The following is a 57671-nucleotide window of genomic DNA, read 5'->3' on the forward strand; positions in this document are numbered from 1 at the left end:
CCGATATACCGATATAATGCATCTCTCACTACCCTTGTACATGCAGCATCACTGAAAACAGGTGCTTGGATACCATTCAATGTATAAGAACAAAAGAGTCTGGGCGCTGATCTACATAACAGCATCAGGTGCTAAGGTCGGAATCAGCATCACCAAACTCACCGGAACAGAGGTAGCTAACCTCAACTCCAGGAGAGATACAAGGTTACAACTTAAAAAGGCTTGTTCGAGAGCAGGCCTTTTATCTCTACGCAAACATATACATGACGTTTATTTTTTATGCGTTGAAAGGGAATGTATCAGGATACTAAAAAAAGAAGGGGATAATTTGAAGTGGTGCGTCCGGGCAGACTCGAACTGCCGACCCCCGCCATGTCAAGGCGGTACTCTAACCAACTGAGCTACGGACGCGTATTTCAAAATTTGGTGCGTCTGAGTGGACTCGAACCACCGACCCCCGCCATGTCAAGGCGATACTCTAACCAGCTGAGCTACAGACGCATACCATTTTTTTAGAACAGCCACCGCGATGTTGAAGCGATTGACCATTTGCTATCAAGCCAAGTGGTGCGTCCGAGTGGACTCGAACCACCGACCCCCGCCATGTCAAGGCGATACTCTAACCAGCTGAGCTACGGACGCACAGTGCTTGAAAGCGGGGTGAATAGTAGCGAGTTCATCTTTATCGCGCAAGCGCTTCAACGCATATTTTTGTACATTCGCGTTTGTTTGGCGATTTGATCATCAAAGTGGCGATATTTTCGCTTTTTCAGTCGCTTCGCTACGTCGCTATTGCCCCAGTTTGATGTCACAGCGTTGAAAAAGTTGCTGCCATACATCTGCATGGTGCTTGATCGCGTCTTTGTATTGGCGGTAAGCCTCTCCCTGCCAATAGGCGTTTTTATACGCGCGAAACGCATCCGGTGTTTGCAACGTAGCAAAACGGGTCAACGCTGGCGCAATATCACGATAAAGGCCATCGACACGGGCTAAATACGGCTGAACATCGCCGACGTAAAATTTATAAAACACGGTTTGTAGGCGCTCTAGACGGGTCGTATCAAAATTGCCGCCACACAGGACTTTTTCTTGGTGATTGGCGATCAGTGCACTGGTTTGGTTAAGCCAAGCGGTGTGATAGCTCAAGCTAACAAATAGGGCGCCAAGAATGCGTTGCTTTTCAATGCTCTCTTGCCAGTCGGTGACCGATTCGTTGGCTACCGGGTGGTGGCTGAGTAAATGGCTAAACTGATCAATGGTGCTGACGGCATTACTATGTGCGGGAAGATCAATGGGGAGTGTATAGGCTGGTAAACTCAGCTGCCCGCGCCAGGCATCACTATCAGCCAAAGTATTCCAGATTACGGTGTCGCGCTGTTGGCGTTTCAGTGCCAGTGCCTGTTCTAACTCAGTGTGAATGCTCGGATCTTTGACTTGCGGTAAACACCGTTGGGCGGTGTCAATAAAATTGAGTTCGTAATCGAGTTGACGAAAGCGATCGGCGACTTTGCCGAGGGATGAGTTGCGCTCGGCGATAAGATTAAACAAGCCACACTGACGCAGCTCGTAGGCATCAAGTACGCCCATTCGTAGTGCTTCAAGTGGCTGGACTAGATCGCGTTTGCGTGGCAACGGCGGCACCGCTGGAGTGGTAAAGTCGGGCGTCGGTGCATCAAGCACATTGCCTAAACGTTGGTAATAATCAGCCATCATGTCTTTGGCCGGATCGTCAGATTGGCACCCACCTAATCCGAGTAAGGTAACGAGCAGTAAGGTTGTTTTGAGTCCGCGCATGGTTTATCTCGTGGCTAAGCTCTTGACGTATCAATCATACCATTTACGCAGGCGATCGGATGAACGATCGCCTGGTTGAACGTTACCTGTGTGCACGTGGTGGCGACAGCCCATTCAGCGTTCTGCCATGGCCAGTTGGAACTCGGAGGATTGTTGGCGCATCCAGTGTAAACGTAGACCCAGCAATACAGCCGCACTGGATAGACCGATAATAATGCCAACCCAAAAACCGTGCGCGCCCATGGCTGGGACGAGCCAGTCTGTCATGCCTAGCACATAACCGAGTGGCAAGCCCAGCCCCCAGTATGCGATCAGAGTGCGTTGGAAAATCGCGCGCATGTCTTTGTAGCCTCGTAGCGCACCGGCGGCGACCACTTGAATGGCATCGGTGATCTGATAAACAGCTGCTAATAACATCAATGATGAGGCCAGTGTGGCGACGTCGGGATTATCGGAATACAGGGCGATAATGGGATCGCGCAGCCAGACGGTGAGTAAGGCGGTCACTACGGCGGTGCTGACACCCAGCCAAATACCGATTTTGGCGGAATTAGCCGCGCCTTCAGTGGTGCGCTTGCCCAATAGATGGCCGACACGAATACTGACGGCGACACCCAAGCTCATGGGTAACATGAAAATCATGGTGGAGAAGTTAATGGCCACTTGGTGCGCTGCGACGGTAATAGAGCCAAGTGGTGCGATTAAAATGGCAATCGCCGCAAATAAGGTCACCTCAAAAAACAGCGAAGCAGCGACTGGGAACCCGAGTCGAAAGAGGCGGATTTGCTCTTTGAGTGCTGGCGCGTAAAGCGAGGCAAAAAGCTGAAGACCACTGAGTTTTTTGCTCACTGCCACATATAACGCCATAAGGATAGCCATGATCCAATACACCAGCGCGGTAGCGACACCGCACCCCACGCCGCCGAGCTCTGGCGCGCCGAGTTTGCCGTATACAAACATCCAGTTGAGTGGAATGTTAGCGGCAAGGCCGATAAAGCCAATGACCATTGCGGGAATGGTGAGCGACATTCCCTCGCATAAGTTACGAATGGATTGGAACACCAAGAAAGCCGGTACCGCCCAGATTACCGCATGTAAGTAACCGATGGTTTTTTCAGTTAGGGCTGCTTCCACATCCATGAGATTAATAATAAAACCGGCTTTATAAAGAATAAGCCCAATGGGTATGCTCAACAGCAATGCCATATAAAGACCTTGCTGAAACTGATAAGGGATCTGATCGTCTTTGCTTGCGCCATTAAGCTGAGCAATCATCGGGACCATAGCCATCAACAGGCCAATCCCAAACAAGATTGCAGGCATCCATATACTCGAGGCAACCGCCACGGCGGCCATATCGGTGGCGCTATATCCGCCCGCCATGACGGTATCGACAAACCCCATCGAGGTTTGCGCGATTTGGGCAATAAAAACAGGCACACTGAGCCGAATAATGGCTCTTGCTTCATCATGGTATTGCTGCACGTTGGCCTCAACATGTTTAAGTGAAAGGGAGGGAGGAATCGATTGCGCGCAATTATACGTGCCAGGAGGCGCGAAAAGGAAGCAAAAGCCGTGTCAATTTTGCATCCCGAACGAGAGCAAACAATGATGACACAAAGAATAGCCCACCAAGGCAATGCGACCCTGATACGAGTCGCGTCAGTTAGCTTTGTGTTTGCACTTGGTGATAACGTTACACTGATTTATAGCGCTGCATTCAGTGGGCGTTATAGGGTGCGTGGCTAAAAAATTTGCTCGTCATCCGCATCGACAAATAAGTTAACGGTTTTATGTAACTCGTCGATTTGCATGTTGTAGTGCACCGCATTGCAGCAGTTGGGGCAATCTTCGTAAAACTCTTGATTGCCGCCACTGAGATCCAGTGTGAGATCAATACGGTGTCCACAGTGCGGGCAGCTCACTAGCCGGTCAGTTATATCATCCATCGTCACAGCCCTTCTTTTATGACAAAGCGGTTACTGTCAGTATAGATGAGGATCGTAAGATGGATAAATGATGAGCGCTGCTCTAAAAGGTGGCATTAACCACTGTACGCGCTTAATGCCACCCAGGAGACGATCGTTACAGCGACGAAAGATTATCCGCACTAAAAGCTTTTAGGCTGGCAAGCTTTTGATCGGCAATCACAAAGCGAGGATCTTCCCACTCATGCGCGGCCGGCACCACAATGGTTTTCATCGAGGCGGCTTTAGCCGCAAGTAAGCCGGTAAAGGAATCTTCAAAGGCGATGCAAGCGTCGGGCTCGACGCCCAAGGCGTTAGCGGCATTAAGATACACTTTAGGGTGGGGCTTACCGTATTTTAAATCCCCCGCCGACTCGACAATTTCAAATGCGTCGCTAAGCCCTAGCGCATCCAATGTCGGATGGATTAGAGTCAGTGGAGACGATGAGGCCAGACCGATTTTTAAGCCAGCTTGACGGCAAATTTGCAACGCGTCTTTAACGCCGGGCATCATGGGTTTTTCATCTTTAACCAGCTCAACCACGCGTGCGACGATTCGCGCTTGCACGTCAGCATTCGATGGCCCCTGCCAAGGCTGGGTACGTGCGTAGTGTTTCACAATTTCATCAATCCGCACGCCTGTGGTATCACGCGTATCTTGTAAACTGATAGAAACGCCGAGCTCGGTCAATACATCAATTTGCGCCCGTTGCCAGAACGGCTCTGAGTCGACCAATAGGCCATCCATATCAAATATCGCGGCAGATAACATCGCCAACCTCTATCTCAGTGTGTGTGTCTGGCATCCTACACCGTGAGTGCGAGTTTTGTCAGCAATTGTTCGGCTTGTGCAAGGTAGGGGCCGCCGAATAAATTGACATGGTTGAGCACATGATAAAGGTTATAAATATCTTTTCGTTGTTGATAACCCTCGTCTAATGGCCATTCAGCCTGGTAGCCGTTGTAAAAGCTTTGCGGGAAACCGCCGAATAGCTCTGTCATGGCGATATCGGCTTCGCGATCGCCCCAATAACAGGCCGGATCAAATAGTACTGGGCCGTTGACGGATAAACCGACATTGCCTGACCACAGATCGCCATGGAGGAGTGCAGGTTTGGGGCGATGGTTAGCCAGTTGTGCTTTGACGCCGTGAATGATGGTATCAATGTCGCCCAAATGCAGTGATTTTTCCGCTGCCAGTTGTAGTTGCCAGCCAATTCGTTGCTCAGCAAAGAAGTGACACCACTTGCGGTGCCAGCTATTTCTTTGCTCGCTGGTGCCGATGAAGTTATCGTCATCGAATCCGTATTCGACTTGCTCTCCCCAGCGGTGATGACGCGCCAGTTGCTGACCGAATAAATAGGCTTGGGTATCGTCGAGCGATTTAATGGGTAGGAAATTGAGTACCAATGCTGCACTGTCTTTTACCGGCCCGACAAAATACACCCGCGGAACATGAATGTGCTCACTCATTGCCAGTTGGCGCAGGCCTTCGGCCTCGGCCTCAAACGCGGGCAGACATTCTCGCTGGTTGATTTTAACGAAAAAGCGCTGCTCGCCCCCATCGCTAATGCAATAGGCGTCGTGGATGTCGCCACCGCCGATGGCGGTTTTTTCTCTAATCTCAAAATCAATATCGAGCAGTTCGGATAAATGTAGAGACAGTGCATGCCACATAAGCGACTCCGTTACATCGAGGTGAGGGGAGGTAACTGCCTACATATTAGTCTATTTTAGCTTTAGTGTTCTGTGGAGATGGCGGCAAATTGAATAAAAAACGGCTCATAAGGAGCCGTTTTTGCGGGTAAATACTTTACAGGCTAGGGAGTAAGCCAGAGGGCATTAGTCGGTTATAGGTACCGGTTTGCACCAGCGCATTGGCCTTTTCGATATCAGGCGCAAAATAGCGGTCTTTGTCGTAAAACGGCACCACGCCGCGTAACTCGGCTTTGGCTTGTTCTAAGCGCTGAGAGGTTTTATTGGGCGCGCGAAAATCAATCCCTTGGCTGGCCGAAAGTAGCTCAACGGCCAAAATGCCGCGGGTGTTGGCACTCATGTCATGCAAGCGACGCGCAGCGAAAGTCGCCATGGAGACATGATCTTCTTGGTTGGCAGACGTGGGCAAGCTATCGATAGATGCCGGGTGAGCCAAGGTCTTATTTTCGCTTGCCAGTGCAGCAGCGGTGACTTGGGCGATCATAAAGCCGGAGTTGACCCCGCCGTTGTTGACCAAAAATGGCGGGAGTTTACTCAAGTTGCTATCAATCAGTAAGGCCATGCGGCGCTCTGATAAGCTGCCGATTTCGGCAATTGCGAGGGCTAAGTTATCCGCTACCATCGCGACCGGCTCGGCGTGGAAGTTGCCGCCGGAAATAATATCGCCATCGTCTGGGAACACGAGTGGGTTGTCAGATACGGCATTTGCCTCGGTGGTGAGCACGTCAGCGGCATGGCGAATTTGTTGCAAGCACGCGCCCATCACTTGTGGTTGGCAACGCAATGAGTAGGGGTCTTGCACTTTTTCACAATTTTGATGGCTGTTGCCAATGTCGCTACTTTCGCCCAGCAAGTGACGATAAGCGGCAGCGGCATCCATTTGCGTTTGATGGCCACGCACGGCATGAATGCGTGGGTCAAACGGCCGTCGGCTACCAAGCGCGGCCTCTACCGATAATGCGCCACAGACAGTGGCCGCGGCGTATAAATCTTCGGCTTCAAACAAGCCTTCAAGCGCAAAAGCAGTAGAAGCCTGCGTGCCATTGAGCAGCGCGAGTCCTTCTTTTGGTCCAAGAGTGATGGGCGATAGGCCCGCAATTTTGAGTGCAGCCTCTCCAGAAATGACTTCCCCTTTGTACCGGGCTTGGCCTTCGCCGAGCAGTACTGTGCTCATATGCGCCAATGGTGCAAGATCGCCCGAGGCGCCGACTGAGCCTTTTTTGGGAATGCAAGGATACACCTGGTGATTAACCAGCGCTGCCAGTGCTTTTACGACCTCGAAGCGGATCCCGGAGTAGCCGCGCGCCAAGCTGGCTACTTTCAGTACGATCATAAGACGCACGGTGGCATCATCCATAAACTCGCCAATACCCGCGGCATGAGAGAGCACGATTGAGCGTTGCAGGGTTTCTAAATCGTCTAATTCAATCCGAGTATTAGCCAGCAAGCCAAACCCTGTGTTAATGCCATATACGACGCGGTCTTGAGCGAGGATGTCGGCGACGGTGTCGGTACTGGCCTTCATGGTGGCTTCAATGCCATCCGCAAAAGCAATCTGCACAGATTCACGGCTTACTTGCCGCAGTTGGGAAAGGGTGAGTTCGCCCGGTTGTAATGTCAGTGTGGTCATTTTGCTCTCCTTAGCGCAGCGGCTGGTTAGGTAAATCCAGCAGCGGCAGATCGAGTTGTTCTTCTTTGGCGCAATCAATGGCAATGTCATAGCCGGCATCGGCATGGCGCATCACCCCGGTGGCCGGATCGTTTCTGAGTACTCGCGCCACTCGTTGATGTGCATCGTCGGAGCCATCACACACAATCACCACGCCTGAGTGCTGAGAAAAGCCCATGCCGACACCGCCACCGTGGTGCAATGATACCCAGGTTGCACCGGATGCCGTATTGAGCATGGCGTTCAGCAATGGCCAGTCTGACACGGCATCAGAGCCATCTAGCATGCCTTCGGTTTCACGGTTGGGACTTGCGACTGAGCCTGAGTCAAGATGATCACGACCAATGACGACCGGCGCTTTGAGCTCGCCATTTTTTACCATATCGTTAAAGGCAAGCGCTAAGCGTGCACGATCTTTGACCCCAACCCAGCAGATACGGGCAGGTAAACCTTGAAATTGAATACGCTCTTTGGCCATATCAAGCCAGTTGTGAAGATGCGGATCATCAGGGATGAGCTCTTTCACTTTTTGGTCGGTTTTATAGATATCTTCTGGATCACCAGATAACGCCACCCAGCGGAATGGGCCAATGCCTTGACAGAATAACGGACGAATATATGCCGGTACAAATCCTGGAAAATCAAAAGCATTATTGACACCGACTTCTAGCGCCATTTGACGGATGTTATTGCCGTAATCCAAGGTTGCAGCGCCGCGTGTTTGCAGATCGAGCATCGCTTTAACTTGTACGGCCATCGAGGCTTTCGCGGTTTTGACCACCTCGGCTTCGTTGTCTTTACGCTGTGCCGCGGCTTGCTCCATGGTCCAGCCTTGCGGCAGATAACCGTTAAGGGGATCGTGGGCCGAGGTTTGGTCGGTGACCACATCGGGGGTGATATGACGTTCCACCAGCTCTGGGAAGATATCGGCTGCATTGGCCAATAAGCCAATCGACACGGGCTTGCCTTGTCGTTTTGCTTCTTCAATCATGCCGAGTGCTTGGTCCAAGGATGTCGCTTTGCGATCGACGTACCCCGTACGTAAGCGGTAATCGATGCGGCTTTCATCGCATTCAACCGCAATCATAGAAAAGCCTGCCATGGTCGCGGCGAGTGGCTGCGCGCCCCCCATGCCCCCCAGACCGCCAGYTAAGATCCAGCGGCCTTTGGCGTCGCCATTAAAGTGTTGTTTTGCCACCGCGACAAACGTCTCGTAGGTGCCTTGCACAATGCCTTGCGAGCCAATGTAAATCCAGCTGCCTGCCGTCATCTGGCCGTACATCATCAGCCCTTGCTTATCGAGCTCGTTAAAATGTTCCCAGTTTGCCCAATGCGGGACCAAGTTAGAGTTGGCAATTAATACACGTGGCGCATCTTTGTGAGTAGGGAAGACCCCCACAGGTTTGCCGGATTGTACCAGCAAGGTTTGATCGTCGTTCAGGCGTTTTAGTACCTCGACAATCTTGTCGAAACATTGCCAATTGCGGGCCGCTCGGCCAATGCCACCATAGACCACCAAACCATTAGGATGCTCGGCCACGTCAGGGTGTAGGTTATTCATCAGCATACGAAGCGGCGCTTCGGTTAGCCAGCTTTTGGCGTTCAACGTCGACCCGGTGGGGGCTTTCACGGTACGTGAATCGAAACGTGGGTCCGTCATGGTTATTCTCCTTGATCGATGATGGGATGCGAGCCTGCTTGCTGCGGACAAGATTGATGCGGACAAGCTGTGTGAATCATGGTCCACGCCATACGCGCGGCTAAGCGACTGGTTTGCTGGTCGCGGTCATAATGGGGGTTTACTTCTGTGATATCGCAAATAGGGACGGGAATGTGCTGCTTCTGCGCAACGGTGAACAGGTGCCGAATTAACGGCTCAATCACCGCGACTGGCACGCCGTAAGCTGCAGGGGCGCTCACCCCAGGCGCGACACTAGCGGGAAACACATCCATATCGACAGTAAGATAGAGATAATCACAGCTTTGAATAAACTGGGTTAATCGCCCTTTTAACGCCGGTAATGCGGCTACCTGCATATTGATATCTTCTTCTACCCAGCAATGGCGTTGCTCGGCTTTATCGAACAGCGCTTGGGTATTGCTGGTGCGGCTTACGCCAAGGCAGGCATAGTGGAATGGCCAACCTTTTTTGTCACAATATTGGGCGATTTGTGCGAAGGGTGTGCCTGAGCTGCCGGCGTGACTGCGCCCTTGTGGCGTGCGCAAATCAAAATGAGCATCAAAGTTAATAATACCAATCTTAGGCGGCTGCGCGGGGTCGTTGACATGGGAGTGTGTCAAATGACGGGATAAGCCCTGAAAGCTCGCCCATGCAGTTTCATGGCCGCCGCCTAGGGTTAAGACCCGGTGCTGTGGCAACGAACGATGGATTTGCTGACTTAATCCTTGCTGGGCCAATACCAGATCTGAGTCATCACATACCACGGTTCCGCCGTCATAAAGCGGATGACTGTTATGCCAGGCGAGGTTTGCCAGTGCTTGTCGCAGCGCTTCAGGGGCAAGGGCTGCACCGAGGCGGCCTTGATTACGCGCTACCCCTTCATCGCAGGCAAACCCATAGATCACGACACCTGGCGGCTGTTCGACGCTGTTATCGTAGGCGCTGATGGTTTGGTGCAAACGCAGACCGCGCTCCCCATCTTCTGGATCAACACGTCCTTGCCACACAGTCATATCAGCAGGAAGATGTTTCATTCTTGATTCTCCTGGTGGGGCGTGCTCTGCGGAGTCGGTGTTGCGGGATACCAGACCCCGTTGACCACTCTTCCGACTAAGGGCGCCGTGCCGACCATATAACTGAGCTCGGCTGGGGTGTCGCACTGCCAAACGGCAAAATCGGCATCAAACCCAACCGCGATTTGACCTTTGTTTGTTAAGCCCAGTGCTTGGGCGGCATGACGGGTAACGCCGTAAAGGTTCTCTTTTGGCGTGAGGCCAAATAAGGTGGAAGCCATGTTCATCATGAGCGTCAATGAGGCAAAGGGCGAGGTGCCGGGATTGAAGTCAGTGGCGAGCGCTATGGGGACATGATGTTCACGTAATGCTTCAATCGGTGGCATTTGGGTTTCACGTAAAAAGTAAAACGCGCCGGGAAGCAGGGTTGCCACAGTGTCAAATTCGGCCAAAATCTGGGTGTCAGCCTCTGACAAATACTCAATATGATCCACCGAGTAGGCCCCGGCTTTGGCCGCCGCCACACTGCCGCCCAGGTCGCTTAATTGCTCGGTATGGGCTTTAATGTTGAGTCCATGAGCATTGGCAGCCGCATAGATTTTTTCGGCTTGGTCGACGCTAAAGGCAATGTTTTCACAGAACACATCCACGGCGTCAGCAAGCTGTTGCTCCGCCGCGGCCGGGATAATGGATTGACAGATATGCGTAATATAATGATCCGCATCGTGTTGATATTCCGGCGGTATAGCATGAGCGGCGAGCAAGGTCGTAGAGACATTCACGGGTAAATGCTGCTCGATAGCTTTCGCCACCCGAAGCATTTTTAGCTCATCCTCGAGGGTTAACCCATAGCCTGATTTAATTTCAATTGTTGTGACACCGTCACGCATTAAGGCTTCGGCACGTGGCAAAGCGAGGGCAAGTAATTCTGCGTCACTCGCCGCCCGCGTCGCTTGCACTGTAGAAAGAATTCCGCCGCCTTGTTCAGCGATGGTTTGGTAAGGCACGCCATTGAGGCGCTGCTCAAACTCGTCCGCGCGATTGCCCGCAAAAACAAGGTGAGTGTGGCTATCAATGAGTCCGGGTGTCACCAATCTTCCGTTTAACGACTGCTTCGGCCAGTCAAGCTGCTCGGCATCTTGGCCAAGTGCAACAATTTTGCCGTTTTCAACCGCAATCGCGCTATGGTCTTGGCATTGGTAGCCGTCGCTATTGTGGATATCGCTGGCCATCGTGACCAGTTTTGCATCGGTATATAGGTGTCTCATGATGATGGCCTTACCGCTCATTAAATGTCTATACAAATGTATAGACAAATAAAGTGGCAGACACAAGAGGGAATGTAAAAGAACGGTAAAAAATTGTGATCGGTTCGATCTAAATGAAGTTATCTATCTGTTCTCGATGTGAGTTTGTAACGCGATCCTGGATGGTACAGCAAGGCGGCACTGACGAGGGTTTGTTGGCTCCAAGTCCGACGGTGTAATAATAAACAGGGTTCGTCTGATCGCATCGCGAGGGCTTGCTGAATGGTCGAGCTCGCTTGAATGGCTTCGACTGTATGCTCAATGGTATTCACTGGGCAAACCGTTGATAAATACTCGTTTGGGGTGGTTTGATTAAAGTCTTGTGCTAAGTAGTCGGGCGCCAAAGCCGGATTGACCCAGCGCTGTTCAAGTTGCAACGCGATCGCATCACCGTAATGAACAATCTCACTATAAAAGACGGAGGTACCCACCATAACGCCTAAGCGCATAGCAACATCAGCCGGTGCAGAAATGCGTTTCAATGTGCGAATATCACTGTGATAAGTTTGCCCGCGAGCGTTAACCTCATCGGCGATATTACGAATATCCATTAATGGGGATTCGGCTTTGGGCTCAGTGACAAACGTCCCCAATCTAGGTGTGCGCTCCAGTAAGCCTTCAGCGACTAAATCGCGCACGGCTTTGTTCACCGTCATGCGGCTGACGTTAAATTGATCGCACAATTCGTATTCGGTCGGAATACGTGTCCCCACAGGCCAAACCCGAGCTTCAATTTTCTCTTGAATAAAGGTTTTAATTTGTTGATAGCGGGGCGCATTGGCCATAGATTGTTCCTGTCATTATTGTGTATACAAATCAGCATTGCTGAAGTCTAGTGCAAAATCAAGCGGATGATAGGGCGATACTCGTGAATCATTCGTTGGACGGCGAAGAAATTCTTGACGGGATGACTTGCATCACAAATGTCGGATCTTCATAATCAAAACCCTACTCACACTGTGCGGTTACTTACTAATCGCAAAATACACGTTCATGTGCCACTTGGTGTGTGGCACCACTGAGAAGGATTGTTATCAATGCCTCTAATTACTCTCCCTGACGGCAGTCAGCGTTCTTTTGACCACCCAGTTTCAACCTACGACGTTGCCAATGACATTGGTCCTGGCCTCGCTAAAGCTTGTATTGCGGGCCGTGTTGACGGCAAACGCGTTGATGCGTGTGACTTGATTGAGCACGATGCACAGCTCGAAATTATCACCGCAAAAGACGATGATGGGCTTGAGATTATTCGCCACTCGTGTGCGCACCTTTTAGGGCATGCGATTAAGCAACTTTTCCCTGATACCAAGATGGCGATTGGCCCAACCATCGATAGTGGTTTCTATTACGATATCGATATGGATCGCTCGCTCACCCAGGATGACCTGGATGCAATTGAAAAACGCATGAAAGAGCTGGTGAAAACCAAGTATCAGGTTGTGAAGAAAACGGTCAGCTGGCAAGAAGCACGTGATACCTTTGAATCACGTGGTGAACCGTACAAGATTGAAATCTTGGACGAGAATGTCTCTCGCGATGACCGTCCGGGCTTGTATCACCACGAAGAATACATCGACATGTGTCGTGGTCCACATGTACCGAACATGAGCTTTTGTCAAAACTTTAAAATTTTGAACGTGGCTGGCGCGTATTGGCGTGGTAACAGCGACAACAAGATGCTGCAACGAATCTACGGCACCGCCTTTCCTGATAAAAAGCAACTGAAAGCACACCTGGTGCGTTTAGAAGAAGCGGCGAAGCGTGATCACCGTAAACTGGGTAAGCAGCTTGATTTGTATCATATGCAGCAAGAAGCGCCTGGGATGGTATTCTGGCACCACAATGGCTGGACGATTTTCCGTGAGCTTGAGCAATTTATCCGTGCGAAGTTGACCGAATACGACTATCAAGAAGTGAAAGGTCCGTTGATCATGGACCGCGTGTTGTGGGAGCGCTCTGGCCACTGGGACAAATATGCTGATTACATGTTTACCACCCAGTCAGAAAGCCGTGAGTATGCACTTAAGCCAATGAACTGCCCAGGTCACGTACAGATTTTTAACCAAGGGTTAAAGTCTTACCGTGATTTACCGCTGCGTATGGCAGAATTTGGTAGTTGTCACCGTAATGAGCCATCCGGTGCGCTGCATGGTTTAATGCGCGTGCGTGGCTTTACCCAAGACGATGCGCATATCTTCTGTACCCCAGACCAGGTACAAAAAGAAGTCAGTGCGTGTATCGAAATGGTCTACGAGACGTACCAAACCTTTGGTTTCAACAACATCGAAGTTAAACTTTCTACACGTCCAGAAACGCGTGTTGGCTCTGACGAAATGTGGGATCGTGCAGAAAAAGCCTTGCACGAAGCCTTAACGGCGATGGATATTCCGTTTGAAATTCAAGAAGGTGAGGGGGCGTTTTACGGGCCTAAGATTGAGTTTACGTTACATGATTGCCTGGATCGTGCTTGGCAATGTGGTACAGTACAACTTGATTTCGCGCTTCCTGAGCGCTTAAGTGCCACGTATGTAGGCGAAGACAACGAACGTCACACACCTGTGATGATTCACCGTGCTATTCTCGGTTCGTTGGAACGCTTCATCGGTATTCTGATTGAAGAATACGCTGGACACTTCCCTACGTGGCTATCACCGCAGCAAGCTGTGGTGATGAATATCACGGATAAACAAGCAGATTATGCGCAAGAGATTGCGAAAAAACTGCAAAAAGCTGGATTTAGAGCCTCTGCGGACTTGAGAAACGAGAAGATTGGCTTTAAAATCCGCGAACACACTTTGAAGCGTGTACCGTATATGCTCGTTTGTGGTGACCAGGAAATGGAAGCTGGCGAAGTAGCAATACGTACCCGTAAAGGTAAAGATTTGGGTAAAATTAAGATTGATGACTTCCTTGCTCAATTGCAGCAAGAAGTGCAAGATCGAACACTCAATATTGTGGAGGAATAAGGTATTAAAGGCGCAAGAAAAGCCCCGGCAAAGAAAAACGCTCATCGTCTAAACAACGAAATTCGTGGTGTCAAAGAAGTTCGATTGTCTGATGACAGCGGCGAACAACTCGGTATCGTCCCTTTTGATGAAGCACTCGCCAAAGCAGAAGAGGCGACTCTTGACTTGGTTGAGATCAGTCCGAACGCTGAGCCGCCGGTTTGTCGTATCATGGATTACGGCAAATTCCTTTACGAGAAGAGTAAAGCTGCGAAAGAGCAGAAGAAAAAGCAAAAGACTATTCAGGTTAAGGAAGTTAAATTCCGTCCTGGCACAGATGTTGGCGACTATCAGGTAAAACTACGCAACCTGGTTCGCTTCATTGAAGAGGGCAACAAGGTCAAGGTCACTATCCGATTCCGCGGGCGCGAAATGGCGCACCAAAGCATCGGTGTTGACGTGCTGAACCGCTTGAAGGAGGACACTGCTGAAATCGCTTCAGTAGAAAGTTTCCCGACTCGCATCGAAGGCCGTCAAATGATCATGGTCCTGGCCCCAAAGAAGAAGTAATTCTGGCTTCCAAGTAACAAGCGGCTGCGCCTGTTAGGTGCAGCCGCTTTGTTCGCCAAATTGCTATATTATTAACACAATGCGGAGTTATCATCATGTCTAAGATGAAATCCAACAAAGGTGCTGCTAAGCGTTTCAAGAAAACTGCTGGTGGCTTTAAGTACAAGCGTGCAACCAAGCGTCATATCTTGACTAAACGTACTACTAAGAACAAGCGTCAGCTGCGTCCAAATGCTGTTCTGCCTGCGTGCGAAAACGCGCAAGTAGCTCGCATGCTGCCATACGCATAAGTTTTTAGTTTTATAATTTAGTTTAGGAGAGAGATAATGGCTCGCGTAAAACGTGGTGTACAAGCTCGTGCACGTCACAAGAGTGTAATGAAGCAGGCGAAAGGTTACTATGGTGCGCGTTCACGCGTCTACCGCGTAGCTTTTCAGGCGGTAACGAAAGCAGGTCAATATGCTTATCGTGACCGTCGCAACAAGAAACGTCAATTCCGTCAACTGTGGATCGCGCGTATTAACGCAGCGGCTCGCCAAAACGGTATGTCATACAGCCGTCTGATTAACGGTCTTAAAAAGGCATCTATCGAAATCGATCGTAAGATCCTTGCCGATATCGCGGTATATGACAAAGCAGCATTCTCTGTGCTGGTAGAAAAAGCGAAAGCTTCACTGTAAGTTTTACAGTAAAGAATTGCTAAAAAAGGAGAGCCTCGGCTCTCCTTTTTGCTGCCTAATTAGAGCTGGGGTTGATCATCGAAGGGGATGTGATATTAAAAAAGAGGCCAATCGGCCTCTTTTTGATTTAACTATCACCATAAAGGTTAGGCAATTTGTACTTGTTGTTGCTCGATTTCTTCACTGGGCGTGGCATTGGATTCAGCGCCGTGCATCCAACGGATCAGCGTACCGGATAGAGTCAGCAAGATCAGACCTGAAATCGCTGCTGTCGCGGCAATGCCACCGAAGATCGCCATGGCACCATAGTCACCTACATGCGAACCAATGATACCTGCAACATAGTTAGCAATCGCGTTAAAGCCAAACCAGGCGCCCATCATTAGAGAGGCCAAACGCAGTGGTGCAAGTTTGGTGACCAGCGATAAGCCAATTGGAGAGAGGCAAAGTTCGCCTAACGTGTGGAAGAAGAACGCGCCCACTAGCCAGAACATCGAGGTTTTCACCGTGGTGTCGCCGCCTTGCTCTAACACGGCCCCGATCATGCACAAAAAACCAAGCGCCAGCATAAATAACGCCATGGCAAATTTGACCGGTGAGCTAGGCTCTTTAGAACCCAGTCGCACCCACAATGATGCCGCTATAGGCGCACAGACAATGATGAAGAAGGGGTTGAGTGACTGGAACCATGCCGCTGGGATTTCAAACCCACCCACCATGCGATCCGTGTACTCCTGGGTGTAAATATTCATCAACCCGCCAGCCTGTTCAAAGCCAGCCCAGAAAATGATCACGAACAAACCCATCAATAAGATGACTTTAAGGCGATCGATTTCTTGCTTGGTCAATGGTGCATTGGTCTTAGAATGATTGGCATCTCGTGCTTGTTGTGCTGCGGGAACACGACCGATATTACCTAGCCAAGTGTTGGCCATGGTTAGCTGGATGATCAAGCTAATCACCATACCAATACCGGCAGCAAAAAAGCCATATTGCCAGCCGTAAGCGCTACTCACCGTGCCCGCAACAAAGCCGGCTAATAATGAGCCAATGTTGATGCCCATATAAAAGATGGTAAACGCACCATCACGACGATGATCGCCTTCATGATAAAGGTCACCCACCATCGTCGAGATGTTGGGTTTAAATAGGCCAGAGCCCGCAATCAGTATGGCTAAGCCAGCATATAAAGTGTGTACCGTATCTAAGCCATATTGGTGAGCAGGGAAAGCCAGAGTAAATTGACCAATGGCCATTAATGCACCACCTAGAATCACGGCTCGACGCTGACCGACAAAGTTATCGGCAAACCAACCGCCGATGAGTGGCGTGATATAAACGAGGCCGGTGTAATAGCCATACAGCTCTAGCGCGTCTTTGGTGGACCAGCCTAAACCGCCATTGATGGTTTGATCGGTGAGGTAAAGCACCAAAATCGCACGCATCGCGTAGTAGGAAAAGCGCTCCCACAGTTCCGTGCCGAAGAGTAAAAAAAGTCCCCGAGGGTGACCGAGTATTGTTTTTTGGTTTTCCATAACTATCTAATTATTCGTGAGTTTTGTTGGGCCTGCATTTCTTCAATCGGCGTGCAGTACATTGCCGAAACGTTTGTTGGAAAGATCACCTCGCTACATTTTGTAACAAAATATGTAAAACTAGATTAATGCTTTTTTATCAAAATTAAAAACTATTATTCAAGTAATAATGCCGTCATTAATGATGGGTTTTATCCGAATGATGAAATTTTGTCGCACTGAACAGCTGTCACCTATAGTGACGTGACAGCTGAGTGCGTCTTTGCGTGGGATCAAAAAGAGAGGGAATTATGTGATGGGGGTCACTGTTAATGTGTGCCTATCAAGCGAGAGCGTGGCGCAGCCAAAGGGCAATATCCTGATACATGGCCTGGTGGCTTGGATCGACTTCTGCCTGATTGGTGACAAATTGATAGAGTGTTTCCGAGTGATAGGTTTGCCCGATCAACTGGCTTGCCAGTATTTCTATCGGCCCTGGCGTTAAGCTATCGGTGAATAGCTGACAGTCGGCTATTTCGCCATTTTTCACATCTAAATGCAGCTCAACGCCCCCCCATTCGAAGCGTTCATCAAACGTATGCATAAATTGTGGGCTCTTGCCAAAATTCCATTCCCAACTGCACTGTTTTTCATAGATGGCGTTAAAGCCTTCGACATCGGGTTTGACCTCAGGAGAAATGTATTCAATCTCAGCGGTATTGCCATAGTGGTTAAAGAATGCAGCTTTGATCGCATCACACAGAGCTTGGTGGGTGATCTCCGGGACATAATCGGAAATATTCGCTACTCGCGCGCGTACAGAGGTAATGCCCTTGGCTTGCAGCTTTTTGGGATCAGGGTTGAGGTAATCGCCCAGTCGCGACAAGTTGGCATTAATCAATAGGGTGCCGTGATGAAATCCACGATCTTTTGTCTCTTTGTAGGCTGACCCTGAGATTTTGCGAGCGCCTTCAGGGGTATCCATGGTGAGATCATTGCGTCCACTGGCCGTTGCCTCAATACCGAGTGTTTTCAGCGCATTCAACACAATTTGTGTTGATACCGACTTGTCATAACCGGGCTTGCCGGCCATAAAGGTAAAGTTAGTATTGCCGAGATCATGAAACACGGCGCCACCACCGCTTTGGCGTCGGGCTAACACAACGCCGTCTTGTTCCATTTTACGAGTGTTGCATTCGCGCCATGCATTTTGACCACGCCCAATCACCACCGTATTGTCGTTACGCCAAAGAAAGAGCACATTTTGCGCTGATGACATGGTACGGAAAATCGTATCTTCCACCGCCAAATTAAACCAAGGGTGGGTCGAGGTGGATACAAACACGCGTAAAGGATGATTGTTGTCTTGCATAGTGGCTCCAAATTCGTCGAGATCTCGGCTCGTAGCATAGCAAACTCTTCATCTATGCCAACAAAATGGATAAACCGGTAGCTGATGGCGAGGAAAAATGACTTAAATGCCGTTTAGCGTTTGGCATTAGTCGTGGCATTAATTAGTATGTAAGGTCAATTTATTACCTGTTCTCTCAGTCAATTGGCATTGAGGCGTATAACAAGACGACTCTGTCAGTTTGCTCAGACAATGGGTGAAACCATGATGTCAGCAGGTATTGTCATACACCTACCTGGTTTGGACTGCCCAACGGGTCGACGAGGAAACAATGCAACAATTAGAAGAAATTCTTGCGAATGCAACCAATGCGGTGGCCGATGCTGCCTCTGTGGCTGCATTGGATGAAGTCCGGGTAAAATACCTAGGAAAGAAGGGTGAGCTAACCGCACAGCTTCAGGCTTTAGGCAAATTGCCTCCTGAAGAACGCCGCGAAGCGGGTCAGAAGATTAATCAGGCTAAGCAAACCGTGCAGCAGACGATTGCTGAACGTAAGCAAGCACTAGAACGTGCTGAGCTAGAAGCCAAACTGGCCGCCGAAACCATTGATGTGAGCCTGCCAGGCCGCCGGATTGAAAACGGTGGATTGCATCCGGTAACGCGCACCATTGAGCGTATTGAGCAATTTTTTGGTGAGCTTGGTTTTTCGGTGGAAGCTGGACCGGAAGTGGAAGATGGCTTCCATAACTTTGATGCATTGAACATCGCAGCCGATCATCCCGCGCGTACCGATCATGACACCTTCTTCTTTAACCCTGATTTGATGTTGCGTACCCATACCTCGGGCGTTCAGATCCGGACCATGGAAGCCGGCAAACCGCCATTCCGTATTATTGCGCCAGGCCGTGTTTATCGAAACGATTACGACCAAACGCACACGCCCATGTTCCACCAAGTAGAAGGCTTACTGGTCGATAAAGACATTACCTTTGCCGATCTAAAAGGTATTTTGAACGACTTCCTTCGCAACTTTTTTGAGGAAGATCTCGAAGTACGTTTCCGTCCTTCCTATTTCCCGTTTACCGAGCCCTCAGCGGAAGTCGATGTGCGCCGTAAAGGTGGCAAATGGCTAGAGATCTTAGGTTGTGGCATGGTTCACCCCAATGTCCTGCGGTCGGTGAACATTGACCCAGAGGAATATCAAGGTTTTGCCTTTGGTATTGGGGTTGAGCGCCTAACCATGTTGCGCTATGGCGTGAATGATCTTCGTGCGTTCTTTGAGAACGATCTGCGCTTTTTGAAACAATTTAAGTAATCAGTGGGGCAAGGTAATAATGAAATTCAGTGAATCTTGGTTGAGAGAGTGGGTAAATCCAGCAAACGACACCAACGCGCTTGCCCACCAGATCACCATGGCCGGTCTTGAAGTTGACGAGATTGCCCCCGTGGCTGGCGAATTTAGCGGTGTGGTTGTGGGTGAAGTGGTGGAATGTGGTCAACACCCTGACGCAGACAAACTGCGGGTCACTAAAATTAATGTCGGTAACGATGAGTTACTGGATATTGTCTGTGGTGCGCCGAATTGTCGCCAAGGCTTAAAAGTGGCGGTAGCCATGGTTGGAGCGGTATTGCCGGGTGATTTTAAAATCAAAAAGGCTAAGCTACGCGGTCAGCCATCATTCGGTATGTTGTGCTCGTTCACCGAGCTGGGTATCGATGTGGAATCGGATGGGATTATCGAATTGCCCGCTGACGCGCCGATTGGTACTGACATCCGTGATTATCTTGCACTCAACGATGTCACCATCGATGTGGATTTGACCCCAAACCGCGCTGATTGTTTGAGCCTACGTGGCTTGGCGCGTGAAGTGGGCGTATTAAACCGCACCGATGTAACAGAGCCTACCATTACGCCTGTTGCTGCCAGCATTGAAGACAAAGTATCGGTGCGCATCGATGCGCCGCAAGCGTGCCCACGTTATCTGGGTCGTGTGGTAAAAAACGTTGATCTTAATGCGCAGAGCCCGTTGTGGATGCAAGAAAAACTGCGTCGCAGTGGTATTCGTTCTATCGATCCTGTGGTGGATGTCACCAACTATGTGATGCTTGAGCAAGGTCAGCCAATGCATGCGTTTGATCTTGGCAAGATTGAAGGTGGCATCGTGGTGCGTTTAGCCGAAGAAGGCGAAGCACTGACCTTACTTGATGGCAATGAAGCCAAACTAAATACGCAAACGCTCGTTATTGCGGATGAGAAAAAAGCGTTGGCGATGGCTGGCATTTTTGGCGGCCAAGAGTCAGGTGTGACCACAGAAACCCAAGATATTCTGTTAGAGTCAGCCTTTTTTGCCCCGGAAGCGATTCGTGGTCGTGCACGTAGCTATGGTCTACACACAGATTCATCTCACCGCTTTGAGCGCGGGGTTGATCCGGCACTGCAAGCCGCAGCGATGGAGCGAGCGACTGAGTTATTGCTGGCTATCTGTGGCGGCGAAGCGGGCGAGATTGTGACGGCTGAGTCTACTAACACCTTGCCAGTTCGTGACACTGTCACTCTTCGTCGTACCAAGCTCGATGGTTTACTCGGGCATGCTATTGACAACAAGGATGTCGACGCCATTTTGACCCGCTTAGGCTGTGCGGTGACGACCACCGATCAAGGTTGGGAAGCAACGGCACCAAGCTGGCGTTTTGATATTGCCATCGAGCAAGATTTGATTGAGGAAGTGGGTCGTATCTATGGCTACGACAATATTCCGACCCGTGCGCCGAAAGCTGCGCTCACCATGCGCGAATATAAAGAAGCGGCGATGCCACTCAAGCGTGTACGTGATCTTCTGGTTGACCGTGGTTTCCATGAAGCGATCACTTATAGCTTTGTTGAGCCCAAGCAACAGGCGTTGATTGTGCCGAATGTGGCGCCGTTAATCCTGCCAAGCCCCATCTCGGCGGATATGTCCGCGATGCGCTTAAGCTTATTACCTGGTTTGCTCAATACGGTGGCTTATAATCAAAAGCGTCAACAACCGCGCGTGCGTTTGTTTGAGTTTGGTTTACGCTTCACGCCTGAAGGTGATATGAGCGGTGACATACGTCAAGATAACATTCGTCAAGAGCGGATGCTTGCCGGAGTTATTGCCGGACCAAGTAGCGAAGAGCATTGGGATCTGACCAGCGCAACGGTTGATTTCTTTGACTTGAAAGGGGATCTGGAAGCGGTGCTTGAGCTAACCGGTCAGTTGAATGATTTCCGCTTTGTGTCAGCCTCTCATCCCGCGATGCACCCAGGCCAAACTGCAGCGATTGAGTTTGATGGCAATGTTGTCGGCCATATTGGTACGCTACATCCAGAGCTAGAACGCGAGTTTGGCTTAAATGGGCGCACCGTGGTGTTTGAGCTGGAATGGCAAGCGATTGATACGCGCTTTATTCCTGAAGCGGCCGGTCTGTCCAAGTTCCCTGCAAACCGTCGTGATATTGCGGTGATTGCCGATGAGTCGCTCGCATCAGGTGATGTAGTCGCTGCGTGTTTGCAAAGTGGTAATGCGCTGATTAAAGATGCACAACTTTTCGACCTGTATACCGGTAAAGGGGTAGAAGACGGGAAGAAGAGCTTAGCGATAGCACTTATTTTGCAATCGGATAAGCGCACCCTAGAAGAGGCCGATATCAGTGACGCGGTGTCGGGTGTCGTGAACAACCTCTCAGAAAAACTGGGCGTGGTCTTGCGAGATTAGCCCCATTTAAGTGAAAAAAGCAGCGGTAACGCTGCTTTTTTTATGCCTAAATGGCCTAACATCTATGCGTTTGAAAAACTGAATAAACTCGCTATATTTGTTTATTAATTGTTCAATTATTGATAAAAGCGTCTAATATCGACCACAGAGGTTGTCCATTTATAGACGTACCGGCAGATAAACGTGTAAGGTATTGGTTTAAAAGGTCAATTTTTTGGACATGGCGCTATTTTTTTTCATGTAAAAAAGTTGGCGCAAATCAGCCAGTTGGCATACACTTGTTTTTAAGTGGTTTTCGAATGTTCCTAAAATACAAGGGCTAAAGACGCGTAGACCACGTGTAGAATGGCGGTGTCGATACTGCGGTATTGCCAATATGTTAAACAATTCTTGAGGGAAAACCTATGGCGCTCACGAAAGCCGATTTGGCTGAGAACCTGTTTGAAAATATCGGGATTAGCAAACGGGACGCCAAGGATACAGTCGAAGTGTTTTTTGAAGAAGTACGAAAAGCGCTTGAAAGTGGCGAGCAAGTCAAACTGTCCGGTTTTGGTAATTTTGATTTGCGAGACAAGAATCAACGCCCCGGTCGAAACCCTAAAACAGGGGAAGATATTCCGATCACGGCGCGTCGTGTTGTCACTTTTCGACCCGGCCAAAAACTTAAAGCACGAGTTGAAAATGCAGAAGTTGAAAAGTAAGCCTACATCAACTTGTCGGTGGTGATAGCACCACAATAGAAAGCCGTGTGCCTTTGGTTCACGGCTTTTTAATTTGTCTATACATGATCACATTGTCAGGATAAAACACTGGGGTTATTGGTTATCTCGTTGTAACGTTTTGTTGTCTAGTTGTAATAAAAGGAAGCATTATGCTGACAGCACGCCCAGGCGCCTTTATTGATGCCGCCCTGACCGCGCCTCACGCGTTCCAAGCCGACCAATGGCATCAGTCGTCTCTGACCTTCACACACCACATGCCCGGTGTGGTGCGCATCCAACCTGACAACCCCACGGTATCGCGTTGCGTGGTCTTATCTGCGGGGATCCATGGCGATGAAACCGCACCGATTGAGCTGATTGACGGGTTGCTGGCCGATATTCTCAGTGGCGCATTGATTCCGACGGTGCCGTTACTGCTCATTATTGGTCATGCAGAAGCCATTAAAGCCCATACCCGGTTTATTGAAGATAACTTGAACCGTCTTTTTGGTGGCTGGAATCAAGAAAAAAACGAAGAACACCACTTGGCCAACCAGCTACAGCAAGCAGTCAGTGACTTTTTTGCGGCGCAGCCCGCGTCAATGCAGCGTTGGCACTTGGATTTACACAGCGCTATTCGCGACTCTTTCCACTATATGTTTGGCGTGATCCCCAAGACGTCTAAAGCGACGGATGTACGCCCACTGGCGGCCTTGCTCAACGATGCGCAAATGGATGCGAGTGTTCTGTCACAATCGCCATCCCCCACATTCAGCTGGTACAGCGCCAACCATCATGATGCCTTGGCGGCGACCTTAGAAATGGGGCGTGTTGCGCCACTGTATGAGAACGACATGCGTGAGTATGCACCGCTTAATCAGACATTACGCACGCTCCTTAGCGAGACTGCGTTGCCCTCGACACTGACACCCATGCGTTTTTATCGAGTAACACGCACGTTGACGAAACACACCGAGCAGTTTGCGCTGACGTTTTCATCCTCGGCGAAGAACTTTACGCCGTTTCAGCAAGGTGAATGCTTGGCCACGGATGAATGTATGAGCATTCATGCTGAGCAAGACGGTGAGGTCGTGATCTTCCCCAATGCGAATGTGCCGGTTGGCCATCGTGCTGGATTATTAGCCACGCCTTTTCGCCCTGATGCCGACCAGCCCTTGTATGTGAATACAACATCAGCGTAATTGCGTACTCTTGCCACACGCTGGGCGTTAGCGCTTTTCAACCGTTGATTCAGTCGGTAAAGTACATTGCATTATTATGTGCTGAATAGATGGTCGAACGACCCATGCAAGTGTCATCACTCACCGCCCGCCAACATATCCGTTGGCGGCGCGCGTTATGTATTTTTTCCTGTCTTTTGTTGTTAGCCAGTGGCGCGGCGCTGAGTGTGGGAGAGCTCTGGATTAATCCGCTCGCGCCCGATTCGCCATTGGCGCAACAACTGCTGATCCAGCTGCGTTTGCCTCGGGTGTTAGCTGCATTATTGATAGGAGCGTCGCTGGCGATGGCGGGAGCCAGCTTGCAAGTATTGCTGGGTAATCCTTTGGCTGAGCCGGGTGTGCTTGGGATCTCCGGTGGGGCGAGCATTGCGGTCGTCTTACTATTACTGCTTGCGCCTACGTGGGCATCGAGCTCGCATATGGCGATTGCTGCGATGCTAGGCGCCAGTGCCTTTACCTTAATATTGGTGATGTTGGCACGCCGGGCATTAGCCACGTCCCGAATTTTATTGGTGGGGGTTGCCCTGAGCATCTTAGCCGGCTCGGGAGTGACATTGGCATTTTATTTCAGCACCGACTTTAACCTACGCCAATTAATGGTTTGGTTAATGGGATCCCTATCGGGCATGCGTTTAGAGCATGTTGCGATATTGTCGATAACCTTACCTTGTATTGCGCTATTATGGCGCTACGGGCAAAAACTCGATCAACTCATGCTTGGCGACCAACAAGCACAGCAATTGGGACTTGATACTCATCGGCTGCGTTGGCAGTTGATTGTGCTCGTGAGCATACTGGTTGGGGTATCGGTTGCGACGGCCGGTGTGATCGGCTTTATTGGTCTAATTGTGCCGCATTATTTGCGCTTATGGTTGGGCAGCCGTAATAGCTACTTGTTGCCAATGTCGGCGCTTGCCGGCGCATTATTGCTCGTCTGTGCGGATACCATTGGACGGCTTATTATTCCCTCGGCGGAGTTACCTGTCGGCGTGGTAACCAGTGTGATTGGTGCACCTTTGTTTATTTGGATGTTAGTGAGGGCGGGGTAATGGTGGTTCATGCGCAAGATGTGAGTTTGCCGCCGCGGCTTTTCCCCCTTTCCCTATCCGTTGAAGCCGGGCAGGTGGTGCATTTAATTGGGCCTAATGGCAGTGGCAAAAGTACCTTGTTACAGCTTCTCTCGGGATTAGAGATGCCAGAAGCTGGTCACATCGCGATCAATAGCCAACGTCTCGGCGGTCAAACCCGGCAAACATTGGCGCAGTGGCGCGGCTACCTGATGCAGCATCAACGTCCGGCGTTCGTCATGGGGGTGTTTGAATACCTTAATCTGGTGCTTGATAGCTTACCAAGACCAAGCTTACAAGGACAAAGCTTACAGCGAATGGCTGGCAGCGCACGTGATGAGGCGGTGAATCATATCGCCTCGCGTTTAGCTGTTTCCGATAAACTCCATCGGCGCATTGATAGCTTGTCCGGAGGAGAGTGGCAACGTGTTCGTCTCGCCGGCGCTTTGTTGCAAGTGTTGCCGTCACTTAACCCTCATGCGTGTCTGCTATTACTGGATGAACCGGCAACTGGGCTTGATGTGGCACAACAAGAAATCATCTACCAAGAAATTAGCATGATGGCAGCAACTTATGGCATTGCGATTGTGATGGCGAATCACGATCTCAACCGGACATTGGTACATGCCGATAAGGTATTATTGCTTAACCAGGGACGCCTTGTTGCCACTGGGCGCCCTGGGCAGGTGTTAACCGATCGCCAACTTTCAGAGGTGTTTGCGACCCCGCTTGAGCAAGTCTCCACGGTAAATGGCCCCGTGATTATGCGTGCGCGAACGAGTTAACTACCACGCGTTGCTAGTCACGCTCATCGTTGTCGATAACCGTTAATTTGGCGCGAATAAAGTCAGCATGATCGACATAAAGTAGCTCGGCCGTTTTTCGAATCACGGCTTCCTCTAAGGGGTCGATGTTTTCATCAGCGTAAGCCACCGACCACATGGCTTCGATAAGCAAAATCCGTGTGTGCGGATCGAGATCGCGTAATTTGTCGGTATATTCATAGAGTGACGTTGCATGCTCACTGTGTTGTCGTGCTTGCTCAAGTAACGATTCAGCTTGCGTGCTCTCAAGCGATAACAGTTGGCAGATCCGTGCTTTCTTGGTCTTCTTCTCCCTTTCATCAATATCATGATCCGCCATGGCGACTTCACTGAGCAGGCCAGCCATCGCTTGATGCCGTGATAAGCCTGCCTGATCGCCCTGTTGCCCCAGATCGGCCGCAAAGGCAGATTCTAATTTACTAAATAGCTGTTTAAGCATGACGCTTCTCCCTACTGCGAAGTCATTTCGGTCTGTCATAGAATACGGCGCGAATCCTATGCAGGTTTGATTCTTTTTACTTTGTGATAGGATGCGACACCAATCAACCTTATTTATCGGCTGTGACACTGATAAACGCCTTAAAAGATTAAGCAGTAAGCAGGAATCGCCTTGAGTTCACGTCATCACAACACGCCAGACACGCTATTTGCAGCCTTAAACGATTGTATGCTGCAAGACCGTTTTCGCTTTAAAAAACGCATTCACGGTGCGCAGAAAATCAATAAAAACGATGCCAAACAGGCCGTTTACGATCAAATCGCCGCGGATATGGCGCAAAGCATGCAGCGCGTCTTATCGCGACAAACGAGCACGCCCACCATTAGTTATCCTGAGGCATTGCCCGTTAGTCAGAAAAAAGACGATATTGCCGAGGCTATTGCCAACCATCAGGTAGTGATTATTGCCGGTGAAACGGGATCGGGTAAAACCACTCAGCTACCCAAGATTTGTATGGAATTAGGGCTGGGTGTTGCAGGGACCATTGGTCATACGCAGCCACGTCGCTTGGCGGCGCGCTCTGTTGCTTCTCGCATTGCCGATGAGCTTGATGTCGAGCTTGGCCGTAGTATCGGCTATAAAGTGCGTTTTAACGACAAGGTGTCAGATGCGACTCAAGTAAAGCTGATGACTGACGGGATCTTGTTGGCAGAAATTCAGCATGATCGTTATCTCAATCAGTATGACTGCATCATCATCGATGAAGCGCACGAACGTAGCCTCAATATCGACTTTATTCTCGGCTATTTGCGCGAGTTGCTGCCAAAGCGTCCCGACTTAAAAGTCATCATCACCTCGGCGACCATCGACCCAGAACGTTTTTCTAAGCATTTCAACAATGCCCCCATGATTGAGGTGTCTGGCCGCACTTATCCGGTTGACGTGCGCTATCGTCCGTTGGCTGAAGACGATGAAAGCGACCGCGATCAGCTTGAAGCGATTAGCGAAGCCGTCGATGAGCTTTGCACCGAAGGGCCAGGCGACATTCTGATCTTTATGAATGGTGAGCGAGAAATTCGTGACACGGCCGATCACTTGCAACGTCGCCAGTTACGGGATACCGAGATTTTACCGCTCTATGCTCGGCTTTCTGCCGGCGAACAAAATCGTGTTTTTCAATCTCATTCTGGGCGACGGATTGTACTGGCCACCAACGTCGCAGAAACCTCGTTGACGGTCCCGGGGATCAAGTATGTGATTGATCCGGGTACGGCGCGCATTTCACGCTATAGCTACCGCACCAAGGTACAGCGGTTGCCCATTGAGCCAATTTCGCAAGCCAGTGCCAACCAGCGTAAGGGCCGTTGCGGGCGTGTGTCAGAAGGGATTTGTATTCGCCTTTATAGCGAAGACGATTTTTTAGGTCGACCTGAGTTTACCGATCCGGAAATTCTTCGAACCAATCTGGCGTCGGTGATTTTGCAAATGACGGCGCTTGGTCTGGGTGATATTCAAGCCTTTCCGTTTGTTCAGCCACCTGATAGCCGTCACATTAAAGACGGTGTGCGCTTACTCGAAGAGCTGGGGGCAATTAAATCCGGACAAGTGGCCTCCAAGCGTCAGCTGACGGGAGTGGGCAAAACCCTGGCCAAGCTTCCGATTGATCCGCGTTTAGCGCGCATGGTGATTGAAGCGCCTAAGTATGGGGCACTCAATGAAGTGATGGTGATTGCTGCCGCGCTGGCGATTCAAGATCCGCGTGAGCGTCCGGCGGACAAACAGCAACAAGCCGATGAGCAGCACCGCCGGTTTGCCGATAAAGAATCCGACTTTTTAGCGTATGTCAATCTGTGGGGCTACGTGAAAGAGCAGCAACAATTGCTGTCGAATAGCCAGTTCCGCAAGCAGTGTAAAACAGACTACCTCAACTACCTGCGTGTACGAGAGTGGCAAGATGTCCACTACCAAATTACCCAGGTAATGAAAGAGCAAAACAGCGCATTTAACCAAGAGCCGGCAAACTATCAGGCTGTGCATATGGCTTTACTCGCCGGCATGTTGAGTCATATTGGTTTAAAAGACCAAGAGAAGAACGATTACCAAGGTGCCCGCAATGCACGTTTCCATATTTTTCCTGGATCGGGCTTATTTAAAAAACAGCCTAAATGGGTGATGGTGGCCGAGCTGGTCGAAACCTCCAAATTATGGGGGCGAATTGCCGCGCGGATCCAACCCGAGTGGGTCGAACCCTTGGCGCAGCATCTGATTAAGCGCACCTACAGTGAGCCGCATTGGTCTCGGAAGCAGGCGGCTGTCATGGCAAGCGAAAAAGTGACCTTATACGGGATCCCGATTATTGCCAGCCGCAAAGTAAACTATGGCCCGATTGATCCTGTGCTCAGCCGCGAACTATTTATTCGCTCGGCGCTGGTTGAAGGCGACTGGCAGACTAAGCACGCCTTTTTCCGTCAAAATCAAAAGCTGCTTGCAGAGGTAGAAGAGCTAGAGCTTAAATCGCGTCGCCGCGATATTTTGGCAGACGATGACACCTTGTTTGATTTTTATGATCAGCGTCTCGATCACAGCGTGGTCAGTGGTCGCCACTTTGATAGCTGGTGGAAAAAAGCCCGTCAGGACGATCCCGATTTACTGAATTTCGAAAAAGCCATGCTGCTGCAAGGTGATGCGAGCCATGTCACCGAGTTAGACTATCCCAACGTTTGGTATCAAGATAACGTCAAACTCAAGCTCAGTTATCAGTTTGAACCCGGGCAAGATCATGATGGGGTCACGGTGCATATTCCGTTACCGATTCTCAACCAGGTATCTGAAGAGGGCTTTGATTGGCATGTGCCGGGTCTGCGTCATGAGCTGATTGTCGCATTGATCAAATCCTTGCCTAAGCCGTTACGTCGTAACTTTGTCCCGGCACCCAACTATGCCGATGCAATCTTACAGCGCGTGACGCCACTAGAGGCGCCTTTGCTAGATAGTATGGAAAAAGCCCTTAAGCAGATGTCAGGGGTGACGATTGCGCGTGAAAGCTGGAACTTCAGCCAACTGCCAGAGCATTTGCGGATGCAGTTCCGCGTCGTCGATGATAAAAATCGAACCCTCGCGGAAAGCGAAGATCTGAACGCGCTCAAAGTGTCACTCAAAGATCAGGTTCAGGCCACCTTGTCGGACGTGGCAGATGATGACATTGAGCAGCAAGGGATCACGCAATGGCACTTTGGCCGTTTGCCATCGCGTTATCAGCAGAAAAAACATGGCTTTGAAGTCAAGGCTTACCCGGCACTGGTGGATGAAAAAGACAGCGTCGCGATTCGCTTATTTGAAACGGAAGATCAGCAAATAAAAGCGATGCAGGCCGGACAGCGCCGGTTGATTTTACTCAATGTGCCATCGCCGATTAAATATCTTCATGCACATTTACCCAACAAATCAAAGCTGGGGCTGTACTTTAACCCCTATGGGCGTGTGCTGGATTTAATCGATGATTGTATTGCTTGTGGCGTCGATAAATTAATTGCTCAGCACGGCGGCCTTACTTGGGAAGAGGCCGAGTTTGAGTCGTTAAAAGAAACCGTGCGTGCAGAGCTAGGCGATACAGTGGTCGACATTGCTCAGCACGTTGAGCAAATCCTGACGCATGCGTTTACTATCAACAAAAAACTGAAAGGCAAAGTAGATTTGTCGATGGCATTTGCTATGTCTGATATTAAAGCGCAATTGGAAGGCTTGATATACAAAGGGTTTGCCACCGACTGTGGTTGGGAGCGGCTGCCGGATATTTTGCGCTATATGAAGGCGATAGAGCGTCGACTAGAAAAATTACCCGTCGATCCGACGCGCGATCGTAACCATATGCTCAAGATAGAGTCGGTCATGAACGACTATAAAACGCTGTATAACAAGCTGCCAAAAGGAAAGCCGGTGCCTGATGAGGTGAAGGCGATTCGTTGGATGATTGAAGAGCTACGCGTGAGTTACTTTGCTCAGCAATTGGGTACCCCGTACCCGGTGTCTGATAAGCGGATCAAAAACGCAATGGCTGCGCTTTAATGGTGGCAACCTTCTGCCACCGTCGACTTGCGCGTGTGCGTCGGTCTGCGGTGAGCTGATTAAATTACTTAACTATCAATAGCTAATGAAACCGTGTCTTGATGGCACGGTTTTTGTTTTTGTCAATACAGGCACGCTAACTAGATAGCCTGTATTGCAGTGGCAAAACAAGGAGCACATCATGATGCGATTCATTCTTGCCTCTTGGGGACTTGGGCTGTTGGGCTTACTTACGTTGAGCATCTCTCATCCCGTATTGGCCAGCTTTAAAGATGACGTCAGTGGGCTATATCAATCCCTTCACCTTGAAGGAGAGGTGTCTTATCACGCTTTTGCCGATGCCTACCGTCACTTTTCCCAGCATCACAGTGCCAAACCTGTGATGACGTTGATTGATTATGGTAAGCCGTCGACCGAGAAACGCTTTTGGGTGATTAATGTCAAAACGCGTAATGTCCTTTTTCGTTCGTACGTCTCGCATGGCAAGAACAGTGGGAATCTGTATGCCAAGACGTTTTCTAATCGCGTCAATTCGCGACAAACATCCCTCGGCATTTATCGTGCTGCGGAAACGTATCACGGCAAACACGGCTATTCGTTACGCTTAGATGGCCTCTCTGAAGGTTTGAATGATAAGGCGCGTGAACGGGCAATTGTGATTCACGGTGCTGACTACGCCAATCCCGCCATGATTGAGCAAAGCGGTCGTCTTGGACGAAGTTGGGGATGCCCGGCATTACCCACTGATTTATCATCTCGTGTGATTGATGTGATCAAAAATGGCACCTTCATCTATGCCTTTTCCCACCAGGCATAAAAAAGCCCGCGAGTCAGTTATCACGATGCATTGCAAACCTCACTACCGAACAATAACTGTTGCTAGCTTACTGCCAAAATCATCTTCCTTTTACCGCTTAGGCTTAGATTCTGGTTAGCCTTTAGCCTTATGCGATAAGGAGGACAATGATGCGATATATTAACCGGCTCAGTATTGGTTTGCTTTCTGCTTGTGTGCTATCCCCGGCCATATCATTGAGTGCACCATCGGCACCGGCATTGATGCACGGCGTGGATGGGCAGTTAGCGTCACAAAGCTATCAAGGCTTTTGGGCGAGTGAGAAGCTAGACGGCATTCGGGCCTACTGGACCGGCACGGAATTGTTGACGCGCCAGGGGAATCCCATTCATGCACCGCAATCGTTTCTGGCAGCCTTGCCTAATGCGCCCCTTGATGGGGAGTTATGGGCTGGGCGCGGTGAATTTCAAACCGTATTGCGAACGGTGCTTGATAAGACGCCAAATGACAGTGACTGGCAACGTATTGGTTTTTACGTGTTCGATCTTCCACAGCATCCTGGCCCCTTCGCTGAGCGCTATCTGGCATTAAAACGCCTGGCCGAGCAAGGAGGCGACGTGATCCAGTGGGTTGAGCAGCAGCCGGTGGCCAATGACCAAGCACTGGCCGATCGCTTGGCTCAAATCACCGACGCGGGTGGCGAAGGGCTGATGCTGCATCATCCAGAGAGTTTATACCTTGGCGCGCGCGTTGATAGCTTGGTCAAGCTTAAGGCGTACCAAGAAGTCGATGTGTCTGTGGTGGGAATGAATCCGGGGCAGGGACGTTTGACCGGAATGATGGGATCACTCCAAGTGCAGATGGCGGATGGCACTGTGTTTAACGTTGGCTCTGGTTTTACCGATCAACAGCGTCAACGCCCGCCTGAGAAGGGGCAGACCATTGTCGTACGTTATAACGGCGTGACGGATAAAGGGATCCCACGTTTTGCCCGCTTTATACGAGAAAAAGTCGCACTCTAGGCGCGACTTGACTCGCTTGTTGTTCGGCGGCTAGTGAGATGCGGTTGTCGATGAGCCTGACGTTGCTGTCTTGGTCACGGTATCCGAGGTTGGGTGCCGCAATTGATGGTCAAGACATTGGCAATCGGTGCTGTACTTTTTCTTGCCGGTTTTTCCGATCCCAGGGTTGAAGCTGTTGGTTGGATCAAGCTGATGATAAAAGTTGGCTAAATCGGGCTCTGCCGCATAAAGGTGTCCCACATTATGCTCTGCCGGATATTTCGCGCCGCGGGTTTCTAATTGCGCCAGCATCTTAGCTTTGATTGCTGCCACGCCTGCGCCTTTTTTGATCACATAGTCTTGGTGAAACACATGACAGAAGAAATGGCCGTAATAGAGCTTTGTCACTATGTTTTGTTCAATCTCTTCGGGCAAGTGTTCTTGCCATTCGGTTTCATTACGTTTTAGTGCAATGTCGAGAGCCAAAATGTCTTCACTATCCCGGTGGTGCATAATGTGATAGCGGATCGCTGCACCGGCGGCGGCAAAACGATGCAACATCGCTTTTTTGGCTTCATCCGCATTACAGGCAAAATAGTCACTGTCTGGGTGCTCGGCAAAAAAGCGGCTTAAAAAGGCGGATATCTCATTAATGCCCTCGTCAGAGGCTTTCACGATCAAGTGATGCTCATATCGATCGCGAAATGCCAACATGCGTTTGGGTAAATGCTGAGGAAATAATTGACTGGCATACTGCATCACTTTGTCGGGTAAGGACTTAGGCAGCAGCGGTACTTTGTCTAACCAGGCGGTGATCTGGGCTTTTAAGGCAAACATCTTGGGGATTGAATCGGTACCCAGTTGCCCAATCGCGAGAAACACGTCTTTTCCGTAACGCTCGGCGATATTAAAGGCATCACGGTGCATGTATTCACCGACCTCTGGCAAATGCGACAATTCAGACAGTACACGTCGACGCAGCGTATTGAAGACATCTGGATCATTGGTACCCAGATAAAAAACTTGCTCGCGCTCAGGGATAGGATAGGTGTCTAGTCGCACAGCGAACACAGCGAGTTTACCGGCACACCCGCTTACTTCATGCAGGCGACGTTTATCTGCGTTATAACGAGCAGGGCTGTCGGCATCGACATCACGCAAGATGTGCTCATAGTCATGGGCGGAGGCTTTACGGTCGTCAAACACAACGTCTTCGCGACGGTAATCCCCTTTTTCAACGCGAGAGAGTATGGTTTCTGGGTCGTCACCCAGGGCAATACCTAAATGGTTGACCAGTACTAATTCACCGTGTTCAGTCAGTTGCGCGAATAGCGAATATTCCGTATAAGCTGGGCCACGCTTCACTAGCGCTCCCCCTGAGTTGTTCGCCACGCCGCCGACAATTGAGGCGCCAATACACGACGAGCCTATGACCGAGTGAGGCGCTCGATGGTGGGGACGCAACGTTTTCTCTAAGTGATGCAGTGTGGTGCCAGGGAAACTGATCACTTGCTTGCCATCATCAATCAATTGTAATCCGTCGAGGCGGGTGGTGTTGATAATAACGACATCACGATCATAGTCATCCCCTTTGGGCGTAGAGCCCTCGGTTAACCCCGTGTTAGCCGCTTGCATAATCATGACCACATCGGCTGCAACACAAGCTTGTAGCACGCGCCATTGCATCACTAACGAGGTTGGAAAGATCACGGCCAGTGCCGATCCGCCCCCAGAGCGCCACCCCATGCGATAGTGCTGGGTTTGGCTTTTATCGGTAAGGAGGTTGTCTTTGCCCACGATGTCCGTCAACGTCGAGAGAAAAGTTTGCTGCTGGGTTGACGACAAACGTGATGGGGTATTCATAAGCGTTCCTTTCCTTCATGTTTACAAAGGCTGGGGTCAGCCTAGCTGGCCCGCTTGTGGTGAGGCAGGCCGAGAGACGCTCGGCCTGATGGATTGAGATTACGCTACAGTGAGCACATCAGCAAATTGCAGTATGTTCACCAATATAATGCCAATAATGCCGGCCGCGACTAAATAATACAGCGTGGGTAAAATCGTTTTTCTGAGCGTCGCGCCTTCTCGCCCAAGTAAGCCAACGGTTGCAGAGGCGGCGACGACGTTGTGTATTGCAATCATATTGCCAGCGGCCGCGCCAACGGCCTGTAGAGCAATGACAACCACCGTCGATGCGCCCAGGGTCTGTGCGACTTCAAACTGAAATTGACTAAACATCATGTTCGAAACGGTGTTTGAACCGGCAATAAATGCGCCTAATGCGCCAATTGTTGCACTCAGCGCTGGGAAGCCATCGCCGACCAGATCAGCGGCAAATCGTGCGGTCATAACGGGCATACTGACGAGTTCGGCACTATTCACGCCTGAGTTGATAAAAATACGCACCATTGGAATCGTAAAGACCAAGACAAAGCCGGCGCCGATCAGTGTTTTACTCGACTCGCGTGCAGCTGTTATTAGTGGGGCCAATTGACGAGCTTGTAATAAGACGGCGAGTAAGGCCACAAATGCCAGAATGCCCCCAGGGAGATATAAAGGCTGAATGGCGGCATTAATGCCCGTTTCACCAAACAGAGTGGTGAAACTTAAGCTCACATCCGTGAGTGCGGTTTTAACGGTTGGGCTGACGCGGCTAATCACTAAGAAGACAGCTAATAGTATATAGGGCGTCCAAGCCATTGCCATGCTCATGGGTTTATCTTGGATTTTAAGGTCCATTTTTAATGATCCTAGCCAATGTGTCGGCCACGTGGATTCATCATCAAAGTCCCACTGCGTCTTAGGAACAAGAAATCCTTTCCGGGCGGCTATCGTGACCAGCACAATACCGACGAGCCCGCCGAGTAGTGATGGAAACTCCGGGCCGAGCAGCCAGCCGGTGAGCGCGTAGGGAACCGTAAAGGCTAAACCAGCAAAAATCGCAAAAGGCGCGACCGCCAAGCCTTCTTTCCAGCTTTTATTTTTTCCAAAAAAACGGGTCAGCATCATAGCCATGAGCAGCGGCATAAGGGTGCCGATCACCGCATGAATAAACGAGACTTGCGTGGTAATTGCCTGCAAGTAGGTGGCCCAATCGCTGCCGTTGGCGGTGAGGGTCTGACCAATAGCATGACTGTCTAATCCTTTATTAACCCCGACGATAATGGGGGTCCCCACGGCGCCGAATGACACAGGGGTTGACTGGATCATCATGCCGACCACTACCGCTGCAAGCGCAGGGAAACCGATGGCAACCAAGAGTGGCGCGGCAATTGCAGCAGGTGTCCCAAACCCAGATGCTCCCTCAATAAAAGAGCCGAAACACCAAGCGATGATAATGGCTTGTATTCGCCTGTCGTCCGAGATAGTGGTAAAACCATTTCGAATCACGGTGATCGCGCCTGTGTGCTTTAACGTGTTAAGTAAAAGGATGGCACCAAACACGATCCACAGGACAGCGGCGGTGATAATGAGTCCTTGGGCAATAGAGGCCGATACGCGGGCTGCGCTCATTTGCCACTGGAATAGTGCGATCAAGACTGTCATGATAAAGGCAACCGGCATCGCCTTTTTGGCAGGCCAGTTTAACCCCACCAGTAAAATAGCAGCCACCACAATGGGTGAGAACGCAACGAGGGCGTAGAGGGTATCTGTCATAAGTATTCCTTAGTTAGGCGTCTCTTCCGTTAAATCACGTAAAAAAGTGGCGTCACTCATGTGTTGTTATTTTGCTGACAGCTCGGTGACGTAATGTTAACAAGGTGTGACATTACGCGTTTACATTTCTCTGATATATGGAAATAATGAAAATAATTACTTCCATTACTGACACAATATGCCTAAAACAGATGATCTCGTTCTTTTTGCTCAAGTTGTTGAGTATGGTTCTTTTAGTAAGGTCGCGGAAATAAATTCCCTGACAAATTCCGTAGTTAGCAAACGTGTTAAAAAGCTTGAAGAAGGCTTAGGCGTGCAGCTTTTGTACCGTACAACGCGCAAACTGACCCTTACTGATGCAGGGCGTACCTTGTACCAAGGTGCAAAAACTGTGAAGCAGGCCGCTGATGAAGCGTTTGATGCTGTTGCAGGACTTGGAGAAGCGATTACTGGGCAGATAAAGATATCCGTCCCGACAATCTCGGGTGAGTTATTGTTAGCCGAAGCGGTCGCTGAGTTTTGTGGTCAATATCCCGGCTTGAATATTGATATGTCTTTGAACAACCGCTTCGTCGATTTGATTGATGAAGGCTTCGATTTAGTGATCCGTACAGGGTACTTGGAAGACTCGAGTCTTATCGCTCGCCATATTCTCGATTCTCAGTGGGTCGTATGTGCAGCACCAGGCTATATTGCTCGCCACGGCAGGCCTCAGCACCCCATTGAGCTTAAACAGCATAACTGCTTGCAATACGCGTATCAGACCACAGGTGCGAGTGATTGGGAGTTTAAAGGCGAGGATAAAAATCAAGTCATCAAAGTGACAGGTAATCTGTCTACGGATAACCCGATTGCATTGCGCCAGGGAGCGTTGAGTGGTCATGGGATCGCTTATGTGCCGCGCTGTTTGGTGTATAACGATTTAATCGAAGGGGATTTGATTGATCTGTTCCCTGATCAAGTGGGAAAAAAACTTGGGATTTACGCGGTTTATCCGTTTACACGTCAACCGCCGAAAAAGGTACGCTTATTGATTGAGCATATTCGCAATAAGTATTTGGCTATTCAGCACTGCTTCTAGTTGGCACGGCTTCTAGGGAATCAGTATTCACTGGGCGATTTCATCACTGTGAGTGGCCCTGATTAGCGAGCTTCAGGGCCGATAGGACACTATAAAGTCACGGGGCTATATGGTGCTGTAAGCGTCTTTTCGCTGATTAAATCGCTCAACCAGGTCTTGAATTGCCGCTTCGCAATAGGGGCGTAATCCACTGGCTACCATGGTCTTGCATCCGTGACCGACTTGTTGGCCGTTAACGATAAAATCGAAGGCGAGCTCGACTTTTCCTCGTTTTCCGCTGACATGCATTGCTGAATCGGAGAGCTCGACTTGCGCAGAGGCAATCGATAAATCGTCGAATGCTAGGCGCATTTTTTCATACATCACCAATGGGCGATCGGTGTTTATCATCATCTGTTGCTCACGCATCAGTGGCACCATGATGTGGGGGAAGTTCTTACCAGAAAACTGAACATAATGAGTAGCTATTTCGGTCGCCAATGCCTGATCATGGCGCACCGCGCCGCGTCGAGTCATTGTTAGGTAGCGCTTTTGATCATCGTCGACGACAGTGACTTCCTCATCTGTTTCAACGATAGTTAAAGGGGTGTTGGCACTGATCATGCCATTAAACTGAATTTCAATTTCCTCACTGATCCCCGTTTTTGCGAGCAAAATAGAAAGGAGCAGATCCCCCGGCACACAAAATCGTGACGCATCGGTATCATGAATGGGGTTAAAGTCACCGGCAACGCGTTTCGCAAAGTCACTCGCTTGTTGGCGAGTAAAAATCAGTTTTCCATCTTGCTCAGAATAATAATGTTCTAAATTCATAGTGAGTAACAGATACGAGAAATAAGCGGCCATTGTAACCCAAGCAGTACCAAGCATTGGTCTAGCCAGTCGTTACATCGCTTATTTGTGAGTGATGTCAACGACTAAGGTCTAAAACCACAATGCTTCAATGGTAAAGGCGAGAGTGGTATAAATGACGTAGGTTAATGAATTATCAAGGATAGGCGTATGACATTCCCTTATCAACATATCGTAATTTTAACCGGCGCTGGGATATCAGCGGAATCAGGGATAAAAACATTTCGTGATCAAGATGGCTTGTGGGAAGAACACCACATTGAAGATGTTGCAACGCCTGAGGGGTTTGAGCGCAATCCGACGTTAGTGCAGCAGTTTTACAATGATCGCCGTCGACAATTACAGTCGGGAGTGAGCCCAAACCTCGCCCATAACGCCTTGGCTTACTTGGAAAAAACAACCCATGCCTCTGTGCTGGTGGTGACACAAAATATTGACGATCTCCATGAGCGAGCTGGCACCCATCATATTATTCATATGCATGGCGAACTATTAAAGGCACGCTGTAGTCACTCTCAGCAAACTATTGATTGGAAAGGTGATATTTCGGTTTCTGACCACTGTCACTGTTGTCAAATGCCGGCACCTTTGCGGCCTCATGTTGTTTGGTTTGGTGAAATGCCATGGGGCATGGGGAAAATCCATGAGGCGTTAAATAAAGCGGATTTGTTTATCTCTATAGGGACATCGGGGGCAGTGTATCCCGCGGCGGGCTTTGTGCATGAAGCGGCAATGCATGGCGCGCATACAATTGAAATCAACCTCGAACCCAGTGCGGTTGAGAGCGAGTTTGATGAACGGCGCTACGGCAAAGCAAGCACTTTAGTGCCTGAGCTGGTGGATGAGATACTGGCGCTTGAGCGATAAATCAGGGGCGTCTTTGCCCCTGACAGTCTAGAACAGTACGCGGGATCACATACCGGCTTTTAAGCGTTGAAAATAATCTTCATAAAGTCGGTTGGCGTCACCTACATCGTTTTGCCATTCGCCGGCAGCCATCACCGACTGTGGTGGATAAATTTGCGGGTTATTTTTAAACGCGGCAGGCAATAACGGATAGGCGGATTTCACTGGCGTTGGATAACCTATCTGCAGGGCAAGCTTAGCGGCGTTTTCCGGACGTAAGAGAAAATCGATCATTTTATGCGCGGCATCGACGTTTTTAGCATCCGCTGGAATCGCGAGGCTATCCATCCAAAAAATTGCGCCTTCTTCTGGCCACACCATGTCGATCGATGCGCCTTCTTGACGTGCCATGTAGGCACTGCCATTCCAAAGCATGCCTAAGGTAACTTCACCGGCTAAAAACGGGTTAGCCGGAAAATCAGAATTAAAGAGCAATACATTTGGCATCAACGCTTTAAGTGACTCATAGGCCGCTTTTATTTCTTCCGGATCTGTGGTGTTGGCTGAGTAACCGAGTTTTCGCAGGGCAATGTGAAATAGCTCTCTGGCATCATCCATCATCAACAGTTGGCCTTGCCATTTGGGATCCCATAAATCTGTCCAGCTCGAGACATCGGCTTTGTCCATAAAGTCGGTGTTAACGCCGATACCTGTCGCTCCCCAAATATAGGGCACAGAATAATCATTGTTAGGATCAAAAGGTTTGTTCAAGTTAACCGGATCCAGACCTGAAAAATGCTGGAGTTGCGATTTGTCGATTTGTTGTAGCATGCCTTGCTGACGCATTTTAGCGACATAGTAAGTTGACGGCACCACAAGATCATAGCCCTCAGGATGCGTTTTCAGTTTGGCATACATGGTCTCGTTTGACTCATAGGTGGAGTACATCACCTCAATACCCGTTTCATCGGTGAAATCTTCAATAACCGAATTAGGGATATATTCAGACCAATTGTAGAAATACAAAACATCATTGTCCGCGGCGGTCGCGGCGGTCGCGGTAGACGTGAGTAATGCACCGAACAGGGTAAGCGCAAAAAAGGGGGACCATTTAACCATGGTGAGCTCCTCGTAACACAAAAAGGAGGGCGGCTGACCTGTCAACTGCCCTGGGGAATGGGTTATTTTAGTCGATCTTTGGCTAGCCATTGTGAGCACATGACCAGTACGAGTGACACAATCAGCATAATGGTGGCAAGGGCGTTAATTTCTGGCGACACGCCGACTTTTACCATGGAGTAAACTTTGAGCGGCAAGATTTCATAACCTGGCCCGGTGACAAAAGAGCTGACGATGACATCATCCAGTGACAAGGTGAAGCTTAGTAACCAGCCCGCTGCAACCGCGGGAGCGGCAAGCGGTAGGATGATTTTGGTCAAAATAACCCATTCGCTCGCGCCTAAGTCACGTGCGGCTTCAAGCATTTTGACATCAAAACCATTTAAGCGGCTGTAAACCGTTACTACTACAAACGGCAGGCAAAAAGTAATGTGTGACAGCAGCAAGGTCAAAAATCCTAATTGTGCGCCCATTAAGATAAAGAGCGCCAACAGCGAGATAGCCATCACGATATCGGGCGACATCATCACCACGAACAGCATACCATTGACAAACTGCTTGCCGCGAAAGCGATAACGAAACAGTGCTACCGCGGTTAAGCTACCTATAATAGCGGCCGCACTAGCAGAAAAAATAGCAATGGTCAGTGAGTTCCCCGCGGCTTGCATCAGGCTATGATTATTTACAAGTTCCTCATACCATTGCCAAGTAAAGCCTTTCCAACTCATCCCAAACTTGCTCGCGTTGAACGAATTGACGATCAAAATCAGAATTGGGATATATAAAAAAGCATAAACCAAAGAGAGGAAGCTGCCTTTAACAAAGCGATTCATGATAATGCCTCCTTACGATTCATCCATTTCCCCACACGCCAATAGGCAAATAGCAGCAGCCCCATGAGCACCGTCAGAGAAATACTGGCCGCGGAACCAAATGGCCAATCGCGAACATTGAGGATTTGGCTCTTAATCACGTTACCGATCAATAGGTTTTTCGCCCCACCTAATAAGTCAGAGACGTAGAACATGCCGAGGGCTGGAAGAATCACCAGTAAACTACCGGCAATAATGCCTGGCGTAGTAAGTGGTAAGATCACGCGCAAGAAGCATTGTAACTTGTTGGCGCCCAGATCGCGTGCCGCCTCTAAGTAGCTGTTGTCCAGTTTTTCAATGCTGGAGTACAACGGCAGAATCATAAACGGCAGCAAGATATAAACGAGACCGATCATGACCGCATATTCGGTGTACATAATACGGATAGGGCGCTCAATGATCCCAAGCCACATTAGGCTTTCATTGAGTAACCCTCTCGTGCCCAGAAAGATTTTGAGGCCATATGTGCGGATTAATGAGTTAGTCCAAAATGGCACAATGACTAAAAAGAGCATCATTGGACGCATTTTTTTGGGCATCTTGGCAACAATAAAGGCAAACGGGTAGCCGATAAGCAGACAAATCAGCGTCGCTAACGCTGCCATGTAGAAGGAATGCCACACCACTTTAGCGTAGAGAGGATCGAGAAGTTTTGCGTAGTTACTCAGCGTGAACGTCATCTCGATAAGATTGGCGTCATCGCGGGTTAAAAAACTGGTGACGATGATCATTAGGTTGGGCAAAAAAACAAATACCAACAACCAGCCGACCACCAAACCAATAATGGCTGTTTGAAGATTAAGCTTTTTCATCGGCCAATACCACCTCCCAGCTCTCTACCCAGGTCAAGGTGACTTTTTGATTCAGAGAGTGATCAACATCTGGATCGTCTTCATTAAAAAACTCACTGACCATCACGGTTTGCCCTGACGGAAGCTCGAGTACTGAATCCAGGGTCATGCCTTTATAGTTACGCTCGCGTACGTAGCCGACAATACCGTTAGGCTCCGCATCATCGCTAATTTCTTGTAGGCGAATGTCTTCAGGGCGCAGCAATACCTTGACCTTATCGTCAGGCTTCACATCAAGCTTGCAGAATACCTCGCACTCACGGGATTCAATACTGGCCCAAATGCGGTTTTCATCGATGCGTTTGATCACGGTGGCATCAAAGACATTGATTTCGCCAATAAACCGGGCGACAAACAAGTTCTTTGGCTCTTCATAGATCTCACGTGGTGAACCGTCTTGTTCGATTTCGCCTTCACGCATGACCAGTATACGGTCAGACATCGACAACGCTTCTTCTTGATCATGGGTGACAAAGATAAACGTAATGCCGAGTTTACGCTGAAGCTGCTTGAGCTCCATTTGCATTTGCTTACGCAGTTTATAATCGAGTGCAGAGAGCGATTCGTCGAGCAGTAAGACGCTTGGTTTATTCACCACAGCACGCGCAATCGCAATACGCTGCTGCTGACCGCCTGACAACTGGTGGGGCTTGCGTGAGGCATAGTGGTCCAGCTGCACCATGCGCAGTGCTTCCATCACACGTGGTTCGATCTCATTGCGGTTCACACCTTGCATACGTAAGCCAAATGCCACGTTTTCAAACACACTCATGTGGGGAAATAAGGCATAGCTTTGAAACACAGTGTTGACGTTGCGTTGTTCGGCAGGCAAATCGGTGACATCTTGACCGTCAATGATAACCTGGCCGCTGTCAGCGTCCTCAAGCCCCGCAATTAAGCGTAATACGGTTGTTTTACCACAACCCGAAGGACCGAGAATGGTGAGAAATTCACCGTCATTCACGCTTAAATTGAAGCGGGAAATAATTTCTTTGCCGTCGAAACTTTTGGTTAATGACGCCAGCTCGACAACCGGTTTGTGAGATAGATGGGTGTGATTCAATGGTTCGTTCTCTCTCTACCTGGCAAATTGTCTTGTACATACGTACCCATAAAACAGACGGCGCATAATAGACGCGCACAAGTCGAAGTTAAAGCAATTTTTCTCCCCATTTAATGCATTTCCTTTCATGACTGGCGTGGATAGCATCCTTGACGCTTTTCAGTGCTCACACAGACAACTTTGGGTTATTTTTCCCGGATCCGTCAGAATGATTTTTAGCTATGGGCGACAGTCAGATATACTGTGTGCATCAGTCATGATAGATAACGATTATGAGTCAACAAGAATACGATAATGCGATACACATGGGCGGGTCGATAGAAACCGCACTGAATGGCCGTTACCGCCTCGATCCGTTTGAGATCATTAAAGAGGCTTTCTCGCAGACCTTAAAACACTTCTGGTCTTTCTTACCCGCGGCGCTGGGCTTATTTGCGACTCAAATTGGTATTCTAATGCTAATGCTTGCTTTGTTGCTGGGCGCACCCTCGCATTTGTTTGAGGCGCTTGTCGGGCAACGAGAGCTTACCACCGATATGATCTCCTCCGTGTGGCTAGCTAACTTCACGTCAGAGGTTTTGATTGCACCTTTATATGCTGGGGCAAGTTTGATGGGACTTAGCCATGCGATCGGCTTTCGTTCCAAGCCTCGTCATCTGCTAAAAGGGTTAGCTTTCGCATTACCCGTCACTGTGGTGATTTGCTTGTCCGCTACGCTGCAAAGTGTCGCGAGTTTGATTTTTCCGCTGCTTAGCCTTTATGTTGCGATGGTTTTTTCCATGGCGCCGTTATTAATTTGCGAGAAGCGTGTCACACCCATGAAAGCTTTGAGTGTGTCTTTCCGCGCGGTAAACAAAAAGCTGTTTCAGATGGCAACCATTTATGCGGTGGTGGGTGTGCTATTTCTCATTTCTTTTGCCACGGCTGGCTTTGCATTGGTTTGGGCGTTACCCTTCCTTTTCAATGTTAAAGGCGTGATTTACCGAGAAATGTTTGGCGTAGGGGTCGAAGTGACCGTGTCACCCAAAAGCGAGAATAATCCCGACAAATCAAACGCGTCATCACCCTCGTCAGGCCAGGATACATTTGATGCCTGAACCACGCTAAGCCCGTATGTGGAGTATCGATGAAAAAAGTAATCAGTGTATTGGCGCTATTGGGGATGATCAGTTTCCCTGCAAGTGCCGAGACATACCGTTTTAGTTATAGCAAACTCTTTACCCAACTAAAGCACAATACCGAAGAGGGTCACCCTGATATCGGTGTGGCGTACTTTATGGTATCAGCGGATTCTGGTCAGGTTTGTCCTATCTCACGAGCTTGGATGCGAAAAAAAGAGCATTATGAGGAATTTACCATTCCTGCCTCGCAAGCGTTGCCGTTGCCGTTGGATAACCAGCTGCGTAAAGTGAATCCCGATGTCTTTGTTGAAACACCGTCAACGCTAAATTGTGATATTTCATTCCAAGTGTTGGTGGATAAGCCGGTCGGAAAGACGCTAACCAGCCAACAAGTTCGCGACTGGCTACCACAAATGGACACCATGATGGAAAACCTGGGTGGGATGTTTGCCTCTTGGTTTATGCCTAAAACGCAGGGGGTGGTGATCCATTTTTCGCCCTCGGCGACAGGGAAAATAACCAGCAGTGAAGGGCAGGATTATACCATTGATGATCATCAAGCTATCATTGATGCTAGCGGCCTTGGGCAAGAGGTTAAATTAACTCTGCCTGAGGCGCCCATTAAAGTATCGCCTTGGCTCCCGAAAAACGGTTAACTGCTTGCTGATCTTAGAGGTTGTTAACGCTAAGAGCGGTTAAATTCGAACGATCAGGGAAAGAAAAAAGCGCTCACTAGACCAGTGAGCGCTTTTGTAATTCAGTGATCACACTGTGATCTTATGCCTTGAGATTGACAATATCGAGAGATAATTCAGGGTCTACTTCAACGACCGCTTCTGAGTCAGGCGCCGGGTCAGTAAAGCTTTCCTTGTCAAATGCGGTATCGCCATCACCTTCATAAGCCATGCCTGCTGCGACTGATTTAAAGTCGAATAATGTCGCATCGGCAAGGTGTGAGGGCACCACGTTTTGCATCGCGCGGAACATGGTTTCAATGCGTCCCGGGTAACGTTTGTCCCAGCCCTGTAACATCTCTTTAATCACTTGGCGTTGCAAGTTAGGCTGAGATCCGCACAGGTTACAAGGAATGATAGGGAACGCTTTCTGCTCTGAATAACGTTCTATATCTTTTTCGCGACAATAGGCCAATGGACGAATCACAACGTGTTCGCCATTATCGGAGACGAGCTTGGGCGGCATGCCTTTTAGTTTGCCACCGTAAAACATATTTAAAAACAACGTTTCCAGAATATCATCACGATGGTGTCCAAGCGCTATTTTGGTAGCGCCTAACTCTTTCGCCGTACGGTATAGAATGCCACGACGCAGACGCGAGCACAGTGAGCACGTGGTTTTTCCTTCTGGCACTTTTTCTTTAACAATCGAGTAGGTATCTTCTTCGATAATCTTATATTCGACCCCTAATTCGTCTAAATACTCGGGGAGAATGTGCTCAGGGAAGCCGGGCTGTTTTTGATCCAAGTTAACGGCGATTAACTCGAACGAGACAGGGGCACTTTTTTGCAGACTTTGCAACATATCAAGCAGGGTGTAGCTGTCTTTCCCGCCTGAAAGGCAAACCATAATGCGGTCGCCATCTTCAATCATATTAAAATCTGCAATGGCTTGGCCTGTATTCCGGCGAATGCGCTTTTGCAGTTTATTAAACCCGTATTTTTGTGCTTTGCTCAGCTCTTGCGTGCTCATAAGTACTATCGCGTTGTCAGGCAGTCTAAACGCATTAAGCTGCCAGTGTGCATGAATGGCGGGTATGATACGGATTTTGACTATAAATGCTAGTCACTATAAAGGCGGGATGAATATAAACAAGACAGCCAACAACAGGCGGTGAGCTGCACTGCCTGTTGTATGGGCGGGTGACAATGACTTAGTCGTTGGCTCGGGGATCGAGCGGGCTGATATATCCATCAGGCTTGATCGCAAGCAGATCGCAGTCGAGCTGATCAATCATATGCTCTGCTGTGTTGCCGATAAAGACAGCCGATAGTCCAGTGCGGCCAGTTGTTCCTAGGATCACCAACTCTGCATCTAACTCTCGTGCGATATTAGGAATGACATCCTCTGGCAAGCCTTCTTGAACATGGGTTCGCGTCTCTTCGATGTGATGGCGCTGACGCAGTGCCTTCATGGCGGTGAGATGGTGGCCTCTGACGGCATCGGTATAAGCACTAGGATCAAAGTCAGGTAGCTCAATAGTAATATTCACCGGTGTTGCTGGGTAGGCGTTCGCAAGGTGTAGCTCAGCGCCCAGCATCGCACTCATCACGTTGCCTTCATCGACTAATTTGTCGTTGAGTTCGGCGTGGGTTTCTGTTTCTGAAGCCACGTGAACGGACGCGACAATTTTACCTTTATCCGGCCAACCATGCTCTTTTACCAATAACACAGAGCTGGGACATTTACGGAGTAAGTGCCAGTCCGTTGGGGTAAAAATCACTGAACCTAGCGTGTCGTGCTTGTGCGTCGCTTTGACGACAAGATCATGCTGATGACTGAGTACGCGCTCGACAATCGCTTCGTAAGGACGGTTGTGCCAAACGACGACTTTTTCAATCTCACAGTCTTGTGCATTGTGGGACTGAATGATCTCATTCATCCATTCTTCACGCTGGTGCATGACACCTTGACGCATGGCTTGTCGTTCATCAGACGAAAGCATCGAGGTCATTTCATAGGAAAAGTCGTAAATGGCGAGAAAGAGCGTAAGCTTAACCGCAGAATCACTTCGTTGGCTGAGCGTAACCGCACGTGATAACGCGGGTTGTTGTTCTTGGGAAGGATCAATAACGACGAGAAGGTTGCTGTACCTGGACATATCTGCCTCCTTTGCACAGATGCATCGGTTACTGTCACTTTAACCTAGTTGACCGGGTAGCGCGAAATAATTCATGGTTCCGATAGCAAAAAAGAGAAATGGCGCATTAAAGCGCCATTTATTAACAACTTATTTACCCAAAGAAAGCTTAAACCAAACACTCTTCGTCAGCAAGGCGTGCCAGCTCTTCTAAATCTAACACTGTAATGTATTTACCCTTTACCGCGAGAATCTCTGATTTTTGGAAACGGCCTAATAGACGACTAATGGTTTCTACCGTTAGACCCAGATAGTTACCAATGTCACCACGCGTCATGGTTAGTCGAAACTCACGCGGTGAAAACCCACGTTGTGCAAAGCGTTTTGAAAGGCTATACAGGAAAGCGGCTAAACGCTCTTCTGCTGTTTTCTTCGATAAAAGCAAGATCATGTCTTGATCACCTTTTATCTCGTTGCTCATTAGTCGCATGATTTGCTGACGAAGCTTTGGCATCTTGCCAGATAAATCGTCGAGCGTATCGTAGGGGATTTCGCAAATCATCGATGTTTCTAACGCCTGAGCAAAACTTGGATGCTCATTATCGTTAATGGCATCAAAGCCAACTAAATCGCCTGCGAGATGGAAAGCCGTAATTTGCTCATCACCTTGCTCAGTGATGGTATAGGTTTTAACCGTTCCTGAGCGTATCGCATAGAGCGCTCGAAGATTATCACCGGCTTTGAACAATTCTTGGCCTTTCTGAATAGGTTTTTTGCGCTCAATGATGCTATCCAGTTGATCCAACTCTTGCTCATTTAACGTAAAGGGAATGCAAAGCTGGCTTATACTACAATCCTGACAATGGATCGCACAGCCACCAGACTGAACCCGCCGAGTGATGATCTTATTCGACACCATACACCTGCCTGATTTTGAAAACGTCAATTAACATATTACACCATTATCGTGTGCTAGGTCGACCTTATATAAGGAGTTTCAATGCACCTTGTAAGGTGTAGAGGCCATAAACTGCCAACATTATGGCACATGTCAAGCGTACTAGACGATTATTCAGTATTGGTTTAATTCGTTCTGCAAACGCGCCAACCGTTAACATTGCCGGTAGCGTTCCGAGCCCAAACCCTAGCATAACTAGTCCGCCGCCAGACGCACTTCCCGCAACGGCAGCCCAACTGAGTGCTGAATAGACAAGGCCACAGGGTAACCAGCCCCACACCACACCAAAAGGGTAGGCATAGAGGGGAGAGCGCAACGGTATCAACTTAGAAGAAAGAGGCGAAATATAGCGCCAGAGCTTGCTACCGATACGCTCAATATAACTCAGACCATTCCATAATTGCGCCATATAAGCGGCCAGCAATAGCATCATTACTGCGGCAAAAAGTCGCAATACGGCAAGGTGGTGAGTGAGGTCAGAGAGCGCGAGCAACGAGGCAACTGCGCCCCCAATGAGTGTGCCCGCTACGATATAAGAGGTTATCCGGCCTAAATTGTACAAAAGAATATAGGGCCATTTGGCACGCTCAGCAGGCACCCCGAAGGACATGGCCGCTGCGACACCGCCACACATACCGAGGCAGTGGCCAGCGCCGAGCAAGCCAATCCCTAATGCACCGATAAAATCAACGTTTGTCATGATGTGAAGAGTCAGTGTTCTCAGTGTCATTTGACTGAGGAGTGGGCTTTTTCTCTGGTTCTTCTTCATCGAAAAGAATAGAAGAGCCTTGACGCTCAAGATCTTCAAACTGATCGGATTTTACCGCCCAAATAAAGACGACGCCGGCGACGCACACCAGCATGATCGCAATCGGAATCAAGATGTACAAACTAGCCATAACGCTATCCTTATTTTTTATTGAGCAGGCGCAGCGAGTTAGACACCACAATAATGGAGCTAGCAGACATTCCGACCACAGCAACATATGGCGCGACAAAGCCCATGACAGCCAAAGGCAAAATGGTCACGTTGTAGCCCAATGCCCAGGCTAAGTTTTCTCGAATGATCCGTCGCGTTTGTTGAGCAAGACGTCTTGCAGTTAGCAGTTTTTCTAAATCATCACCAAGAAGTACCATATCGGCGGATGACTTCGCGATATCGGTTCCGCCTCCCATGGCAACGGATAAATGAGCACCCGCTAAAACGGGCGCATCATTAACACCATCACCGATCATCAAGGTAATTGTACGACTATCAAGGCTTTGAAGATATGACAGTTTGCCTTGAGGAGACACGCCAGATACAACAGAGTCTATACCGAGCTCATCAGCGACTTGTTTGACATTGCGTGACTGATCGCCGGTTAACATTGTCGTTTGGATGCCCGCGTCCTTGAACGCGGCAATTAATCTGGCACTACTGGGCCGGACGGGATCGATAAGCGAGAATGTCGCGACCGGTTTGTTATCGCAGCTGAGTATGACCGGATACGATTGGTAGCTTTCAGCCCCGTCTGATAACGCGAAACTGGCTTTACCAATGCGCCAATATTGGCCATCGATAGTACCACTCACGCCTTGCCCGATATGATTATCGGCAGCGCCGACGTTGACTTTTTCCGTGGCCCGAGCCTGAAATGCGTTCGCTATCGGGTGATTGGCGAACGCTTCCAGGCTAGCGGCAATATTGATCACCTGTTGCTCTGTCAACGTGTCGCTGTTGATCTCAATCGTACTGATCTGCACGGTGCCTTCGGTTAATGTGCCGGTTTTATCGACCACTAATCGGTTCACTTTGGTTAACGTTTCTAAGACATGTCCTCGACGCAACATAATGCCGAGTTGACCAAATGTTGACGTCGAGCAGGTCAACGCGGTAGGTGTCGCTAACGACAGCGCACAGGGGCAGGTTGCAACGAGCACCGACAGCATGATCCAAAAAGCATCATCAGGTCGAGAAAAGTGCCAATAGAGCCACGTCGATGCAGAAATAATGAGAATAGCAGCGACAAAATAACGCGCAATTTGGTCCGCCAAAACAGCGACTTTGGGCTTTGCCATCTGTGCTTCATCTTGTAGGCGAACAATGTGCGCGACGAGCGATTCTTTATGGTTATTAATGACGGTGATGTCGACATTGCCCTCAACATTCATGGTGCCGGCATACACGGTATCACCGCTTTGTTTGGTTTGTGGCAACGACTCTCCGGTCAACATGGCTTCGTCTACTGATGTTTTGCCTGACAGGATTCGCCCATCGGCGGGAAAAGGCTCTCCCGGTAACACCCGAACGTGATCATCGACCTTTAAGCTGTTGGCCGGAACGGTTTCACCCGTAAGGTGACGTGCCATCTTCGGCACCAATTTCAATAAATTGGCACTGGCTGCTGCCGCTGTACGCCTGGCGCGCATTTCTAAAAAGCGCCCCAACAATAAGAAGAAGGTGAACATTGCCACCGATTCAAAAAAGACCTCACCTTTACCTGTTACCGTTGCGTATAAGCTCGAGAAATAGGCAAAGAGTAGGGCAATCGAAACGGGGACATCCATACCGAGCGTTCTGGCTTTTAGATTACGCCATGCATTAGTGTAAAAAGGTAAGGCGGAATAAAGTAGAACAGGGGTGGCAAAGATAAGACTAATCCAGCGGAAGTAGTTGCGAAAGGTTTCATCCATATCGCCAAACACTTCGAAATACATTGCCACCGCTAACATCATCACCTGCATTGTCGCGAGGCCAGCAATCCCTAACCGATAGAGATATTGCTTCATATTACGATGGTATTGCTGCTCTTGCTTATCCGCTTCAAAAGGGGCTGCTTTATACCCAAGATGATGAATGCGTGTGAGTATTGTGCTCAGTGATGTTTCGCTATCATCCCAACGAACCAGGGCACGGTTGGTGGTGGTGTTAACTTGAATATGGGTAACCCCCTTGGTTCTCTGCAATTGTTTTTCAATCAGCCATGCACAGGCCGCGCAAGAAACGCCATCTAATGAAAGAGGGACTTCTTTTTGATCGGCAACATCACGAACAAACTCTTGTTGTATATCTTGGTTATCATACAAAGTCAGTGATTTAAGCTCTTCTGGCACCAACTCTGCTTTATCCGCGTTCTCGGTACGATACTGATAATAAGAGCTCAAACCACTGTCTACGATAGTGGTTGCCACAGCCTGGCAGCCAGGGCAACACATAAGGCGAGATTTATCGAAGATCACGACTTGGAAGGTGTCGCCTGTTAAAACAGGATCACCACAGTGATAACAGGGAGTCGTCATAGTTATTGTTTACCGCTTAACGTCAGGGTATTCGAGAGAGGGAAATTAATACGACCGTTGACCTTCCACTGTTTGTCAAACGACGCCAGTTCTATAAACCAAGGGCCGGACATAGGCTCGGCCAAATCGATATGATAAATCCCAGCTTGATTTGGGTTTACCATGACATTCACGTCCTTACGCTCTAAGGTACGATGTTGTATGTGAACTTTCAGCGTCGGAAATGTATCAAGTTGCCCTTTATCAAGTGCGATGGCAATTGCGTCTTCAGTCGCTGACAGTTGCGCTGAAATACCAAGTTGGTCTGCGACTTTCAACTTCGATAAATCAAGGTTAATGGCTTTTCCTTTCTTGTAATAGTCTTCCGCAACAAGAGAAACCGCATTTTTTTGAAATAACGCAAAGGTAGATAGACTCGCGACGACGACAGTCGCTGGTAGGGCGATAAGGAACCAAGGCCAAAACTGCTTGTACCAGGGGGTTATCATCTGAAGCTCCTTGGGATGAGCATTAGGAAGCCCCTGCAAGCAGGGGCCAGTTTATACGTAAGTCTCTATTCTACTTCAGGATTACTCAAACGCCATACATAGGCAGAGAGTATCTGAATTTTTTCTTCGCCAAGATGCGCTTCCCATGCGGGCATAACACCTTGACGGCCACCACGAATGGTTTGTTCCACCGCTCGACGTGAGCCACCGTATAGCCAGATGTTGTCGGTTAAGTCCGGCGCACCGAAAGCAGGGTTACCTTTACCATCTGTTCCATGACAAGCGGCACATACCACAAATCGGGTTTTACCTTTTGCAGCCATTTGCGGGTCGACTTTACGGCCTGACAAACTTAACGCGTAAGCGGCAACTTCTTGGACACCCTCTTCGCCCATGGTATCTAGCCAAGCTGGCATGTTGCCTTTTCGGCCGTGGAGCAAAGTGGCTTTGATGGTTTCAGGTTCACCACCGTATAGCCAAGCATCATCCGTTAGGTTAGGGAAGCCGGCTTGACCTCGTGCATCCGACCCATGGCAAGCAGCACAGTTTTGGCTAAACAAGCGTTGGCCAACCTTTAAGGCTTCTTCATTGCGCGCAATTTGTGTTATTGGACGCAGTGACTTGCCATCTTCTTGATAAGCGAGTTGACGGAATGCCTCACCAAACACTTTGTCTGCAGCGTCGAGTTCCATCGCGTATTGGTTAATGTGCTGAGCTTCTTGTGCCTTCGCCATTAACTCGCGTGATTCATCAACGTTGCTAACATTTTGGTAAGAGCTCTTCCAACCTAATACGCCAGCAAAATTACCTAACCCCGGGTAAAGGGTGAGGTACCCCAACCCAAATACCAATGTGGCCCAAAACATGTATGACCACCACTTGGGAAGTGGGTTATTCAGCTCACGAATACCATCGTAGTCGTGACCCATGTCATCGCCCTCTGCGACGCCCATTTTATCTTTGGTCGTCCAAATGATAAGGGCAGCACAGCCAGCAATCGTGCCGAGTACGATGACTGTTACGAAGATACTCCAAAACGTACTCATTAGCGATTATCTCCTGTCTTGTTATTGGGCTTATCCTGACCCTTTTCTTCTTCGTCGAAAATCAGGTTAGCCGCTTCATCAAAGTGTTTTTTGCGACGTTTGCTATAAGCCCAAACAACGATCCCAATGAAGCTAACAAATAGGACCACGGTCCAAATACTATGAAAGGTGCCGATATCCATAGGCCCTCCTTATTACTTCATTGCGTGACCTAGTGACTGAAGATAAGCAATCAACGCTTCTATCTCCGTTTTGCCTTTAACCGCGGCTTCTGCGTTCTTAATATCTTCATCGGTGTATGGCACACCAAATTGATCGCGAAACACTTCAAGCTTCGCAGCCGTTGTCTCTCCGTCTAGCGTATTTTCTGCTAGCCATGGGAAACCAGGCATATTCGATTCAGGCACGACGTCACGTGGGTTAATCAAGTGAACGCGGTGCCATTCGTCAGAATACCGATCCCCAACACGGGAGAGATCAGGACCTGTACGTTTAGAACCCCATAAGAATGGATGCTCCCACACGCTTTCACCTGCAACGCCGTAGTGACCATAGCGCTCAGTTTCGGCCCGGAATGGACGAACCATTTGGCTGTGACAAACATTACAGCCTTCACGGATGTAAATATCACGCCCTTCCATCTCTAAGGCTGTATACGGACGAAGGTTATCAACCGGTTCAGTGGTTTGCTCTTGATAAATCAGTGGTGTGATTTCCACTAAGGCGCCAAAACTAATGGCGACAATGATTAAGATCGCGAGCAAGCCTGTGTTTTTTTCTACTATCTCGTGGCGATTTGAACTCATTTAATCGTCCTCCTTACACCGCAGGCTCAAGCGATTTCAAGCTAGCTTCCGGCGCACGAATAGTTTTATATGCGTTGTAAGCCATCAAGAACATGCCTGATAGGAAAATTGCACCACCGATAAAGCGGACAAAATAGAACGGGTAGGAGGCTTCTAATGACTCCACAAAGCTGTACGTCAATGTGCCATCCGTATTCACTGCGCGCCACATCAAGCCTTGCATGACACCAGAAATCCACATCGCGACGATGTAAAGTACGGTACCAATGGTGGCTAGCCAGAAGTGTACGTTTACCAGTGAAACGGAGTACATACGCTCTTGACCAAACAGTTTTGGAATCAAGTGGTAGATAGAGCCGATTGACACCATCGCAACCCAGCCGAGCGCACCAGAGTGTACGTGGCCAATCGTCCAATCGGTATAGTGCGATAGCGCATTCACCGTTTTGATTGACATCATCGGCCCTTCAAACGTCGACATACCATAGAAGGACAGGGACACGATTAAGAAACGCAGAATCGGGTCATAACGTAGTTTATGCCATGCGCCAGAGAGGGTCATAATACCGTTAATCATACCGCCCCAAGAAGGCGCAAATAAGATCAGCGACATCACCATACCCAGCGACTGAGTCCAGTCAGGCAAAGCCGTATAATGAAGGTGGTGAGGTCCCGCCCAGATATACAGTGAGATCAGCGCCCAGAAGTGGACAATAGACAAACGGTAGGAATAAACAGGACGACCAGCTTGCTTGGGAACGAAATAATACATCATACCCAGGAAGCCAGCAGTCAATAGAAACCCGACCGCATTATGTCCATACCACCACTGTACCATTGCATCGACTGCACCGGCATAAATGGAGTAAGACTTCATCGGTGAAACTGGGATTGCCATGCTGTTAACGATATGCAAGACAGCAATGGTCAGAATAAAGGCACCGAAGAACCAGTTCGCAACGTAAATATGCGAGGTTTTACGCTTAATTAATGTGCCAAAGAACACGATAGCGTATGCCACCCATACCACCGCAATGGCGATATCGATTGGCCACTCTAGTTCAGCGTACTCTTTGGAGGTGGTGTATCCCATTGGCAACGAAATAGCTGCTGAAAGGATAATGGCTTGCCAACCCCAGAAGGTGAACTCTGCTAACTTCCCTCCGAATAACCGTGTTTGACAAGTACGTTGTGCAACATAATACGACGTTGCAAACAGCGCACTGGTGCCGAATGCGAAAATCACTGCGTTAGTATGCAGTGGACGCAAACGGCTGTACGTCAAATACGGAACATCAAAGTTCAGTGCAGGCCACACTAACTGAGCGGCAATAAGTACACCTACCGCCATGCCCACAATACCCCACAAAATGGTTGTTAGAGTAAATTGGCGGACAACGCGGTAGTTGTAGTCTTGTTCAAGCTGCTTAACTTGGCTCATATTGCATGCTTCCACTTTTGGTTAACTACACTCACGTTTGATACGGACGAAGCCTCCGCTTCGTCTATTAACATACCTTTTTTACTAAATCGCTCGGCTGCGTACGGTTTTTAACCGCTTTATACACTCCGTTGCTATTTCTTTGTAAAAATGGCATTTTCGACCAGAATCATACTGTAGATACTGGTTAAAAAACAGGGGCTAACCCACACACTTCGTGAGGCTTACCTCCCTTTCTGATAAAACTTTGACCTCTGTAACATGGAGAAAGCCACACATGGCAGCAGAAAAACTCACTCGCGGGCGATTAGCGCAAATTATCGTTATGCTTACACTTTTAGTGATCGCCTTCTTTTGGCGCACGGTCATTTATACGCCAGGACTGACAATTATAGATTGTAAGGATGCGACTGGTTTTTGTGGCACATCACAATCTCAAGAAAAAGTCGCGTATGAATGGGTAAGGAAGAATGACACTATATATTTTTCTTTAGTTTCAGAGAGTAAACCTCACTCCGCGTACTGGGATCAAAAGGGGAAGCAATCACCTGAGCTAAGCATAAAGCAGGTTCAAGAAGGGGAAGGATACCGGACTAATTGGCAATGGTCTCGTCACGATCTCCCTACCGATATGGGTATATTTAACGTTGTCTTTGATCGGTATCAATTTAAATTTAATTACCCAGAAAAAGGATAAATAAGTGCGGTTTATATCGTATTTATCGATGCAGTGCTTTATTACTAAAGAAAATGCTTATTTATGATGGTTTTTATATTTACACAGTTACAGTTTAACGCTAAAAACCTGATTATTAATGCGTTTTGATTCTTCCCCTAAAAGAAAGCAAACCAGTGGTGATAAAACTTCGCACTTTTCACGCACTGATAATGTTTCATCACCACTGTTAAAATTGTGATCCAACCAGAAAGTGACACTGTTAATCCGTTGCAAGAAGTTTGTGTCCGGTATGTCATCGAGACGGGGCTTTATTAGCCCCCCATGTGGATAAATCATGACACAAGCCGCGTCAGCTTGACAAAATTGATCTAAAACTGGATACCCCAACAGTCGCATGTACCGTTCACCGTCTTTGGCAACCTGAACTACGCCAGTTAGCGGTGCAAGTTGAGATACACTTTGCGATAAGGCAGCGGTAAGAGCGTCGACGGTAAGCGCCGGAACTGATTTAAATCGAACTCTAGGTTCATGAGCAACGATATCAAGTGCAGAGGCCTGATTGTGATCGATAATAATGGGGGTATAGCCTTGAGCGGCAAGTTGATAAGCAATCGTGGCGCCTAAAGTGCTCGCGCCACCCAATAGCGCAACGGGTCGACAATCCATGTTCAACGCTCAATTGATATAAAGGGCGTATAGGATACGTCAGTTTAGAATCTATTTCAGCCACCGAGAACAATGAATTGATCGCTTGATACATGTATCATTAGCACTGTCATACACTCATATTCCTATCAACGTAACGGTGACATGAAGATAGCAACGGCACGAACTCAAGCTGATGACGCAGTACAAGCCGCCTATGCATTGGCGCGCACCATCAAAACGCGTATCAGTACGCCTAAGCTTTTGATGATCTACTTTACTGAGCATTATGACGTTCAAGCGCTTCAACGTACCTTATATCGTCTTTTTCCGGGCGTACCACTCATCGGCTGTTCTACGTGTTATGGCGTGATGACCCAAAATGGATGTACCAGCGGTCCTGCGGCCGCTATCTGGGCATGCAGTGATGATAAAGGGAGTTATGGCTCAGCCTTGGTCTCCCATCAAGCACACCGCCATGTGCGCGACTCGGCGCGTATGGCACTGACTCAAGCGATTGAAGAAAGTGGGCGATGCGGCGAGTTACCCAAATTGATTGCATTGCACAGCACGCCTGGTGAAGAAGAGGCAACCTTATCGGCAATCCGAGAAGAGCTAGGCGTATCTGTTCCCGTCATCGGTGGTTCGGCCGCGGCAGAAACAGTCGGTGGAAACTGGGCTATTTTCGATCATAAGCAAACAGCAACGTCCGGCATCGCGATCAGCGTTTTTTATCCCTCAGCTCGGGTCAGTTACTCGTTCCATTCTGGCTATGCACCGACTCAAAGGCATGCGACGGTGACGGATGTGCGTGGTCGCGCATTGGTGAGCTTAAATCATCAACCTGCTGCCGAAGTGTATAAACGCTGGTACGAGTCAGAAACTGGATTGATTCTTGATCCTACAGATTCGCTTTTCTCTCAATCCACGCTTTATCCGCTAGGCACTCAAACCGGCACAATACATGGTTTGCCATACTACACATTGTCGCATCCGACATTTATTAATGCGCAAGGTCATATGGAGTTATTTTCTCAGCTTGAGGTTGGCCAAACTGTCTATTTTATGTCGGGAACCAGCGAGGGGCTCATTTCGCGAGCCAGTCGAGTAGTGGAGTCAGCAAATGATCATGCACTGTGTCAGCCTGAGCCTCTGGGTGGATTAGCGATCTACTGCGCTGGATGCATGTTGCATGTAAAAGATCGCCTCGACCAAGTGGCTGATAATATCAATACGGCCTTGTATAACGCTCCTTTTGTATGCCCCTTTACGTTTGGCGAGCAAGGTCTCTTTAAAGGGGGAGAGTTATCTCACGGTAACTTAATGATCTCGGCTGTGCTATTTCATAAGGATTAATCAAGATGTCGAAACGCTTATCGGCTTCTGAACGTTCAGACTCTGAATCGTTGCAAGAAACCTTATTTGAACTCAGCCGCGTTGAGGCCAGAGAAAAACGGTTAAGAGAAGAGAACGATGCAATTCTGTCTGCCATTTCTGCTATGACAGAAGCCACATCGAAGACAGATATCTTTGCGTCATTGCTCGACGTTATTCATCGCTATGTGAATTTTGATAGTGCGGTCGCGCTGAGTCGTAATCGTGAAACGGAAGATGCGTTTCGCTGTTTAGTGTCTACGGAGCGATTGCTAGAAACGGTAACGTGGCAAACAGGGGACGTGTTTCACCGTTGTGTAAAAGGAGAGACGGTTGCTATTTATAAGCCAGGCATGATCAAAGAGCTTCACTGCTTAACCCATCAATATGCCAGTTATCTTCAGGGTACAGCACTGATCAGCGGCTTAACGGTCAATGACAGCGAAGTCATGCTGATTTTATTTTCACATCGTCGTGATTCGTTCAATAACGAAGCTCAGCAGGTCGTCGATCGATTTCGTCCATTGATCGAGCGGACCATTATGGATATCGACTATCGACACCGCTTGCATGCGCTTGTCAGTAGCCGAACCCAGGAGC

Annotated in this window: 52 protein-coding genes and 3 tRNA genes (1 of these 55 running past the window's edge); 20 read left to right on the forward strand and 35 right to left on the reverse strand. The window is 49.1% G+C overall.

Annotation, left to right across the window (positions count from 1 at the left end; genetic code table 11):
- Positions 1 to 334: 334 nt before the first annotated feature.
- The 13 genes from BZG76_RS05715 to hutC all read right to left on the reverse strand — a co-directional run bounded on the left by BZG76_RS05715 (position 335) and on the right by hutC (position 11932).
- Positions 335 to 411 (reverse strand) — tRNA-Val (locus BZG76_RS05715).
- 13 nt (positions 412 to 424) lie between these two features.
- Positions 425 to 501, reverse strand: a tRNA-Val gene (locus BZG76_RS05720).
- Between the two features lie 64 nt (positions 502 to 565).
- A tRNA-Val gene (locus BZG76_RS05725) sits at positions 566 to 642 on the reverse strand.
- A 147-nt stretch (positions 643 to 789) separates the two neighbouring features.
- Positions 790 to 1794 carry a DUF3080 domain-containing protein gene (locus BZG76_RS05730; RefSeq protein ID WP_077460494.1) on the reverse strand — a complete coding sequence of 335 codons (1005 nt, stop codon included), beginning with the start codon at positions 1792 to 1794 and terminating at the stop codon, positions 790 to 792.
- 114 nt (positions 1795 to 1908) lie between these two features.
- Complete coding sequence (locus BZG76_RS05735; RefSeq protein ID WP_077460495.1) at positions 1909 to 3279, reverse strand: MATE family efflux transporter; 1371 nt, start codon at positions 3277 to 3279, stop codon at positions 1909 to 1911.
- Positions 3280 to 3539: 260 nt separating this feature from the next.
- Positions 3540 to 3743, reverse strand: coding sequence for a CPXCG motif-containing cysteine-rich protein (locus BZG76_RS05740; RefSeq protein WP_021023665.1), 204 nt, complete (start codon positions 3741 to 3743; stop codon positions 3540 to 3542).
- A gap of 136 nt (positions 3744 to 3879) precedes the next feature.
- Positions 3880 to 4533 carry a hexitol phosphatase HxpB gene (hxpB, locus tag BZG76_RS05745; protein WP_077460496.1) on the reverse strand — a complete coding sequence of 218 codons (654 nt, stop codon included), beginning with the start codon at positions 4531 to 4533 and terminating at the stop codon, positions 3880 to 3882.
- A gap of 35 nt (positions 4534 to 4568) precedes the next feature.
- Complete coding sequence (locus BZG76_RS05750; protein ID WP_077460497.1) at positions 4569 to 5438, reverse strand: fructosamine kinase family protein; 870 nt, start codon at positions 5436 to 5438, stop codon at positions 4569 to 4571.
- A gap of 136 nt (positions 5439 to 5574) precedes the next feature.
- Positions 5575 to 7107 (reverse strand): histidine ammonia-lyase, encoded by a 1533-nt coding sequence (gene hutH / locus BZG76_RS05755; RefSeq protein WP_077460498.1) that lies wholly within the window; start codon positions 7105 to 7107, stop codon positions 5575 to 5577.
- 10 nt (positions 7108 to 7117) lie between these two features.
- Positions 7118 to 8806 (reverse strand): urocanate hydratase, encoded by a 1689-nt coding sequence (gene hutU, locus BZG76_RS05760; protein ID WP_077460499.1) that lies wholly within the window; start codon positions 8804 to 8806, stop codon positions 7118 to 7120.
- Between the two features lie 2 nt (positions 8807 to 8808).
- Entirely contained in the window at positions 8809 to 9861 is a 1053-nt protein-coding gene (hutG, locus tag BZG76_RS05765) for a formimidoylglutamase (RefSeq protein WP_077460500.1), read from the reverse strand.
- Entirely contained in the window at positions 9858 to 11108 is a 1251-nt protein-coding gene (gene hutI, locus BZG76_RS05770) for an imidazolonepropionase (RefSeq protein WP_077460501.1), read from the reverse strand. The genes hutG and hutI overlap by 4 nt, the downstream gene beginning before the upstream one ends.
- Positions 11109 to 11227: 119 nt before the next feature.
- Positions 11228 to 11932: a histidine utilization repressor gene (gene hutC / locus BZG76_RS05775; protein ID WP_077460502.1), complete on the reverse strand. Its 705-nt coding sequence runs from the start codon at positions 11930 to 11932 to the stop codon at positions 11228 to 11230.
- A gap of 252 nt (positions 11933 to 12184) precedes the next feature.
- Between hutC and thrS the strand changes: the two genes are divergently transcribed.
- The 4 genes from thrS to rplT all read left to right on the forward strand — a co-directional run bounded on the left by thrS (position 12185) and on the right by rplT (position 15342).
- On the forward strand, positions 12185 to 14113 hold the full coding sequence (gene thrS / locus BZG76_RS05780; RefSeq protein WP_077460503.1) for a threonine--tRNA ligase: 1929 nt from the start codon (positions 12185 to 12187) through the stop codon (positions 14111 to 14113).
- 3 nt (positions 14114 to 14116) lie between these two features.
- Positions 14117 to 14662, forward strand: a complete 546-nt coding sequence (infC, locus tag BZG76_RS05785) for a translation initiation factor IF-3 (protein ID WP_077460504.1) — start codon at positions 14117 to 14119, stop codon at positions 14660 to 14662.
- Between the two features lie 95 nt (positions 14663 to 14757).
- Positions 14758 to 14952 carry a 50S ribosomal protein L35 gene (gene rpmI, locus BZG76_RS05790; protein ID WP_025673304.1) on the forward strand — a complete coding sequence of 65 codons (195 nt, stop codon included), beginning with the start codon at positions 14758 to 14760 and terminating at the stop codon, positions 14950 to 14952.
- Between the two features lie 36 nt (positions 14953 to 14988).
- On the forward strand, positions 14989 to 15342 hold the full coding sequence (rplT, locus tag BZG76_RS05795) for a 50S ribosomal protein L20 (protein ID WP_025673305.1): 354 nt from the start codon (positions 14989 to 14991) through the stop codon (positions 15340 to 15342).
- 146 nt (positions 15343 to 15488) lie between these two features.
- Here rplT and BZG76_RS05800 read toward each other — a convergent pair whose 3' ends face one another.
- Both BZG76_RS05800 and BZG76_RS05805 read right to left on the reverse strand, forming a co-directional pair.
- The gene (locus BZG76_RS05800) at positions 15489 to 16877 is read right to left on the reverse strand and encodes a peptide MFS transporter (protein WP_077460505.1); all 1389 of its coding nucleotides are present in this window, start codon (positions 16875 to 16877) and stop codon (positions 15489 to 15491) included.
- Positions 16878 to 17199: 322 nt separating this feature from the next.
- Entirely contained in the window at positions 17200 to 18228 is a 1029-nt protein-coding gene (locus BZG76_RS05805; RefSeq protein ID WP_077460506.1) for a lipoate--protein ligase, read from the reverse strand.
- A gap of 310 nt (positions 18229 to 18538) precedes the next feature.
- Between BZG76_RS05805 and pheS the strand changes: the two genes are divergently transcribed.
- The 6 genes from pheS to btuD all read left to right on the forward strand — a co-directional run bounded on the left by pheS (position 18539) and on the right by btuD (position 25738).
- Positions 18539 to 19522: a phenylalanine--tRNA ligase subunit alpha gene (pheS, locus tag BZG76_RS05810; RefSeq protein WP_025744396.1), complete on the forward strand. Its 984-nt coding sequence runs from the start codon at positions 18539 to 18541 to the stop codon at positions 19520 to 19522.
- Between the two features lie 19 nt (positions 19523 to 19541).
- A complete protein-coding gene (gene pheT / locus BZG76_RS05815) occupies positions 19542 to 21944 on the forward strand; it encodes a phenylalanine--tRNA ligase subunit beta (RefSeq protein ID WP_077460507.1) in 2403 nt (800 codons plus the stop codon).
- Positions 21945 to 22348: 404 nt separating this feature from the next.
- Entirely contained in the window at positions 22349 to 22645 is a 297-nt protein-coding gene (ihfA, locus tag BZG76_RS05820; RefSeq protein WP_077460508.1) for an integration host factor subunit alpha, read from the forward strand.
- Positions 22646 to 22815: 170 nt separating this feature from the next.
- Positions 22816 to 23847 carry a succinylglutamate desuccinylase gene (locus tag BZG76_RS05825; protein ID WP_077460509.1) on the forward strand — a complete coding sequence of 344 codons (1032 nt, stop codon included), beginning with the start codon at positions 22816 to 22818 and terminating at the stop codon, positions 23845 to 23847.
- Between the two features lie 104 nt (positions 23848 to 23951).
- Positions 23952 to 24935 carry a vitamin B12 ABC transporter permease BtuC gene (gene btuC / locus BZG76_RS05830; protein WP_077460661.1) on the forward strand — a complete coding sequence of 328 codons (984 nt, stop codon included), beginning with the start codon at positions 23952 to 23954 and terminating at the stop codon, positions 24933 to 24935.
- Complete coding sequence (gene btuD / locus BZG76_RS05835; protein WP_021023184.1) at positions 24935 to 25738, forward strand: vitamin B12 ABC transporter ATP-binding protein BtuD; 804 nt, start codon at positions 24935 to 24937, stop codon at positions 25736 to 25738. Before btuC ends, btuD begins: the two co-directional genes overlap by 1 nt.
- 13 nt (positions 25739 to 25751) lie before the next feature.
- Here the strand turns inward: btuD and BZG76_RS05840 are convergent, their stop codons facing one another.
- Positions 25752 to 26216 carry a tellurite resistance TerB family protein gene (locus tag BZG76_RS05840; protein WP_077460510.1) on the reverse strand — a complete coding sequence of 155 codons (465 nt, stop codon included), beginning with the start codon at positions 26214 to 26216 and terminating at the stop codon, positions 25752 to 25754.
- 228 nt (positions 26217 to 26444) lie between these two features.
- Between BZG76_RS05840 and hrpA the strand changes: the two genes are divergently transcribed.
- The 3 genes from hrpA (at position 26445) to BZG76_RS05855 (ending at position 32099) form a co-directional block, all read left to right on the forward strand.
- Positions 26445 to 30281 (forward strand): ATP-dependent RNA helicase HrpA, encoded by a 3837-nt coding sequence (gene hrpA / locus BZG76_RS05845; RefSeq protein ID WP_077460662.1) that lies wholly within the window; start codon positions 26445 to 26447, stop codon positions 30279 to 30281.
- A 181-nt stretch (positions 30282 to 30462) separates the two neighbouring features.
- Entirely contained in the window at positions 30463 to 31098 is a 636-nt protein-coding gene (locus BZG76_RS05850; protein ID WP_077460511.1) for a murein L,D-transpeptidase catalytic domain family protein, read from the forward strand.
- A gap of 149 nt (positions 31099 to 31247) precedes the next feature.
- On the forward strand, positions 31248 to 32099 hold the full coding sequence (locus BZG76_RS05855) for a DNA ligase (protein ID WP_158011325.1): 852 nt from the start codon (positions 31248 to 31250) through the stop codon (positions 32097 to 32099).
- A 30-nt stretch (positions 32100 to 32129) separates the two neighbouring features.
- Here the strand turns inward: BZG76_RS05855 and dld are convergent, their stop codons facing one another.
- Positions 32130 to 33941, reverse strand: coding sequence for a D-lactate dehydrogenase (dld, locus tag BZG76_RS05860; protein WP_077460513.1), 1812 nt, complete (start codon positions 33939 to 33941; stop codon positions 32130 to 32132).
- 99 nt (positions 33942 to 34040) lie between these two features.
- On the reverse strand, positions 34041 to 35732 hold the full coding sequence (locus BZG76_RS05865) for an L-lactate permease (protein WP_077460514.1): 1692 nt from the start codon (positions 35730 to 35732) through the stop codon (positions 34041 to 34043).
- Positions 35733 to 35910: 178 nt separating this feature from the next.
- On the opposite strand from BZG76_RS05865, the gene BZG76_RS05870 reads away from it, so the two are divergent.
- The gene (locus BZG76_RS05870) at positions 35911 to 36813 is read left to right on the forward strand and encodes a LysR family transcriptional regulator (protein ID WP_077460515.1); all 903 of its coding nucleotides are present in this window, start codon (positions 35911 to 35913) and stop codon (positions 36811 to 36813) included.
- 105 nt (positions 36814 to 36918) lie between these two features.
- Here the strand turns inward: BZG76_RS05870 and BZG76_RS05875 are convergent, their stop codons facing one another.
- Positions 36919 to 37626 carry a DUF3581 family protein gene (locus BZG76_RS05875; protein WP_077460663.1) on the reverse strand — a complete coding sequence of 236 codons (708 nt, stop codon included), beginning with the start codon at positions 37624 to 37626 and terminating at the stop codon, positions 36919 to 36921.
- Between the two features lie 189 nt (positions 37627 to 37815).
- On the opposite strand from BZG76_RS05875, the gene cobB reads away from it, so the two are divergent.
- Positions 37816 to 38532: a Sir2 family NAD+-dependent deacetylase gene (cobB, locus tag BZG76_RS05880; RefSeq protein WP_021023193.1), complete on the forward strand. Its 717-nt coding sequence runs from the start codon at positions 37816 to 37818 to the stop codon at positions 38530 to 38532.
- Between the two features lie 45 nt (positions 38533 to 38577).
- On the opposite strand, the gene BZG76_RS05885 is transcribed toward cobB, so the two are convergent.
- From BZG76_RS05885 to potA, 4 genes are all read right to left on the reverse strand, one after another.
- Positions 38578 to 39630 (reverse strand): extracellular solute-binding protein, encoded by a 1053-nt coding sequence (locus tag BZG76_RS05885; RefSeq protein ID WP_077460516.1) that lies wholly within the window; start codon positions 39628 to 39630, stop codon positions 38578 to 38580.
- Between the two features lie 62 nt (positions 39631 to 39692).
- Positions 39693 to 40463: a spermidine/putrescine ABC transporter permease PotC gene (gene potC / locus BZG76_RS05890; protein ID WP_077460517.1), complete on the reverse strand. Its 771-nt coding sequence runs from the start codon at positions 40461 to 40463 to the stop codon at positions 39693 to 39695.
- Positions 40460 to 41314, reverse strand: a complete 855-nt coding sequence (gene potB / locus BZG76_RS05895) for a spermidine/putrescine ABC transporter permease PotB (protein ID WP_077460518.1) — start codon at positions 41312 to 41314, stop codon at positions 40460 to 40462. The genes potC and potB overlap by 4 nt, the downstream gene beginning before the upstream one ends.
- Positions 41301 to 42416 carry a spermidine/putrescine ABC transporter ATP-binding protein PotA gene (potA, locus tag BZG76_RS05900; RefSeq protein WP_025744391.1) on the reverse strand — a complete coding sequence of 372 codons (1116 nt, stop codon included), beginning with the start codon at positions 42414 to 42416 and terminating at the stop codon, positions 41301 to 41303. The genes potB and potA overlap by 14 nt, the downstream gene beginning before the upstream one ends.
- 272 nt (positions 42417 to 42688) lie before the next feature.
- Between potA and BZG76_RS05905 the strand changes: the two genes are divergently transcribed.
- Positions 42689 to 43513: a membrane protein gene (locus BZG76_RS05905; protein WP_021023198.1), complete on the forward strand. Its 825-nt coding sequence runs from the start codon at positions 42689 to 42691 to the stop codon at positions 43511 to 43513.
- A gap of 29 nt (positions 43514 to 43542) precedes the next feature.
- Positions 43543 to 44193: a DUF2987 domain-containing protein gene (locus BZG76_RS05910; RefSeq protein WP_077460519.1), complete on the forward strand. Its 651-nt coding sequence runs from the start codon at positions 43543 to 43545 to the stop codon at positions 44191 to 44193.
- A gap of 121 nt (positions 44194 to 44314) precedes the next feature.
- On the opposite strand, the gene ttcA is transcribed toward BZG76_RS05910, so the two are convergent.
- The 11 genes from ttcA to ccoN all read right to left on the reverse strand — a co-directional run bounded on the left by ttcA (position 44315) and on the right by ccoN (position 54373).
- Positions 44315 to 45244 (reverse strand): tRNA 2-thiocytidine(32) synthetase TtcA, encoded by a 930-nt coding sequence (ttcA, locus tag BZG76_RS05915; protein WP_077460520.1) that lies wholly within the window; start codon positions 45242 to 45244, stop codon positions 44315 to 44317.
- A 181-nt stretch (positions 45245 to 45425) separates the two neighbouring features.
- Positions 45426 to 46373 (reverse strand): universal stress protein UspE, encoded by a 948-nt coding sequence (gene uspE / locus BZG76_RS05920; protein ID WP_021023201.1) that lies wholly within the window; start codon positions 46371 to 46373, stop codon positions 45426 to 45428.
- 148 nt (positions 46374 to 46521) lie between these two features.
- Complete coding sequence (locus tag BZG76_RS05925; protein WP_077460521.1) at positions 46522 to 47271, reverse strand: FNR family transcription factor; 750 nt, start codon at positions 47269 to 47271, stop codon at positions 46522 to 46524.
- A gap of 64 nt (positions 47272 to 47335) precedes the next feature.
- A complete protein-coding gene (locus tag BZG76_RS05930) occupies positions 47336 to 48010 on the reverse strand; it encodes a sulfite exporter TauE/SafE family protein (protein ID WP_077460522.1) in 675 nt (224 codons plus the stop codon).
- Positions 47997 to 48209 (reverse strand): cbb3-type cytochrome oxidase assembly protein CcoS, encoded by a 213-nt coding sequence (gene ccoS / locus BZG76_RS05935; protein ID WP_021023204.1) that lies wholly within the window; start codon positions 48207 to 48209, stop codon positions 47997 to 47999. Before ccoS ends, BZG76_RS05930 begins: the two co-directional genes overlap by 14 nt.
- 10 nt (positions 48210 to 48219) lie before the next feature.
- Positions 48220 to 50592: a heavy metal translocating P-type ATPase gene (locus tag BZG76_RS05940; RefSeq protein ID WP_077460523.1), complete on the reverse strand. Its 2373-nt coding sequence runs from the start codon at positions 50590 to 50592 to the stop codon at positions 48220 to 48222.
- A gap of 2 nt (positions 50593 to 50594) precedes the next feature.
- Positions 50595 to 51080, reverse strand: a complete 486-nt coding sequence (locus BZG76_RS05945; RefSeq protein WP_021023206.1) for a FixH family protein — start codon at positions 51078 to 51080, stop codon at positions 50595 to 50597.
- Positions 51081 to 51145: 65 nt separating this feature from the next.
- On the reverse strand, positions 51146 to 52126 hold the full coding sequence (gene ccoP, locus BZG76_RS05950; RefSeq protein WP_077460524.1) for a cytochrome-c oxidase, cbb3-type subunit III: 981 nt from the start codon (positions 52124 to 52126) through the stop codon (positions 51146 to 51148).
- The gene (locus BZG76_RS05955) at positions 52126 to 52308 is read right to left on the reverse strand and encodes a cbb3-type cytochrome oxidase subunit 3 (RefSeq protein WP_077460525.1); all 183 of its coding nucleotides are present in this window, start codon (positions 52306 to 52308) and stop codon (positions 52126 to 52128) included. The genes ccoP and BZG76_RS05955 overlap by 1 nt, the downstream gene beginning before the upstream one ends.
- A 12-nt stretch (positions 52309 to 52320) precedes the next feature.
- Entirely contained in the window at positions 52321 to 52932 is a 612-nt protein-coding gene (ccoO, locus tag BZG76_RS05960; RefSeq protein WP_077460526.1) for a cytochrome-c oxidase, cbb3-type subunit II, read from the reverse strand.
- A gap of 13 nt (positions 52933 to 52945) precedes the next feature.
- A complete protein-coding gene (gene ccoN, locus BZG76_RS05965; RefSeq protein ID WP_077460527.1) occupies positions 52946 to 54373 on the reverse strand; it encodes a cytochrome-c oxidase, cbb3-type subunit I in 1428 nt (475 codons plus the stop codon).
- Between the two features lie 277 nt (positions 54374 to 54650).
- On the opposite strand from ccoN, the gene BZG76_RS05970 reads away from it, so the two are divergent.
- On the forward strand, positions 54651 to 55070 hold the full coding sequence (locus BZG76_RS05970) for a hypothetical protein (protein ID WP_021023211.1): 420 nt from the start codon (positions 54651 to 54653) through the stop codon (positions 55068 to 55070).
- Positions 55071 to 55157: 87 nt separating this feature from the next.
- Here the strand turns inward: BZG76_RS05970 and BZG76_RS05975 are convergent, their stop codons facing one another.
- Entirely contained in the window at positions 55158 to 55718 is a 561-nt protein-coding gene (locus BZG76_RS05975; protein ID WP_021023212.1) for a hypothetical protein, read from the reverse strand.
- 144 nt (positions 55719 to 55862) lie between these two features.
- On the opposite strand from BZG76_RS05975, the gene BZG76_RS05980 reads away from it, so the two are divergent.
- Both BZG76_RS05980 and BZG76_RS05985 read left to right on the forward strand, forming a co-directional pair.
- Positions 55863 to 57053, forward strand: coding sequence for an FIST signal transduction protein (locus tag BZG76_RS05980; RefSeq protein ID WP_077460528.1), 1191 nt, complete (start codon positions 55863 to 55865; stop codon positions 57051 to 57053).
- A 5-nt stretch (positions 57054 to 57058) separates the two neighbouring features.
- Positions 57059 to 57671, forward strand: partial view of an ATP-binding protein gene (locus BZG76_RS05985; protein WP_077460529.1) — the beginning only. The gene runs 1499 nt beyond the window's last position; the window shows 613 of its 2112 coding nt (coding positions 1–613); it begins with the start codon at positions 57059 to 57061; its stop codon lies off the right edge, out of view.

Source organism: Salinivibrio sp. AR647, assembly GCF_001995415.1.
Lineage (GTDB): Bacteria > Pseudomonadota > Gammaproteobacteria > Enterobacterales > Vibrionaceae > Salinivibrio > Salinivibrio costicola.

Bases quoted from the DNA above. Each gene is read 5' to 3' on its own strand.
- BZG76_RS05730 (WP_077460494.1), bottom strand. From the start codon at position 1,794: ATGCGCGGACTCAAAACAACCTTACTGCTCGTTACCTTACTCGGATTA.
- BZG76_RS05740 (WP_021023665.1), bottom strand. From the start codon at position 3,743: ATGGATGATATAACTGACCGGCTAGTGAGCTGCCCGCACTGTGGACAC.
- hxpB (WP_077460496.1), bottom strand. From the start codon at position 4,533: ATGTTATCTGCCGCGATATTTGATATGGATGGCCTATTGGTCGACTCA.
- BZG76_RS05750 (WP_077460497.1), bottom strand. From the start codon at position 5,438: ATGTGGCATGCACTGTCTCTACATTTATCCGAACTGCTCGATATTGAT.
- hutH (WP_077460498.1), bottom strand. From the start codon at position 7,107: ATGACCACACTGACATTACAACCGGGCGAACTCACCCTTTCCCAACTG.
- hutG (WP_077460500.1), bottom strand. From the start codon at position 9,861: ATGAAACATCTTCCTGCTGATATGACTGTGTGGCAAGGACGTGTTGAT.
- hutI (WP_077460501.1), bottom strand. From the start codon at position 11,108: ATGAGACACCTATATACCGATGCAAAACTGGTCACGATGGCCAGCGAT.
- hutC (WP_077460502.1), bottom strand. From the start codon at position 11,932: ATGGCCAATGCGCCCCGCTATCAACAAATTAAAACCTTTATTCAAGAG.
- thrS (WP_077460503.1), top strand. From the start codon at position 12,185: ATGCCTCTAATTACTCTCCCTGACGGCAGTCAGCGTTCTTTTGACCAC.
- rpmI (WP_025673304.1), top strand. From the start codon at position 14,758: ATGTCTAAGATGAAATCCAACAAAGGTGCTGCTAAGCGTTTCAAGAAA.
- rplT (WP_025673305.1), top strand. From the start codon at position 14,989: ATGGCTCGCGTAAAACGTGGTGTACAAGCTCGTGCACGTCACAAGAGT.
- BZG76_RS05800 (WP_077460505.1), bottom strand. From the start codon at position 16,877: ATGGAAAACCAAAAAACAATACTCGGTCACCCTCGGGGACTTTTTTTA.
- BZG76_RS05805 (WP_077460506.1), bottom strand. From the start codon at position 18,228: ATGCAAGACAACAATCATCCTTTACGCGTGTTTGTATCCACCTCGACC.
- pheS (WP_025744396.1), top strand. From the start codon at position 18,539: ATGCAACAATTAGAAGAAATTCTTGCGAATGCAACCAATGCGGTGGCC.
- pheT (WP_077460507.1), top strand. From the start codon at position 19,542: ATGAAATTCAGTGAATCTTGGTTGAGAGAGTGGGTAAATCCAGCAAAC.
- ihfA (WP_077460508.1), top strand. From the start codon at position 22,349: ATGGCGCTCACGAAAGCCGATTTGGCTGAGAACCTGTTTGAAAATATC.
- BZG76_RS05825 (WP_077460509.1), top strand. From the start codon at position 22,816: ATGCTGACAGCACGCCCAGGCGCCTTTATTGATGCCGCCCTGACCGCG.
- btuC (WP_077460661.1), top strand. From the start codon at position 23,952: ATGCAAGTGTCATCACTCACCGCCCGCCAACATATCCGTTGGCGGCGC.
- btuD (WP_021023184.1), top strand. From the start codon at position 24,935: ATGGTGGTTCATGCGCAAGATGTGAGTTTGCCGCCGCGGCTTTTCCCC.
- BZG76_RS05840 (WP_077460510.1), bottom strand. From the start codon at position 26,216: ATGCTTAAACAGCTATTTAGTAAATTAGAATCTGCCTTTGCGGCCGAT.
- hrpA (WP_077460662.1), top strand. From the start codon at position 26,445: ATGCTGCAAGACCGTTTTCGCTTTAAAAAACGCATTCACGGTGCGCAG.
- BZG76_RS05850 (WP_077460511.1), top strand. From the start codon at position 30,463: ATGATGCGATTCATTCTTGCCTCTTGGGGACTTGGGCTGTTGGGCTTA.
- BZG76_RS05855 (WP_158011325.1), top strand. From the start codon at position 31,248: ATGCGATATATTAACCGGCTCAGTATTGGTTTGCTTTCTGCTTGTGTG.
- dld (WP_077460513.1), bottom strand. From the start codon at position 33,941: ATGAATACCCCATCACGTTTGTCGTCAACCCAGCAGCAAACTTTTCTC.
- BZG76_RS05865 (WP_077460514.1), bottom strand. From the start codon at position 35,732: ATGACAGATACCCTCTACGCCCTCGTTGCGTTCTCACCCATTGTGGTG.
- BZG76_RS05870 (WP_077460515.1), top strand. From the start codon at position 35,911: ATGCCTAAAACAGATGATCTCGTTCTTTTTGCTCAAGTTGTTGAGTAT.
- BZG76_RS05875 (WP_077460663.1), bottom strand. From the start codon at position 37,626: ATGAATTTAGAACATTATTATTCTGAGCAAGATGGAAAACTGATTTTT.
- cobB (WP_021023193.1), top strand. From the start codon at position 37,816: ATGACATTCCCTTATCAACATATCGTAATTTTAACCGGCGCTGGGATA.
- BZG76_RS05885 (WP_077460516.1), bottom strand. From the start codon at position 39,630: ATGGTTAAATGGTCCCCCTTTTTTGCGCTTACCCTGTTCGGTGCATTA.
- potC (WP_077460517.1), bottom strand. From the start codon at position 40,463: ATGAATCGCTTTGTTAAAGGCAGCTTCCTCTCTTTGGTTTATGCTTTT.
- potB (WP_077460518.1), bottom strand. From the start codon at position 41,314: ATGAAAAAGCTTAATCTTCAAACAGCCATTATTGGTTTGGTGGTCGGC.
- BZG76_RS05905 (WP_021023198.1), top strand. From the start codon at position 42,689: ATGAGTCAACAAGAATACGATAATGCGATACACATGGGCGGGTCGATA.
- BZG76_RS05910 (WP_077460519.1), top strand. From the start codon at position 43,543: ATGAAAAAAGTAATCAGTGTATTGGCGCTATTGGGGATGATCAGTTTC.
- ttcA (WP_077460520.1), bottom strand. From the start codon at position 45,244: ATGAGCACGCAAGAGCTGAGCAAAGCACAAAAATACGGGTTTAATAAA.
- uspE (WP_021023201.1), bottom strand. From the start codon at position 46,373: ATGTCCAGGTACAGCAACCTTCTCGTCGTTATTGATCCTTCCCAAGAA.
- BZG76_RS05925 (WP_077460521.1), bottom strand. From the start codon at position 47,271: ATGGTGTCGAATAAGATCATCACTCGGCGGGTTCAGTCTGGTGGCTGT.
- BZG76_RS05930 (WP_077460522.1), bottom strand. From the start codon at position 48,010: ATGACAAACGTTGATTTTATCGGTGCATTAGGGATTGGCTTGCTCGGC.
- ccoS (WP_021023204.1), bottom strand. From the start codon at position 48,209: ATGGCTAGTTTGTACATCTTGATTCCGATTGCGATCATGCTGGTGTGC.
- BZG76_RS05940 (WP_077460523.1), bottom strand. From the start codon at position 50,592: ATGACGACTCCCTGTTATCACTGTGGTGATCCTGTTTTAACAGGCGAC.
- BZG76_RS05945 (WP_021023206.1), bottom strand. From the start codon at position 51,080: ATGATAACCCCCTGGTACAAGCAGTTTTGGCCTTGGTTCCTTATCGCC.
- ccoP (WP_077460524.1), bottom strand. From the start codon at position 52,126: ATGAGTACGTTTTGGAGTATCTTCGTAACAGTCATCGTACTCGGCACG.
- BZG76_RS05955 (WP_077460525.1), bottom strand. From the start codon at position 52,308: ATGGATATCGGCACCTTTCATAGTATTTGGACCGTGGTCCTATTTGTT.
- ccoO (WP_077460526.1), bottom strand. From the start codon at position 52,932: ATGAGTTCAAATCGCCACGAGATAGTAGAAAAAAACACAGGCTTGCTC.
- ccoN (WP_077460527.1), bottom strand. From the start codon at position 54,373: ATGAGCCAAGTTAAGCAGCTTGAACAAGACTACAACTACCGCGTTGTC.
- BZG76_RS05970 (WP_021023211.1), top strand. From the start codon at position 54,651: ATGGCAGCAGAAAAACTCACTCGCGGGCGATTAGCGCAAATTATCGTT.
- BZG76_RS05975 (WP_021023212.1), bottom strand. From the start codon at position 55,718: ATGGATTGTCGACCCGTTGCGCTATTGGGTGGCGCGAGCACTTTAGGC.
- BZG76_RS05980 (WP_077460528.1), top strand. From the start codon at position 55,863: ATGAAGATAGCAACGGCACGAACTCAAGCTGATGACGCAGTACAAGCC.